Here is a 53,459-nt window from a genome sequence, read left to right as displayed (position 1 = left end):
GATGGACGCGTCAGCCGGAGGAGAGAGGGGTCCTGTGCGACTGTCGAGTACAGCTAGCCATTGTGCCACACCCGGCCGGCCGCCCCGTGCCGAGGGGACCGGTGAGGAAGCCGGGCATGGCTGGGAAGCATCCGGCGCGCGGAGGGGACGCGCGACGGATGCGGGGTGCGCGGCCGGGCCGTCGCGGGGTGCCGGGAACGGCGGACGGCACCCCGCCGACGCGCCGACCTGAACCGACAGCCACGAGATGCCGGTGCAGGACCGTCCGCGGTTACGCCGCCCCCGCGATCTCCGGGATGCGGAACGGCTTGCCGCAGCCGCCGCACACGATCGGGGCCTGGGCCAGGACCGACGGCACCACCCGGACGTTGCGACCGCAGTCGCAGACGGCCTTGACCCGCACCCCGCCACCGGAGGACCCGTGACGGGCCGCAGGACCGCGGAAGGTACGGCTGGTGTTGTCGGCGGAGGTGGCCGCGGTGTGGGCCTTGAGGGCCCGCTGGAGACGCTCGATCGTCGGACGGTAGCGGCGCTTGGCCTCGGGGTTGAGCGTGACCAGGGAGAAACCACTGCTCGGGTGCGGTTCCTCGGGATGGTCCAGGCCCAGCTCCTCGGCGATCGCGAGGAATCTGCGGTTGTGGTAGCGGCCGGCGCGGGAGGTGTCGCGGACGCCGCGGGCTGCGGCGATGCCATGGACTGCCTCATGAAGCAGTCGCTCGAAGGAGAGCTCGTGACCGCAGGCGGACGACGACTCCCCGATCAGGGATTCTGGCGCGGCAAGGTCCGGCAGCTCGGGGTGGTACCGCTGAATGTCGGCCCACGCCTGTGCCAGCTCTGCGGCGAGAACAGGTGGTGTCTGTGTCGTGCTCACGTAATGACAACGAGCGGAGGTGCCCCCGTGTTCCTATTCCGGGGCATCTCAAATAATTTGCACGTACCCGTCAGTTGCCGCTGATGCGCGGAGACGAGGGCGGGTGCGCTGATCTGCGGAGAAGCCTCACAGCTCACCACAAGGTGGTGCGTAGTCCGCCGTACGCCCCGGCGCGTAGACGATGCCCGCGCGCCGGGGTGAGGACGTTCGGCCGGGGCGCAAGAGGTGTTTCGGCCGCGCTCCCGGCGGAGGGCCCCGTCTCAGTAAGCGCGCGCGACGACCGCGACGTTACCCGGAGCGTCCCCGTCCTCCGGCACCGACCCGTCCTCGGCGACCAGACACCGTACGGTCACCGCGTGCTCGGCCAGCCGGGCCTCGCCCTCCTCGCCGAGCGTCGCCCACGGAATCCGCGCCCAGCCGCCGGACACGGCCGCCTCCACCGCCTCCTCGACCGTGGACACTTCCGTCGTCCGCGACTCCCGGCGCTCCCGGGACTGCCGCAGCAGCAGCGCCTGGTCCTCCTCCAGCATCCCCGGCAGCAGCTCCACCAGCCGGTCGACCGCCACCGGCTCCTTGCCGCCCGGGATCCGGCGGGCCACCATCGCGGTGCCGTTCTCCAGGTCACGGGGCCCGATCTCGACCCGCACCGGCACCCCCTTCAGCTCCCAGTCCACCGCGCGCCGCCCGAACGGCACGTCCGTACGGTCGTCCACCCGCACCCGGACACCCGCCGCCCGCAACCGGTCGCCCACCTCACGGACCTCGGCCAGAACCGCCTCGTCCCCCTTGATCGCGAGCACCACGACCTGGATCTGCGCCAGCCTCGGCGGCACCCGCAGACCGTCGTCGTCGCCGTGCATCATCACCAGCGCCCCGATCATGCGGGTCGTCGACCCCCACGACGTCTGCCACACCAGCTCCTGGGTGCCCTCCTTCGACAGGTACGACGTGTTGAACGCCTTCGCGAAGTTCTGGCCCAGCTCATGACTGGTCGCCATCTGGAGCGCCTTGCCGTCCCCCATCATCCCTTCCAGGGTGAGGGTGTTGACCGCCCCCGCGAACCGCTCCTTGACGGTCTTGCGCCCGGGGACCACGTCCATCGCCAGGACGTTCACCATGAAGTCCTCGTAGACCCGCCGGTGGATGTGCGCGGCGAAGTCACGCGCGTCCTCGTACGTCGCGTGCGCGGTGTGCCCCTCCTGCCAGAGGAATTCGCTCGTGCGCAGGAACAGCCGCGGCCGCAGCTCCCACCGCACCACGTTCGCCCACTGGTTGATGAGCAGCGGCAGATCGCGGTAGCTCTGCACCCACTTCGAGAAATAGTCGTTGACGATCATCTCGGAGGTGGGCCGGACCACCGCCGGTTCCTCCAGCTCCTTGCCGCCACCGTGCGTCACCACGGCCAACTCCGGCGCGAAACCCTCCACATGATCGGCCTCACGGGCCAGATACGACTGCGGGATGAGCAGCGGGAAGTACGCGTTCTGCGTACCCGTCTCCTTGATGCGGGCGTCCATCTCGGCCTGCATCCGCTCCCACAGCCCGTAACCGTACGGTCGGATCACCATGGTGCCGCGCACCGGACCGTTGTCCGCCAGCTCGGCCTTGTTGATCAGATCCTGGTACCAGCGCGGAAAGTCGTCCGCGCGCGGGGTGAGAACAGGTGCCTTCGCCATGGCGTGATGGTACGGGCCCGCGTTGCCGGAATGTGAATTTTCGCCACAGGCACATGCCGTCCCCAAGCAGGGCCACGCAACCCCTGGACGCGCGCCCGGACGGGGAGTTACCTGGCATACGAGGGCGGTGCGGGACACCGCGCGGGGGCCACCTGATCAGGACCCGCGAACTCAGGCACGGCGACAGACTCTCTCGGCGGATTGGGGCGCTTTTCCATGACACCTGTGCTCGTGCGGCAGCACCTGCCTCACGCGGGGCCGGTGCCCCGCGCGGACCAGGGTGCACGCGCGCGTGACTGGTCCGAGATCCAGGAACGCATGCTCGTTCCGCTCTACGAGGCCGTCCACCAGCGACTCGACGTGGGACCGGACACCCGGCTCCTCGCCCTCGGCTGCGGCTCCGGACTCGCCCTGGTGATGGCCGCCTCCCGGGGCGCCGCCCTCACCGGCGTCGAGCCCTCCTCCCCCGCCCGCCTCGCCCTCGCCCGCGAACGGCTCCAGCCGGACCGGCCCGACGGCCCGCACCACGGCGGCGCACACCCGCGTACCGGCATCCGGCTCACCGACCGGCTGCCCGCCGACCGGCCCGGCCCGCGCACACCCGCCCACACCCTCGTCACCGCCTTCGAACCCATCGGACGCGTCGCCGGAGACGCGGAGGCACTGACCACACTCCTGACCGCCGCGGTCCCGCTGGCCCGGCGCGGCGCCCCCGTGGTCCTCACCGGCTGGGGCCCGCCCGAGCGCTGCGCCACCACCGCGGTCCTGCGCGTCGCGGCCCGGCTCGCCGAACAGGACCGCGGCACCGTCCGGCTGCGCCCCGCGCTCCGCGACGACCTGGAGGAGGTCGCCCAGCGGGCCGGACTGCGCCCCGACGGATCGGGCCGGGTCGCCTGCCCCTTCGGCTACGCCGACCTGGACAGCGCCCTCAAAGGGCTGCTCTCCACCGGCCTGTTCGACGCCGCCGTCACCGCCACCGACCAGGCCCAGGTCGAGAAGGAACTCACCGAGGCCCTCCACCCCTACCGGCGCCCCGACGGCACCGTCTGGATGCCCAACGTCTTCCGGTACCTGATCGCCCGCACCCCCTGAGGCCCCGAAGAACGCCTCAGGTCTCCGACTTGCTCAGCCGGGTGATCCCGGCGATGCGGTACGCCTCCGCCTCCTCCAGCGTCTCGTTCTCCAGCAGCGCCTCGGCCAGCGCGTCCAACTGGGCACGATGGTCCCGGAGTTTGCGGCACGCCTCCTCGTAGCACTCGTCCACGATCCGGCGCATCTCATGGTCGATCGCGTCGAGCGTGGCCGGCGCCGCCGACAGACCGTACGCCTGCTGCGCGTCGCTCGGCAGCGCGGAGAGCCGGCCCACCCGCGGGCTCATCCCCCACCGGGCCACCATCCCGCGCGCGATGTTGCTCACCTGCTCCAGATCGTTCTCCGCACCCGTCGTCACCACGCCGTACACCTCGTGCTCCGCCGCCATCCCGCCGAGCGCGCCGATGATGCGGCCCCGCAGATACTCCTCGGAGTGCGCGTACCGCTCCACCTCCGGAGTCGACAGCGTCACGCCCAGCGCCCGCCCGCGCGGCACGATGGTGATCTTGCGAACCGGATCGGCGCCGGTCTGGAGCATCCCCAGCAGCGCGTGACCGCTCTCGTGATACGCGGTCCGCCGACGGTCCTCCTCCGGCATCACCAGCGTGCGCTCCGCCCCGAGCTGCACCTTCTCCAGCGCCTCCGACAGATCCGACGCCGTCACCTGCTTCTGCTTGCGCTTGACCGCGATCAGCGCCGCCTCGTTGGCGAGATTGGCCAGATCCGCACCGGTCATCCCCGGCGTGGTCCGCGCCACCTGCGTCAGATCCACGTCCGCGGAGAGCGGGATGTCCCGGGTGTGGATCCGCAGGATCGCCTCGCGCCCGCCCCGGTCCGGCGGCGACACATTGACGACCCGGTCGAAACGGCCCGGCCGGGTCAGCGCCGGATCCAGGATGTCCGCACGGTTCGTCGCCGCGATCACCACGACACCCTCCGAGCCGGAGAAGCCGTCCATCTCGGTCAGGATCTGGTTCAGCGTCTGCTCCCGCTCGTCATGACCGCTCACCGACGCACCCGCGCCACGCACCCGCCCGATGGTGTCGATCTCGTCGATGAAGATGATCGACGGCGCCACCTTGCGCGCCTCCGCGAACAACTCCCGCACCCGCGACGCGCCCACACCGACGATCATCTCGATGAACTCCGACGCCGACGCCGAGAAGAACGGCACCCCGGCCTCCCCCGCCACCGCCCGCGCCAGCAGCGTCTTCCCGGTGCCCGGCGACCCCGCCAGCAGCACCCCGCGCGGCATCTTCGCGCCCATCCTGCGGTAGACGTCCGGATGCTCCAGGAAGTCCACGACGTCGTCCAGCTCGCCCTTCACCTCGTCGATACCGGCCACGTCCGCGAACGTCGTGCGCTGGGTGCCCGGCAGCAACTCCACGGGCTTCGGCGGCGTCTTCCGGCCGAGCATGCCGCCCGCCCCGCCCGGACCGCCGCCGAACCGCCGCGCGAAGAAGATCCACACCGCGACCAGGATCACGATCGGCACCAGCGACAGCAGCAGGTTCGGCAGCAGCCCGCGCTGCTGCACCACCGGCCGCGCCGTCACCGTGACGTCGTGCCGGTCCAGGCTCTGCCAGAGGTCGTCGTCCGCGAACGCCGGACGCTGCGTCTCGAACCGGGTGTACTCACCGTCCCCGTCGGGATCCTCCCGGGCCTCCTTGAGCTGACCCTGGATCGCGTCGCCCTTGGAGTAGATCTTCTCGACATTGCCCTCGTCGACCTGCCGGCTGAACTCCGTGTACGAGATCGTCGGCTCGTCCCCGCTGTCGAGGTAGTTCAACCCGATGTACACCGCCAGGAACACGATCACTGCGGTGACGGCGAGCCCCCACCACCGGCCGCGCATCCTCCGGCCGCCCGAGCGCCTCGGGGGCTCCTCGGGGGTTCCCTCGGTGCGCCACGGCTGATCAGGTGCTGCCCTGCGGGGTGGCACGGCATTGCCCATATCTGGACGTTACGGCACATGGAGTACGTCGGCATGCGCTGAGGACGCCAACCCCGTACGCGCCGAGGGCGCCCTCCCACGCGGGGAGAGCGCCCTCGGGGCGACACCGGGCGGCGGAAGCCGTCAGCCCATGAACTTCTTGAACTCGTCCGGCAGCTCGAAGTCCTGGGCGCCCTGCTGGGGCAGCCCGAACGCGTTGCCGCCCTGGGCGCCTGCCTCCCGGCGGCGGGCCGCCTCTTCCTCCTGCTGCTTGCGCTTCATCGGGTTGCCCGAGCGCTGCTTGCCCTTGGCCTGCTTCGGCTGCTTCTTCTGCCGGCCGGGGCCGCCGCCCATGCCCGGGATCCCCGGCATACCGGGCATGCCGCCGCCCTGAGCCATCCGGGACATCATCTTGCGGGCCTCGAAGAACCGCTCGACCAGACCCTTCACGGCGCTGACCTCGACACCGGAACCCTTGGCGATACGGGCGCGGCGCGAGCCGTTGATGATCGTCGGGTCCTGGCGCTCGCCCGGGGTCATCGACTTGATGATCGCGGCGGTGCGGTCGACGTCGCGTTCGTCCAGGTTGTTGATCTGATCCTTGATCTGACCCATGCCGGGCAACATGCCGAGCAACTTCGAGATGGAGCCCATCTTCCGGACCTGCTCCATCTGGGCCAGGAAGTCGTCCAGGGTGAAGTCCTGGCCCTTCTTGGACGCCAGCTTGGAGGCCATCTTCTCGGCCTCTTCCTGGCTGAACGTCTTCTCCGCCTGCTCGATCAGGGTGAGCAGGTCACCCATGTCGAGGATGCGGGAGGCCATCCGGTCCGGGTGGAAGGCGTCGAAGTCGTCGAGCTTCTCGCCGTTCGAGGCGAACATGATCGGCTTGCCGGTGATCTGCCGGATCGACAGCGCGGCGCCACCGCGGGCGTCGCCGTCGAGCTTGGAGAGCACCACACCGTCGAAGCCGACGCCGTCACGGAAGGACTCCGCGGTGTTGACGGCGTCCTGGCCGATCATCGCGTCGACGACGAACAGGATCTCGTCGGGCGAGACGGCGTCACGGATGTCCGCGGCCTGCTGCATCAGCTCCTGGTCGATGCCGAGACGGCCGGCGGTGTCCACGATGACGATGTCGTGGACCCGGGCCTTGGCGAACTCGATGGAGTCCTTGGCGACCTGGACCGGGTCACCGACGCCGTTGCCCGGCTGCGGGGCGTAGACGGCCACGCCGGCCCGCTCGGCGACCACGCTGAGCTGGTTGACGGCGTTGGGGCGCTGGAGGTCGCAGGCGACGAGCAGCGGCGAGTGGCCCTGTTCCTTCAGCCAGCGGCCGAGCTTGCCCGCGAGGGTGGTCTTACCGGCACCCTGGAGACCGGCCAGCATGATCACGGTGGGCGGCTGCTTGGCGAACCGCAGCCGACGGGTCTCACCACCGAGGATGGTCACCAGTTCGTCGTTGACGATCTTGAGGACCTGCTGGGCCGGGTTCAGGGCCTTGGAGACCTCGGAGCCGAGGGCCCGCTCCTTGACGTTCTTGATGAACGTCCGCACGACCGGCAGGGCCACGTCGGCTTCGAGCAGCGCGATGCGGATCTCGCGGGCGGTGGCGTCGATGTCCGCCTCGGAGAGCCGTCCCTTGCCGCGCAGGTTCTTGAAAGTCGCTGAGAGGCGATCGGAGAGGGTATCGAACACGGCGGCGTCGGTCCTTGAGGTCGGCGACAGTCTGGGCTGCCCTCCAGGGTATCCGGCTCGGCAGCCAATTCGTCCCCGCCCGCTGTGATCAGCGGGCGGGGACGCGAAGGTCACGCCCTCAGTGTCTCCTCCAGCTTGCGTGCCACCGTCGTGGCCTCCTCGCCCGGCAGGGGCGAGCCGTCGGCACCGGTGACGTAAAAGGCGTCCACCGCGTTCGCGCCCAGCGTGGACACGTGCATGCTGCGCACGCGTACCCCCGCGTCGTCCAGGGCCGTGCCGATGCGGAAGAGGAGGCCCGGGGCGTCCTGGGCGCGGACCTCGATCACCGTGGCGTGGCGGGAGGCGGCCGGGGCGACCGTGACCCGGGGCGGGGGCGCGATGACGCCGCGCCGCCGGGGGTAGGCCGCGTCGCGTTCGGCGAGCCGGCCGGCGATGTCCAGGGTGCCGTCCAGCGCGCGGACGAGGTCGGCGCGCAGCCGGGCGGCCTGGGGCAGGGAGCCGTACTCGGCGGCGACCCGCCAGTTCAGCAGCAGGACGGAGCCCTCGACGCCGTCGGGCAGGTCCAGGGCGCGCAGTTCGGCGGTGCGGACGGTGAGGCGGTGCACGGCGAGGACGCCGGCCACGGCGGGCAGGACGCCCTCGCGGTCGGGTACGGCGATGAGCAGTTCCACGCCGAGGGGTTCGGGGTCGCCGGGCGGCTGTTCGGTGTCGTCGGCGGGGGGCTCGGTCTGGGCGCGCAGGGCGAGCACCGGGCTGCCGGTGGCGACGGCCTCGATGGCGAGGCGTTCCTGTTCGGCGGTGGCGGCCGCGGTGGCGGGTTCGTCGGGCTCGTCCCCGGCGAGGACCGCGGCGACGCGTTTGACCAGGTCGGTGACGAGTGAGCCGCGCCAGGTGGACCAGGCGGCGGGCCCGGTGGCGAGGGCGTCGGCCTCGGTGAGCGCGTGCAGCAGTTCGAGGGTGCTCTGGGAGCCGACCGCCTCGGCGACGGAGCGGACGGTGGCCGGGTCCTCCAGGTCGCGCCGGGTGGCGGTCTCGACGAGCAGCAGGTGGTGTCGTACGAGGGTGGACAGGACGGTGACGTCCGCGCGGTCGAAGCCGATGCGGGCGGCGACGTCCTTGACGATGATCTCGCCGGCCACCGAGTGGTCGCCGGGCCAGCCCTTGCCGATGTCGTGGAGCAGGGCGGCGACGAGGAGGAGGTCGGGGCGGCTGACGCGGCGGGTGAACTCGGAGGCGCGTACGGCGGTCTCGATGAGGTGCCGGTCGACGGTCCAGATGTGGACGGCGTTGCGCTGCGGGCGGCAGCGGACCCGCTCCCAGTCGGGCAGCAGCCGGGTGATGAGTCCCTCGGCCTCCAGGGCTTCCCAGACCTCGATGGTGGGCGGTCCCGAGCCGAGCAGGGTGACGAGCTGTTCGCGGGCCTCGGCGGGCCAGGGGGTGGGCAGCGGGCGCACGGTGGCGGCGAGGCGGCGTACGGCGTGCAGGGAGAGCGGGAGGCCGGCCTGGGCGGCGGCGGCCGCGGCACGCAGGGGGAGCACGGGGTCGCGTTCGGGGCGGGCGGCACGGGCGAGCACGACCTCGCCGTCCTGTTCGACGACGCCTTCGGCGAGCGGGGAGCGTTCGGCGACGGGTTTGCCACCGCCCAGCATGGCGCGCAGCCGGGGCCGTACGGCGCGGGAGCGCAGCACGCGGCCGACCTCGCGCCAGGTGACGTCGCTGGCGTACGACACGACGCGGGCGGCCTCGTAGACCTGGCGGAGCAGGGTGTCGGCGTCGAGGAGGCCGAGTTCGGCGGCGACCTGGTCCTGTTCCTGGAGGGCGAGGCGGTCGGTGGCGCGGCCGGTGGCGAGGTGGAGGGCGTCGCGGACGTCGAGGAGCCGGCGGCGGGCGTCGTCGAGGCCCTCGCGGGGGGCGTCGGCGACCCAGGAGGCGGCGACGGCGCGCAGGGCGGTGGCGTCGCGGAGGCCGCCGCGGGCCTCCTTGAGGTCGGGTTCCAGGAGGTACTGGAGTTCGCCCTGGCGTTCGGCGCGTTCGGCGCAGAGTTCCTGGAGTTCGGGGAGGCGTTTGGGGGCCTGGTTGCGCCAGTCGGCGAGGACGGTGGTGCGCAGGGCGGAGGTGAGTCCGAGGTCGCCGGCGAGATGGCGGGCGTCGAGCAGGCCGAGCTGGACCTTGAGGTCCTCGGCGGCGGTCCTACGGGCTTCCGCGGGGGTGCGGACGGAGTGGTCGAGGGCGAGGCCGAGGTCCCAGACGGGGTACCAGAGGCGGTCGGCGAGGGCGGCGACGGCCTTGCTGTCGGCGCCGTCGTGCAGGAGGAGCAGGTCGAGGTCGCTGCGGGGAGAGAGTTCGCCGCGGCCGTAGCCGCCGACGGCGACGAGGGAGATGCCGCGCAGGTCCTCGGCCGCGGCGGTGAAGAGGCCGGTCAGCCATTCGTCGGTGAGCCGGGACAGGGCCGCACGGCGCGGCGGCCCGGACCGCGCCTCCTCGGTGAGGAGGCGCAGCCGGGCCGCCGCGTAGCCGCTGGGTCCCGAGTCCTCTGCATCTTTCCGCATGTCCGTACTCGTCACCCAGCGACTCCTGTTCTGTTCTGCGGTCAGAGCGCGTCCGGGCCGCGCTCGCCGGTGCGGACCCGTACGGCGGTCTCGACCGGGAGGGACCAGACCTTGCCGTCACCGATCTTGCCGGTGCGGGCGGCCTTGACGATGACGTCGATGAGCTGTTCGGCGTCGTCGTCCTCGGCCAGGACCTCTATGCGGATCTTGGGCACGAGGTCGACGGTGTACTCGGCACCGCGGTAGACCTCGGTGTGTCCCCGCTGCCGGCCGTAGCCGCTGGCCTCGGTGACCGTCAGGCCGTGGACGCCGAACGCCTGGAGGGCTTCCTTGATCTCGTCGAGCCGGTGGGGCTTGACGACGGCGGTGATGAGCTTCATGCGTCCACCTTCTTGCTGGCGTCGGCCACCGGGGCCGGGACGGCGGTCGTGCGGGCGGCGCCACCACCGGCACCGCTGAAGTCGTATGCGGTCTCGGCGTGCTCGGCCTGGTCGATGCCGGCGACCTCTTCGTCCTCGGAGACCCGCATGCCGATGGTCTTGTGGAGGAGGAAGGCGATGATCGCGGAGACGACCAGGGAGTAGGCGAGGACTCCGAAGACTCCGGCGCACTGCTTCCAGAACTGGTCGAGGCCGCCGCCGTAGAAGAGGCCCTCGACGTCGGACTGGCCCTTGCCGGTGGCGAAGAAGCCGATCAGCAGGGAGCCGATGACACCGCCGACGAGGTGGACGCCGACCACGTCGAGGGAGTCGTCGTAGCCGAACTTGTACTTGAGGCCGACGGCCGCGGCGCACAGGACACCGGCGATGGCGCCGACGGCGATGGCGCCGAGCGGGGAGACGGCACCGCCGGCCGGGGTGATGGCGACGAGGCCGGAGACGGCGCCGGAGGCGGCGCCCAGCGTGGTGAACGCGCCGTGGCGGATCTTCTCGTAGATGAGCCAGCCGAGCACGGCGGCACCGGTGGCGACCTGGGTGTTGACGAACATCAGCGCGCCGACGCCGTCGTCGTTGCCGAGCCACGAGCCGGCGTTGAAGCCGAACCAGCCGAACCACAGCAGGGCGGCGCCGAGCATGACCAGCGGGAGGCTGTGCGGGCGCATCGGGTCCTTCTTGAAGCCGACGCGCTTGCCGATGACCAGGATGACGCCGAGGGCGGCGGCACCGGCGTTGATGTGGACGGCCGTACCGCCCGCGAAGTCGATGACGCCCAGTTCGTAGGCCCAGCCGCCGGCGCCCCAGACCCAGTGGGCGACGGGGAAGTAGACGACGGTGACCCACAGGGCGATGAACAGGGCCCAGGCGGTGAACTTGACGCGGTCGGCCAGGGCGCCGCTGATCAGGGCGGGCGTGAGGATGGCGAACATCATCTGGAAGATGAGGAAGACGAACACCGGGATGGTGTAGCCGTCCCACAGCTCGGTCAGGCCGATGTTGCTGAGGCCGACCCAGTCGGAGTTCCAGCCGATGACGCTGCCGGAGTCGGTGCCGAACGCGAGGGAGAACCCGTACAGCACCCACAGGATGGTGACGATGCCGAGGCTGATGAAGCTCATCATCAGCATGTTCAGGGTGCTCTTGACGCGGACCATGCCTCCGTAGAAGAAGGCGAGGCCCGGTGTCATCAGCATCACCAGGGCGGAACAGATGAGCATGAAGCCTGTGTTCGCGGACGACAGCGTGGGTGCGTCCGCCGCAAGCGTGATGGCTGATGCCATCGGCGTCTCCTCGTCGTAGGTGCGGCCCCGTGCGGGCATAGCCAGAGCGGGTTGTGAGGGGGTGGGCCGGTTATGCGCCATGAGATTGACGCAGCGCGGTTTCGGTGGACGCCCCTCGTTGTTTCGCCGTCGTGACGAAGGCACCCGGTGCGTTACGCGTCGGTGAACTGGGTGATGTCCGCCGAGCGGATCGTTATCGTGGCGCAACCTTCTCCGAGGGATGCAAACCGGCCGCGGTCGGCCCTCCGATGACCTGGCACGGGGGAGCCGAGTCGGGCGGTTCGGGAGGGCCGGCCGCGGCCGGGGTTCTCGGGTTTTCCTCGGTGGAGGTGCGGTTCAGACGGCTTCGGCGGTCTCCGGGAGTTCGATGGCGAGCCGCTCGGTGAGGTCGATGACCTCGGACAGCTCACCGAACTCGCGGACGGCGGTGTCGACCGTCTTTCGGATACGAGTGTTGACGCGCTCGGAGCGGACTTTCTTGGCCTCCCTCATGGCCTGCTCGGCGAGGGTGGCGCTGTGCTCGGGCTCGCGGCGCAGGAGGTGGACGGTGGCCATGCCGATGAGGTTGAGGACGTAGGACCGCTGGTGGTCGCCGTCGTTCGCGAAGAGTTCGACGGCCTTCTGCATGAGGGGTTCGGCGAGGGAGGCGTAGGCGGGGCTGCGGCCCGCGACATAGGCGAGGTCGCGGAAGGAGTGGCTGTTCTCGCCGTACAGCTCGGCCTCGGAGAAGAAGCGGATCCAGTCGGGGTCCGGCTCGTCCCACTCCTCGGCCTCGGCGAAGGTGTCCTCGGCCATCCGGACGGCCCGCTTGCAGCGCCCCGGCTGGCCCATGTTGGCGTAGGCGCGGGCCTCCATCGCATACAGCATGGACTGGGTGCGGGGGCTCGCGCAGTCGCGGCTGCCGTACTGGGCGAGGTGGATCAGCTCCAACGCGTCCTCGGGGCGGCCGAGATGGATCATCTGGCGGCTCATGCTGGACAGGACGTACGAGCCGAGGGGGCGGTCGCCGGCTTCCTTCGCGGCGTGCAGGGCGAGGACGAAGTACTTCTGGGCGGTGGGCTGGAGCCCCACGTCGTAGCTCATCCAGCCCGCCAGTTCGGCGAGTTCGGCGGCGACCTTGAAGAGTTTGCGGGAGGTCGCCTCGGGTTGGGGCTCCTGGAGGAGGTCGGTGACCTCGTGGAGCTGTCCGACGACGGCCTTGCGGCGCAGACCGCCGCCGCACTGGGCGTCCCACTGGCGGAACATCACGGTGGTGGACTCGAGGAGGTCCAGCTCGGGCCGGGAGAGGCGGCCGCGGGCCCGGCTGGTGGGGACGGACCCGGGCTCCTCGGGCGGGGCCGGCGGGGCGGGCACCAGCCAGCGCTGCATGGGTTCGATGAGGGACGGTCCCGCGGACAGGGTCAGCGAGGTGCCGAGGAAGCCGCGCCGGGCGAGCATCAGGTCGCTGCGGGAGAACTCGCTGAGCAGGGCCACCGTCTGCGGGCCGGTCCAGGGCAGGTCGACGCCGGTCGCGGAGGGCATCTGGCGGGTGGCGCGCAGCCCGAGGTCCTCGACGGAGACGACACAGCCGAAGCGCTCGGAGAACAGCTCGGACAGGATCCTGGGGATGGGTTCGCGGGGGTTCTCGCCGTCCAGCCAGCGGCGCACGCGTGAGGTGTCGGTGGAGATGTGGTTGGCGCCCAACTGTCGGGCCCGGCGGTTGACTTGACGGGCCAGTTCGCCCTTCGACCAGCCGCTGCGCACGAACCACGACGTGAGCAGCTCGTTCGGGCGCTTGTCCGCGCTCGCAGCGCTGTTCCCGCTTCCGCCGTTGCCGCTCACTGGAACGCCCCCATCCCTCGAGACCACTTGTCACTGAGTGCGCCAAGCCCTATCAGAATGCCGGTGATCCCGGCCTCTCGTCCGGCAGTTGTCACCCCTCGAACGGAAACCCGACTTGCCTCCGGCATACCCACAAGCGCGTGTGCTCTCAGGGACCCGCACACTCAAAGTAATCCTACGATCACTGCTCCGGCCATGGCGATCCGGGAAACGCCACCATTCGCCACCCCTTCGAATGAACTCCCGTGGAGCTGTTCACGATTCACTTGACAGTGGACGGCCGAGAGATGGCGGACCGAAGCACTCAGGGGCGCACACGGCAGACCGCACCACCCGGAGCGCTTCCGGACGCCGTCAGCGCACTACGCCCGAAGGGCACCGAAAACACGCAGAGTTACAACGTACGTCCGTTACGTAACCACACCCGCGTCGGACCCGTTGGAGGGGGCATGGGCTTCACGATCGGCGGCATCCGCGAGATCCGCTCCGGCGCGCGCAGGCGCGGTCGCTCGTCCGAGTGCACCGCCGTCGCCGAGTTCACGGGACTGTGGGGCTGGGACGTGGTGCCGGGCGCCCGCGCCGCGGCCGGCGTCTGCTCGTGCGGCCGCCCCTCGTGCCGCGAGCCCGGCGCGCACCCCCTGATCTTCGCCCCGCAGGTGCCGGCCGGCGCCACGCTCGACGACGTCACCCGGGCCTGGTCCGAGTATCCGGGCGCCGCGGTGATGCTGCCGGTCGGACAGGCGTTCGACGTGATCGAGGTGGCCGCGGCGGCCGGGCGCCGCGCGCTGGTCCGGCTGGAGCGGATGGGGCTGCCGCTCGGTCCGGTCACCGTCACGCCCGAGGGCCGCACCCAGTTCTTCGTCGCCCCCGGCGCCGCCGCCGAGCTGACCGGGCTCCTCTACCGCATGGGGTGGGACGACCCGGGTTCCCTCGATCTGCGCGGCATCGGCCCCGGCGCGTTCATCACCGCCCCGCCGTCCGACCGGGGCGGCCTCGGCCCGGTCCGCTGGCTGCGCCCGCCCGCGCTGGACTCGGCGAGCAGGCCCCCGGAGGCCCGGCTGCTGCTGGGCACGCTGGCGTACGTGGCGCACCGGTCACGCGCGTAGCCCTGCCTGGTCGCGCTCCTCCAGCCGTCCGCCCGCCGCGGACACGGCGAAGCGCCCGCTCCCACTGCACCGGGGGCGGGCGCTTCTCGCGTGACCGAGGGATAAACCGGGGGTCGGCCATTCTCGTAGGACCGTAAGGCCGGGGAGTCCGTGGGATCAGTCACCGATCAGGGCGTCGACGAACGCCTCCGGCTCGAACGGCGCGAGGTCGTCGGGGCCCTCGCCGAGCCCGATGAGCTTGACCGGGACGTTCAGCTCGCGCTGGACGGCGATCACGATGCCGCCCTTGGCCGTGCCGTCGAGCTTGGTCAGCACGATGCCGGTGATGTCGACGACCTCGGCGAAGACGCGGGCCTGCACCAGGCCGTTCTGTCCGGTGGTCGCGTCCAGGACGAGCAGCACCTCGTCGAGCGGGGCGTGCTTCTCGACGACCCGCTTGACCTTGCCCAGCTCGTCCATGAGGCCGGTCTTGGTGTGGAGGCGGCCGGCGGTGTCGATGAGGACCACGTCGACCCCCATCTCCTTGCCCTCCTTCACCGCGTCGAAGGCGACGGACGCGGGGTCGCCCGCCTCCGGCCCGCGCACGGTGTGGGCGCCGACCCGCTCGCCCCAGGTCTGGAGCTGGTCGGCGGCGGCGGCCCGGAAGGTGTCGGCGGCGCCGAGGACGACCGTACGGCCGTCGGCGACGAGCACGCGCGCGAGCTTGCCGGTGGTGGTGGTCTTGCCGGTGCCGTTGACGCCGACGACCATCACGATGCCGGGCTTGCGGTCCTCGGGCTCGGTCTTCACCGTGCGGTCGACGTCGGTGCCGACCAGCTTGAGCAGTTCCTCGCGCAGCAGGGCGCGCAGTTCCGCGGGGGTGCGGGTGCCGAGCACCTTGACGCGCTCGCGCAGCCGTTCGACCAGTTCCTGGGTGGGCATGACGCCGACGTCGGCGGTGAGGAGGGTGTCCTCGATCTCCTCCCAGGTGTCGTCGTCCAGGTGCTCACGCGAGAGCAGCGTGAGCAGGCCCTTGCCGAGGGCGTTCTGGGAGCGGGAGAGACGGGCGCGCAGGCGGACGAGCCGCCCCGCGGTGGGCTCCGGGATCTCGATCTCCGGAGCCTCGGCGGTGAGGTCGGAGGGCGGTTCCTCGACCGTGACCCCGGCCGGGCCGCCGCCGTCGGGTAGGTCCACCTCCTCGATCGTGCGGCGCGGTTCGTCGCGCGGTGTCTCGGCCTCGTCGCCGACCTGCGGCTCGGCCGGGGGTGCGGTGATGTCGGGCGCTGCGGGGGGCGGCGGGGGCAGCGACTTCTTCCGCCGGCTGCCGACGACGAGCCCGCCGAGCACACCGAGCACCAGCACGGCGATGACTACAGCAAGGATGACGGTTTCCATAACCCGTCCAGTATGCGTGAGCGCCCTGCGCGGAAGCGGTCGCCGGTGCGTCCGAACGGGCGGTACCGCACCCCTGGATACCTGACGAAGCGTCAGCTAATCTCCCCCTCCACCACGAAGGGGGCCTCCCATGCCCGTCACCGTCGTCCGTTTCAACCTCGTCGCCCCCGGCGCCTCCCCCGCCGAGCTGGGCGCCCGCTACCGGGCCGCGCTGGAGATGGCCGCGTACGCCGACGGGCACGGGATCACGACCGTGCAGACCGAGGAGCACCACGGGGCCGAGAACAACTGGCTGCCGTCGCCGTTCGCCTTCGCGGGCGCGGTGCTCGGGGCGACGCGGCGGCTGGCGGTGACGGTCTCGGCGGTGATCGGCCCGCTGCACGATCCGCTGCGGCTGGCCGAGGACATCGCCGTACTGGATCTGCTGAGCGGCGGCCGGCTGGTCACGGTCGCCGGGATCGGCTACCGGCCCGAGGAGTACGAGCGGGCGGGCGTCGACTGGAAGCGGCGCGGCCGACTCCAGGACGAGTTGCTGGAGACCCTGCTGAAGGCATGGACGGGCGAGGAATTCGTGTACCGGGGCCGCACGGTACGCGTCACCCCGCGCCCCTTCTCGGACCCGCACCCCCTGCTCCTGGTCGGCGGCTCCTCCCAGGCCGCCGCCCGCCGGGCCGCCCGGCTGGGCCTCCCGTTCTTCCCCAGCGCGCACCTGCCGGAACTGGAGGGCTACTACAAGGAGCGCCTGGCCGAGTACGGCACGGAGGGCTGGACGATGATGCCGGCCCCGAACACCCCTCTCCTCCACATCTCGGACGACCCGGACCGAGCCTGGGCCGCCTACGGCCACCACTTCCTCCACGAGGCCCGCACGTACGCCTCCTGGCAGTCCTCCGAGATCCGCTCGGCGGTCCGCTCCACGGCCACGACGGTCCCCGAACTCCGCGAGGAGGGCGTCTACCGCATCCTCACCCCGGCGGCCTGCACCACCACCGCCCTCGACAACCTGGTCCTCCACCCCCTGGCAGGCGGCATACCGGTGGAAGAGGGCTGGCGCAGCCTACGGCTGTTCGCGAAGAAGGTGATTCCGGCGCTGGAGGGGTGACATGGGGGGCGCGGGTCTCCGCATCGGCCGCGGGACGCCTGAACCGGCGTCCGGCACGGGCTGACTGGTGGACGTGGGGCGCCTCGACGCCGCCGGCGGGTGCAGGCAGGCAGCCGACCGCGACCAGCCGTCGGAGGCGGGGCGGCCGACCTCGCTGACCGACAGACGCCGGGCGCCGGATCGGATCGACCGACGGACGCGGCACGCCTCGACCCCACCAGCCGGTGCAGACAAGGCGGCCGACCCGACCAGCCGGCGGGCGCTGCGTCTGGATCAGGCCGCCCAGTGGGCGCGGCACGTCTCAACCCCGCCAGCCGGTGCAGCCGAGACGGCCGACCCGACCAGCCGACGACGTGCAGCAGTCGACCCCACCGGCCGGTGGGCGCGCCGCGTCCCGACTCCGCTAACCAGTGGACGCGACGTCTGGATCAGGACGCCCGGTGCGTATGGAATGTTCGAACCCGGCAGGACAGCAGGCGCGGGACTCCCGCCACGGCCCGCCAGGGCCTGGCGCCCGGCGCTGGACGGATGGCGCCGACTGACAGGGGGCGCGCCGGATAACCCGTTCCGGCCGGTCACCGACCGACCCGGCACCGTCGCATCGGACGGCCCGCCCACGCCGCAGGGTCGGCGCAGGCAGCGTCGGCCGGGAAGCCGGATACCGCCCCCGCCCCCGACACACCCCCGCCCCCGCCCCGGGATTGACCGGGTCAGGGGCGGTGGTGGGGCGGGGAAGCGGGCGGCGGGGTGGTGGCCCGGCTCCCCGGGTCGAGGGGGTGTCAGCCCATTTCCTCCAGGGCCTTGCCCTTCGTCTCCTTGACGTAGCGCAGGACGAACGGGACGGAGAGCGCGGCGAAGGCCGTGTAGATGACGTAGGTGACGGAGAGGTTCCAGTCGGCCAGGGACGGGAAGCTCGCCGTGATGGCCCAGTTGGCGATCCACTGCGCGGAGGCGGCGACGCCGAGGGCGGCGGCGCGGATCCGGTTGGGGAACATCTCGCCGAGCATGACCCAGACGACCACACCCCACGACAGGGCGAAGAAGAGGACGAAGACATGGGCGGCGATCAGGGCGATCCAGCCCTGCGCGGCCGGGAGCCGGCCGTCGACCAGGTCGAAGGAGAAGGCCCAGGCCTCCAGCGCGAGGCCGATCACCATGCCGACCGAGCCGATGACCGCGAGCGGGCGGCGGCCGATCCGGTCCACGAAGATCATGGCGATCACGGTGCCGACGATGTTGATGATCGACGTCGTGAACGAGTAGAAGAACGACTCCGTCGGGTCGACACCGACCGACTGCCACAGCGTCGAGGAGTAGTAGAACGCGACGTTGATGCCGACGAACTGCTGGAAGACCGACAGACCGATGCCGGTCCAGACGATCGGCTTGAAGAAGAAGCCGCCGCCGAGCAGGTCCTTGAACGCGGACCTGTGCTCGCTGTTCATGGCGTTCTCGATCTCCGTGACGCGTGCGTCCAGGTCACCGCTCTCGCCCTCGACCTCGGCGAGGATCTCCCGGGCCCGCTCCCGCCTGCCGACGGAGATCAGAAAGCGCGGGGACTCGGGGATCGCGAAGGACAGCAGCCCGTAGAGGACGGCCGGGACGACCATCACGCCGAGCATGACCTGCCAGGCCTCCAGACCCATCAGGGTGCCGCGCTGGTCGCCGCCCGAGGCGTTGAGGAGACCCCAGTTGACCAACTGCGAGACGGCGATGCCGATGACGATCGCGGCCTGCTGGAAGGAACCGAGCCGGCCGCGGTAGGCGGGCGGGGCGACCTCGGCGATGTAGGCGGGGCCGATGACCGAGGCCATGCCGATGGCGAAGCCCCCGACGACCCGCCACAGGGCGAAGTCCCACAGCGAGAACGGCAGCGCCGAGCCGACGGCACTGACGGTGAACAGCACGGCCGCGATCTGCATGACCCGGATCCGGCCGATACGGTCGGCGATCCGGCCGGCCGTGGCCGCACCGACCGCACAGCCGATCAGAGCGATGGCGATGACCTGCGCCAGAGCCGCGGACCCGATGTCGTAGCGGTCCCGGATCGCCTCGACGGCACCGTTGATCACGGAACTGTCGTAGCCGAAGAGGAACCCGCCCATCGCGGCCGCCGCCGCGATGAAGATGACATGCCCGAGATGATCGGGATGTGCCGTCCCGGGTCCTGACTTCTGTGCCTGCGCTGTGGTCACGTTCCACTCCCTCGTGGGGCCTCCAGATAGGTGGTACCTGAAGGTAAATCCAACGTTGCAGAGACTATGCCTTCAAGTCTCAAAATCAAACGTGGGGAAATGTGAGAACGGAGACACAAGAACGCCACATGCGTTCACTTCTTGAAGCCAGCAGTCCTGAAAGCGAGCGGCCCTGAAGTGTGAGCGGCGCGCTCAGCGCAGCCGCTGGCTGATCACCTTCGACACCCCGTCGCCCTGCATGGAGACGCCGTACAGCGCGTCGGCGACCTCCATGGTCCGCTTCTGGTGCGTGATCACGATGAGCTGGGACGCCTCCTGGAGCTCCTGCATGATGCGGATCAGCCGCTGGAGGTTGGTGTCGTCGAGGGCCGCCTCGACCTCGTCCATGACGTAGAACGGACTGGGCCGGGCCTTGAAGATCGACACCAGCATGGCGACGGCGGTCAGCGACCGCTCACCGCCGGACAGCAGGCTGAGCCGCTTGACCTTCTTGCCCGGCGGCCGCGCCTCCACGTCCACGCCGGTGGTGAGCATGTTGTCCGGGTCGGTCAGGATCAGCCGTCCCTCGCCGCCCGGGAAGAGACGGCTGAACACGCCCTCGAACTCGCGCGCCGTGTCCCGGAACGCCTCGGTGAAGACCTGCTCGACCCGCTCGTCGACTTCCTTCACCACCTGAAGGAGATCGGCACGCGTCTTCTTCAGGTCCTCCAACTGCTCGCTGAGGAACTTGTGGCGCTCCTCCAGCGCGGCGAACTCCTCCAGCGCGAGCGGGTTCACCTTGCCGAGCTGCTGGTACGCCCGCTCGGCGGCCCGCAGCCGCTTCTCCTGCTCGGCGCGGACGAACGGCACCGGCTGGTTGCGCGGGTGCTCGGGGTCCTCCGGCAGCTCCTCGCCCTCGGCGGGCGGCGACGGCGGGACGAGCTGGCGGGGGCCGTACTCGGAGACGAGCCCGGCGGGCTCCACGCCCATCTCCTCCAGCGCCTTGGTCTCCAACTGCTCGATCCGCAGCCGCTTCTCGGCGCCCAGGACCTCGCCCCGGTGCACGGAGTCCGTCAGCTTGTCCAGCTCGGCCTTGAGATCGCGCCCGGCGGTCCGGGCGGCGGCCAGGTCCTGCTCACGGCGCGCCTTGGCGGCCTCGGCGGCCACCCGCTCCAGGTCGGCGCGGCCGAGCGAGACCTCGACATGGGCGAGCAGTTGCCGGGCGCCGGAGGCCACGGCCTCGGCGACGGCCGCCTCGTGGCGCAGCCGCGCCCGCCGCTGCTCGGCACGCGCGCGTGCCTCGCGTTCGGCGCGGGCGGCCCGGTCCAGCGAGTCGGCCCGTCCGGCGAGCCCCTTCACCCGCTCCTCGTGGGTACGGACCTGGAGGCGGGCCTCCATCTCGGTCTGGCGCGCGTTGGCCCCGTCGGCGGCGAGCCGGTCCCGCACCGAGGTGTCGGGCTCCTCCTCGACCGGCATCTCCTCGGCCACGGCCAGCCGTTCGGCGAGCACCTCGGCCTCCTCGACGGCCCGCTCCAGCGCCTCCTGCGCCCGGGCCGCGGCGGCGGTGGACCGCTCGGCCTCCCCGGCCGCGCCGCGCGCCTGCCCGGCGAGCCGGCCGAGCTGCTGGGCGACGGACGACTTCTCCCGGTCGGCGGCCCGGCGCCGCTCCCCCAGCTCCTCGACCAGCGCGGCGCACTCCGCCCGGCGCGCGGCGGCCTCCTGCTGCGCGTGGGTCAGCTCCGTGCACCGTACGGCCAGTTCGGCCAGTTCCGCGGCGGCCTCGTCGACGGACGCCTGCACCTCCAGCAGGCTGGGCGCGCCGGCCGACCCGCCGTGCGCGAAGTGCGCCCCGAGCAGATCGCCGTCGGCGGTGACGGCGGTGAGGCCGGGCCGGGCGTAGACGAGTTCCTCGGCGTCCTCCAGCGTCGGCACCACCACGATCCCGCGCAGCAGCGTCCGTACGGCGGCCATCAGCCCGTCCGGCCCCCGCACCAGATCGGCGGCGTACGGCGGCCCGTCCTGCGGTGCCGCCCGCTCCGCGGGTCCGGGGGCGCCGTCCAGCAGGAGGGCCGCGCGTCCCGCGTCCTGCTTGCGCAGCAGCCGGATGGCGTCGGCGGCGGCGGTGGGTCCGCTCACGGCGACGGCGTCGGCCGCGGCGCCGAAGGCGGCGGCGAGCGCGACCTCGTGTCCGGGGACGACGGTCAGCAGTTCCGCGGCGGGGCCGAGCAGTCCGTCCAGCCGGTCGCGGGCGCCGAGCAGCGCGCCGGTGCCGTCCTTGCGGCGCAGGCCGAGGGCGAGGGCCTCGTGGCGGGCCTGGGTGGCGGCGCGCCGGCGTTCGGCCTCGGTGACGGCCTCGCGGGCGGCGGTCAGCGCGGCCTCCGCCTCGGCGAGCCCGCGCTTCGCTGTGTCGTGGTGCCCGGCGAGTTCCGCGTCGCCGGCGTCGAGGCCGTCGACCTCGGCCTGGAGGGTCTCGTACTCCTCCTGGGCGGTGACGGCCCGCTCCTGGGCCTCGTCGCGGGCTGCGGCCAGCCGGTCGATCTCGGCCTGGGCGGAGGCGGCGCGCGAGCGGGCCGCGTTGACCTGGCCGTTGAGCCGGGCGAGGCCCTCGCGGCGGTCGGCGATGGCCCGGGCGACGTCCTTCAGCCGCCGTTCCTCGACGGCGAGTTCGCGCTCCAGGTCGGCGCGGTGGGAGACGGTGTCGTCGAGGGCGTGGCTGGCCGCCTCCAGGGCGGCCTCCAGCTCGGCCTCCTGCTCGCGGACACGGGCGGCCTCGCGCTCCATGTCCTCGGGGTCGCGGCCGCGCCGCTCCTCGGGCGGCGCGGAGGTGGCGCTCTTGATGCGGGCGTCGGCCAGCGAGATCGTGCCGCGGACGCGTTCGGCGAGCTGGGACAGCTCGTACCAGGTCTGCTGGGCGCGCTGGAGACGCGGCGTGAGCTGCCGTACCTCGTCCTCCAGCAGTCCTTCGCGCTGGAGCGCCCTGCGCAGCTCCTGTTCGGCGGTCTCCTTGCGTTCCTTGAGGGCGGCCTCGTCGGCCACCTCGGCCTGGAGCGCCTCGCGCAGCCGTACGAGGTCGTCGGCGAGGAGGCGCAGGCGGGCGTCGCGCAGGTCGGCCTGGATGACCGCGGCTCGTCGGGCCACCGCCGCCTGGCGGCCCAGGGGCTTGAGCTGGCGGCGCAGCTCGTCGGTGAGGTCCTGCACGCGCGCGAGGTTGGCCTGCATCGCGTCGAGCTTGCGCAGCGCCTTCTCCTTGCGCTTGCGGTGCTTGAGGACGCCCGCGGCCTCCTCGATGAAGGCGCGGCGGCCCATCGGATCGGCGTGCAGGACGGAGTCGAGCTGGCCCTGGCCGACGATGACGTGCATCTCGCGGCCGATGCCGGAGTCGGACAGCAGGTCCTGGATGTCGAGCAGCCGGCAGGTGTCGCCGTTGATCTGGTACTCGCTGCCGCCGTTGCGGAACATGATCCGCGTGATGGTGACCTCGGCGTACTCGATGGGCAGGGCGCCGTCGGAGTTGTCGATGGTCAGGGACACCTCGGCGCGGCCCAGCGGGGGGCGGCCGGTGGTCCCGGCGAAGATGACGTCCTCCATCTTGCCGCCGCGCAGGGACTTGGCGCCCTGCTCGCCCATGACCCAGCTCAGCGCGTCGACCACGTTGGACTTGCCCGAGCCGTTGGGCCCGACGACACAGGTGATCCCCGGCTCGAACCGGAGTGTGGTCGCCGACGCGAACGACTTGAACCCTCGGAGGGTCAGGGCCTTGAGGTGCACGGCGCTGGACTCTACCTTCCGGGCCGGTCTCACTCCATGAACGCCTGCCGCCCCTCGGTTTCACCCTTGAACGCGCAGGGCAGACCACACGTTGTAGAGACTGGGAGGAGCAGACGGGGGAAACGGGAGTCGTACGACCGGGGGAACGGCGGGAAGACGGCGGGGGAAAGAACGAAGGGACGCCGAGGCGTCCCTTGCAACTTCTGACAACTTAAGCGGTCCGACGCGGTTGATATGTGCCGCCCGACCTCTGCATGTGCTGTCGTGGAGCGGTGCAGCGATCAGGTGAGCGCAGGCTCCGCCTGGTGTGCGTCGATGCTCTCCATGAACCTGTCGTGAGAAGCGGCAGCCGTCAGAGCGTCGTTCTCGGCCTGGATCCGTCCGAGCTCGGATTCCAGGTCCTGGACGCGCTGCTGGAGCCGTCGCATCTCGGCGAGGAGTCGCGGGTCGGAGCCGCCGACGTAACCGAGAAGCGCCTTTGCCATGATGGATGGTCCTCCACACTGAGTGACCGACCGAAGCGGTGTGGGTCGTGAGGGATTCGCACCCGCGGTGTCTGGAAGGATCTTGTTCGTGCTGCCGTTCATCCATGCCAAACAGCGGAGGTGCGCGGGGCTTTCAGCGTCTCACCAAAAAGTTTGACGGTCAACACGATCACGCCCCGTATTGGCGGGCAACCCGTTGCCGCGCGGCCTGAACGGCGGCGCTGCGGCACCCTCGGGACCCTCGGGCGTGGCGATCATCCTTGCGTGCGGAGCATGCCATCACAAGCGATTCTTGGCAACCACCTGCTTCTTTTCGCCGGGGGCGGGTGCCGGGGGCGCCTTTCGCCGCTTCCGCGGGGCAGCCCCGCACGCGTGCCTCAGCGGATCGCGAAGCCGTCGTAGCCGCCCCGCGGTGTGTCCCATATCTCTGTGACTCCGTCCACGCGCCCGGGCGTGTCGTCGCCCGCGAGCCAGTCGAGCAGCCCCTCGCAGCCCTCCCGGGCGCCTTCCGCGACCACCTGGACCCGGCCGTCGGCCAGATTGAGAGCAAAGCCACTCAGTCCGCCGATCTCCAGCGCCTTGGCCCGGGTGAACCAGCGGAAACCCACCCCTTGGACATGTCCACGCACCCAGGCGACCAGCCGTACATCCTCGCTCATGGGTGCAACCTAACCGGGCAAAGTCCCTCGGGGCACTTCCTCCCCCTGCGCCATGCGGTACCGTCCCCTCCCAATGATTCTCATATGAAACTCACTCCTTCGAGTGAGTCGGGCCGAGCACAGGGCGTACGAGGGTCCAACCGCCCCGGCCGGCCGGTGGAAACACCGCATTGGACGAGGAAGGCAAGGACATGGGACGCCACCGACGCTCCGCCGCCGGCCGCGCCGCCACGGGCCGCGCCACGGGGGTCGCACAGCCGGACGACTCGTACCCCGGGGGCCACGACCCCCGGGGCTCGTATCCGGGCGGAGCGCGGACGATGGGCATCGCGCCGTATCTGAATCCGGAGGCGTACGCCGACTCGGTCGCACGCAGCCAGGAGTACCTCTACGCCACGGACGGGCCGTACGGCCCTGACGGCGGGGCGCAGGAGTACGCCCACGTCGGCGCCGCGGACGACTACGCGCAGAATTCCGCGCCCGACTACGCCGTCCACCACGGCCGGGCCTACGGCCGGGACCTCCCCCCGGAGCACGGCCCCGGTCTCGGCTCCGACCTCGACCGCGACTTCGTCTCGGACTTCACACCCGACTTCGCTCCCGATCTCGCTCCGGACTTCGGTCCCGGCTCCGGTCCTGACTTCGGTGCCGACGACACCGCGCTGTTCACGATGGACGGCTTCGCGCCCGACGGCGGCGCCCTGCGGCCCGGCTCGGGCCGGGGCGGCACCGGCCGGCGCCGTAAGCGCAAGCCCGCGACGCCCGTGAAGACGGGGCTGCTCGGGGTGTCGGCGGCCGTCGCGTTCGGCACGGTCGCGGTGGCCACCGGTGTGGTGCCGGGCCTGGACAGCTACCGCCTCGGGGGCGGCAGCGGTGCGGGCGACAACGTGCAGGCGGTGGACTCCCCCAGCAACTCGGCCTCCGAGTTCGGCGGCACGTCCGGCGCGGCCGACGGCGGGCGCGGCGACACCTCGACCGGCCAGGGCACGGGCAGCGCCACCTCGCCGTCCACCTCGACCTCCCCGTCGGAGTCCACGGCCTCGCCGAGCGAGACCGGCGGCGACAAGGCGGCCGAGGACACGGAGACCACTCCGGCCGAGGAGCCGACCCGGGACCCGTCCGCCGAGGCCACCACGCCCAAGGCCCCGGAGAAGACCGAGGCGCCCCGGAAACCGGAGACCCCGGCGACCGTCTCCGCCGAGACCCTGGCCGCGGCCCAGGTCCTCAAGCTGGTCAATCAGGAGCGGTCCGAGGCCGGGCTCGGCGCGCTCACCGCGAGCAGCCCGCTGGCGGAACTGGCCGAGCAGTTCAGCGACGACATGGCCGCCCAGGGCTTCTTCGACCACACCTCCCCGGACGGACTGACCCCCTGGGACCGCGCCACGAACGCCGGCGTCTCCGGACTCGGCGGCGAGAACATAGCCCGGGGCCAGACCGACGCGGCCGCCGTCATGGACGCCTGGATGAACAGCCCCGGCCACAAGGCGAACATCCTGAACCCCGACTTCAAGACCCTGGGCGTCGGCGTCCACTTCGGCGCGGGCGGCCCTTGGTGGACCCAGGACTTCGGCTACTAGGGCCGACCGACCACGGAAGCTCCTGGCCAGGGGCGCTGTCCCCGGGGTAGCGCGTTCTGATGGTTTGCGCTGTGTTCGCGTACGCTCGGGGGATGAGCAGCGCGGAGCGAGCGGTGGAGCAGGGGCTTCCGTACGACGTGTTCGCCAAGGCGTGTCCCTCGCGCGGGACGCTGGAGCATGTCACCGGGCGGTGGGGCGGGCTGACGCTCGGGGCGCTGCACGAGGGGTCGCTGCGGTTCAACGAGCTGCGGCGGCGGGTCGACGGGGTGAGCGAGAAGATGCTCTCGCAGACGCTGCACGCGCTGGAGCGCGACGGGCTGGTGCACCGTGAGGCCCAGCCGACCAATCCGCCCCGGGTGGACTACGAGCTGACCCCGCTGGGCCATGAGGTCGCCGGACGGCTGCTGGCCCTCATCCACTGCGTGGAGGGGCGGATGGACGACGTCCTGGCCGCCCGGGAGCGCTACGACGCGGCGCGCGGCGCCCTCTGACACGTCGGGCAGAAGTAGCTGGAGCGGTTCATCCAGGGCCGGCGCCGCATCGGCGTACCGCACCGCTTGCAGGGCAGGCCCTCGCGCCCGTACGCGTCCAGGGACCGGTCGAAGTAGCCCGACTCGCCGTTGACGTTGACGTACAGGCTGTCGAAGCTGGTGCCGCCGACGGAGAGGGCCGCGTTCATCACGTCCCGGACGTGGCCCAGCAGTTCGAAGGTGCGCGGGCGGGTGAAGGTGCCGGTCGGGCGGTCGTAGTGCAGGCGGGAGCGCCAGAGCGCCTCGTCGGCGTAGATGTTGCCGACGCCGCTGATCAGCGACTGGTCGAGCAGGGCCCGCTTGATGGTGGTCCGCTTGCGGCGCAGCGCCTGGTGGAACGCCTCGTCGTCGAACAGCGGGTCGAGGGGGTCGCGGGCGATGTGCCCGATGACGTCGGGCAGTCCGTCCGCGGTGGTGTCGTGCAGGGAGAGGCCGCCGAAGGTGCGCTGGTCGACGAAGCGCAGTTCGGTGTCCACGGTGTCGGCGAACCGCACCCGGACGCGCAGATGCCGCTCGTCGGGCGCGGCGTGCGGCTGGACCAAGAGTTGGCCGCTCATCCCGAGGTGGGCGAGGATCGCCTGCCCGGAGTCCTCCAGCGGCAGCCACAGGTACTTGCCGCGACGGCTGGGGGTGCCGATCCGGTGGCCCGCCAGACGGTGCGCGAAGTCGTCGGCGCCCGCGAGATGGCGACGGACGGCACGGGGGTGCAGCACCTCGGCGTCGGCGACCGTGCGATGGGCGACCCATCGCTCCAGACCGCGCCGGACGACCTCGACCTCGGGCAACTCGGGCATGGATCCCCCGTACGGAACGCCCGCCCCCGGGTGGGAGGCGGGCGTTCGTCTCGTACTTGTGTTCCTGTGCGGGTGTTCGTCAGGCGGAGGCGGCGGACTCGGGGTCCACCGAGGCGTCGGCGGCCGCGGCGGCCGTGGCCGCCTTCGCCGCCTCGGCGCGCTCGTCCGCCGCGGCCCGGATGGACCGCCAGGCGGACTCGGCGGCCTGCTGCTCCGCCTCCTTCTTGCTGCGGCCGGTGCCGGTGCCGTACGAGACGCCTCCGACGCGGGCGGCAGCAGTGAAGGTCTTCTCGTGATCGGGGCCGGTCTCCGTGACCAGGTACTCGGGGACACCGAGCCCTTCGGTCGCGGTCAGCTCCTGGAGACTGGTCTTCCAGTCCAGGCCGGCTCCGAGGTTCGAGGACTTCTCGATCAGCGGGTCGAACAGGCGGTGCACCAGTTCGGAGGCCGCGTCGAGGCCCTGGTCGAGATAGACCGCGCCGATCACCGCTTCGAGGGTGTCGGCGAGGATGGACGCCTTGTCCCGGCCGCCCGTGCCCTCTTCACCACGGCCGAGCCGGATGAAGGCGCCCAGGTCGAGGCCACGGCCGACCTCCGCCAGCGCACGCGAGTTGACCACCGCGGCCCGCAACTTGGCCAACTGGCCTTCGGGCAGGTCGGGGTGGGTGCGGTACAGCGTGTCCGTGACGACGAGACCGAGCACGGAGTCCCCGAGGAACTCCAGCCGTTCGTTCGTCGGCAGACCGCCGTTCTCGTACGCGTAGGAGCGGTGGGTCAGCGCACGCACCAGAAGGGCGGACTCGAGCCGATAGCCGAGCCGCCCTTCCAGAAGCGTGTGGGACGAGGCCGCGTTGTCCGCCTGTTTCTTGGCGGTCGAGTCCGCCTTGGCGTCAGACATGAAGCCTCTCACCAGCCGCTCAGACCTCGAGGACCTGGCGCTTGTTGTAGGTGCCGCAAGACGGGCACGCGATGTGCTGCTGCTTGGGCTCGTGGCAGCGCTCGCACGCAACCAGGGTGGGGACCGCAGCCTTCCACTGCGACCGGCGGTGGCGCGTGTTGCTGCGCGACATCTTCCGCTTCGGAACAGCCACGGCTACTTCTCCTGCTTCTCGTTGGCGCGCGCCGAACCGGGCGCTTCGCCACTCATCTCGTCCTTCTCGCCGTCTCCGAGTGAACCGGCGAGTCCCTGCAATGCCGCCCAACGGATGTCGGTGGCGTCGTGGTGGTGCCCCGGGTCGTCCGCCAGCCGGGCTCCGCACTCGGAGCACAGGCCGGGACAGTCGTCCTGGCACACCGGCTGCATCGGCAGTGCGAGCACCACCGCGTCCCGCAGCACGGGTTCGAGGTCGAACATGCCGTCCTCGATGAAGAGCCTGTCCTCGTCGTCCTCGGCGTCGTCGGCCGGTTCCGCCTTCACGCGGCCCCGGTCATCGGCGTCAGGGTACGAGAACATCTCCTGGAAGTCCGCTTCGAGCGCTAGCTCCAGCGGCTCCAGACACCTTACGCACTCCCCCTCGGCCTGTGCACGGGCGGTGCCTGTGACGAGCACACCTTCCATGACCGACTCGAGTCGGAGTTCGAGCTCCACCGGGGCGCCTTCCGGCACTCCGACGACGCCCGGGATGCCGAGATCCACGGGTGCGTCGATCACGCGGGTCAGGCGCTGTAGCGCGCCAGGACGCCGGCCCAGCTCGTGCGTGTCGAACACGAGGGGGTTGCGGTGGTCCAGCCGTGCGTTGGGAGCCATTCCTGCTTTCGATCTTCCAAGCTCTGAGGGTCGCCGCCCTTCGGTGTTCCGGGCGACGATGATCGCGGGCGGATACGAAGGCAGCAAAACCGACGAACGCACACGCGACCGAAGAGCCAGGATACTGGAGCTTTCCCGCTCAGCCCAATCCGGGGCCCCGCGCGGGCCGCCCCGGCGTCCTACAGACCGCGTTCCTGCTCGTAGGCCCGCAGTTGCTCCGGGCTGATCATGCCGGTGTCGAAGAGGCTGGTCTCGTCGAGGGCGTACCCGGGCTGCTGCTGCGGCTGCTGCATCTGCTGTGGGATCTGCTGCATCTGCTGCGGGTCGTAGGCGGCCTGCTGGGCGTCGTAGCCCTGATAGGCGTACGGGTCGGCCTCCTGGTAGCCGTACGGGTCCGGCTGCTGGCCGTAGCCCTGCTGCTGGGCGTAGCCGCCCGCGTAGGGGTCGGGCTGCTGCTGGTAGGCGTAGGCGTCCTGCGGGACGCCCTGCGCCGCCTCCTGCGGCTGCTGCTGCTCGTAGGGGCCGGGCGCGGGCTGCTGTGCGGCCCGGGTGTCCTGCTCGGCGAGGGCGGCCAGGTCGGCGAGGTAGTCGGCGTCCGAGGAGTGCTGGAAGGTCGAGTCGTCGTCGGCGAGGGCGCCGAGGGCGTCGGTGGCGATCCGGCCGTGCAGCTTCTGGCGGCCCTTGCCGACCGCCTCCAGGGTCTTGCTGAGGACCGCCTCGAAGGCGCCCAGCTTGACGTCCACATAGGCGTCCGCGTCGCGGCGCAGGGTCTCGGGGTCGTGGCTGCGCTCGGGGGCGTCCTCGTCCTCGTAGCCCTGTTCGTCCAGGCCCGGGCCGGTGCCGAGGAGCTTCTCGCGGCCGCGGCCGACGGAGCCGATCGTCTTGGTGAGGACGACCTCGAAGTTGGCGAGCTTGGAGTCGACGTAGTCGTCGGCCTCGGCGCGGATCTCCTCGGCCTCCTGGCGGGCCTCGGCGAGGATGCGGTCCGCCTCGGCCTGGGAGCGGCGGGCGATCTCGGTGTCGGAGATCAGGGAGCCGCGCTCGGCGTGCGCGCCGGAGATGATCCGCTCGGCCTCCTGGCGGGCCTGCTCGACCATCTGCTCACGGCCGCCGATCAGCTCCCGGGCCTCGGCGAGCGAGTCGGGCAGGGCCGCGCGCACCTCTTCCAGCAGGGCGAGCAGCTCGGCGCGGTTGATCACGCACGAGGCCGACATGGGCATCGACCGGGCACTGGAGACCGTGGTGACGATCTCGTCGAGCTTCTTCTGCACGTCCACCGGTTGCTCGCCACTCTCTGAAACTGTGTTGGAGACGGACGGGACGACTGTAGCCCCATCAGCCCGCGCGCAGGCGGGCGTCGAGGGCGTCGAGGACCACCGGGGGCACCAGGTGGGAGACGTCGCCGCCCCAGGTGGCCACTTCCTTGACCAGGGAGGAGGACAGGAAGCTGTAGGTGGGGTTGGTGGGGACGAAGAGCGTCTCGACTCCGGAGAGGCCGTTGTTCATCTGGGCCATCTGAAGCTCGTAGTCGAAGTCGCTGACCGCGCGCAGGCCCTTGACGATGGCCGGGATGTCGCGCTGCTTGCAGAAGTCGACCAGGAGGCCGTGGAATGCCTCGACGCGGACGTTCCCGTATTCGCCGGTGACCTGGCGGATCAGGTCGATCCGCTCGTCGACGTCGAACAGGCCCTTCTTGGACTTGTTGATCATCACCGCGACATAGACCTCGTCGTACAGACGGGAGGCGCGGGAGATGATGTCGAGATGTCCATTGGTGATCGGGTCGAACGACCCGGGACAGACGGCGCGGCGCACTTGAGATCCCTCGCTCTCCGGTCCGGTCATCGTGCGTCTTCGCACGTAGAGGCGGCGCGACCGTACCAAAACGTTCCCTCGCCGTAGCGACGGGCCCGGAGTCCTTCGAAACCGTCCGGCCAGTGGAACTCCCCGCCTCTGGTGCTGCGCTCCACGGTGACGAGGGCGCGCGCCGCGAGCCAGCCCCCCGAGCGGAGTGTGAGCAGGATCTCCCGAAGATCGTCGTCCGTGACGGCGTACGGCGGATCGAGGAAGACCAGGTCGTACGGTGCCGGTGGCGCGGTCTGGATGATCTGGCGGGCCTTGCCCGCGCGGACCTCGGCGCCGGGGAGGGCGAGGCTCTTCACGTTCTCCCGGACGACGCGGGCGGCGCGGGTGTCGGCCTCGACGAGGAGGGCGTGGCCGGCGCCGCGGGAGAGGGCCTCCAGGCCGACGGCGCCCGATCCGGCGTAGAGGTCCAGGATCCGTTCGCCGTCGAGGGGGCCGCCGAGCAGGGACTGCCAGGTGGAGAACAGGCCCTCCTTGGCGCGGTCGGAGGTGGGGCGGGTGCCGGTCCCTGGCGGGACGGCCAGTCGGCGTCCGCCGGCCGTGCCGGCGATCACGCGGGTCATCTTCGGGTCCTTGGTCGTGACGGCGGGTGTGCGTTCAGTGTGGCCGGTCGCGGGGGTCTCCGCGCTCGCTGGGGGCGGTCCGGGGCGGTCTCCGCGGTCGCTGGGGCGGTCGCTGTGGTCTCCGCGGTCTGCGGGGACGGTCGCCGGGGCGGTCCGGGGCGCTCATCCCTTCTCCAGGTACTGCTCCCGTTCCTCGTCCACCAGGGCGTCCAGGGCGGTGCGCAGTCCGGGGTGCGCGGTCAGGTCCGGGTCCGCCTCGACGACGGCCACCGCCTCCTCGCGGGCCTGCTCGATGACCTCCTCGTCCTCGATGACCGCCAGGACGCGCAGGGAGGAGCGGGCGCCGGACTGGGCCTGGCCGAGGACATCGCCCTCGCGGCGCTGTTCGAGGTCGATGCGGGACAGCTCGAAGCCGTCGAGGGTGGCGGCGACGGCGCCGAGCCGCTGCCGGGCCGGGCTGGCCTCCGGCATCTCGGTGACCAGGAGGCACAGGCCGGGGGCCGAGCCGCGCCCCACCCGGCCGCGGAGCTGGTGGAGCTGGGAGACGCCGAAGCGGTCGGCGTCCATGATCACCATCGCGGTGGCGTTCGGGACGTTGACGCCGACCTCGATGACGGTCGTGGCGACCAGGACGTCGGTGTCCCCGGCGGCGAAGCGCCGCATCACGGCGTCCTTGTCGTCGGGGTGCATCCTGCCGTGCAGCACCTCCACGGTGAGCCCGTGCAGCGGGCCCTCGGCGAGGTGGTCGGCCACGTCGAGGACGGCGAGCGGGGGGCGCTTCTCCGCCTCGTCCTCCGGGGACTTCTTCCGCCCGGCCTTCCTGGGGTCGTCCTCCTCGTCGCCGATGCGGGGGCAGACGACGTACGCCTGATGGCCGTTCGCCACCTCCTCGCGCACGCGCTCCCAGGCGCGGGCCAGGAAGTGGGGTTTGTCTGCGGCCGGGACGACATGGCTGGCGATGGGCGAGCGGCCGGCCGGGAGCTGGTCGAGGACCGAGGTCTCCAGGTCGCCGAAGACGGTCATCGCGACCGTGCGCGGGATCGGGGTGGCGGTCATGACGAGCAGATGCGGGGGCTGGGTGCCCTTGCCGCGCAGGGCGTCGCGCTGTTCGACGCCGAAGCGGTGCTGTTCGTCCACCACGACCAGGCCCAGGTCGTGGAAGCGCACCTTGTCCTCGATCAGGGCGTGGGTGCCGATCACGATGCCGGCCTCGCCGGTGACCAGGTCCAGGAGGGCCTGGCGGCGGGCGGCGGCGCCCATGGAACCGGTGAGCAGCACGACCTTGGTGGCGCGGTCCGCACCGCCCAGCATGCCGCCTTCGGCCAGTTCGCCCATCATCTCCACGACGGAGCGGTGGTGCTGCTGGGCGAGCACCTCGGTGGGGGCGAGGAGGGCGGCCTGTCCGCCCGCGTCGACGACGGCGAGCATGGCGCGCAGGGCGACGAGCGTCTTGCCGGAGCCGACCTCGCCCTGGAGCAGCCGGTGCATCGGATGGTCGGTCGCCAGGTCGTCGAAGATCTCGGCGGAGACCTTGCGCTGGCCGTCGGTGAGGGTGAAGGGCAGCCGGTCGTCGAAGGCGGAGAGCAGACCGTCGGCGGCGGGCCGGCGCGGGACGGCCGGGAGCTGGGCGTCGGCGTGCCGGCGGCGGGCCAGGGCGACCTGGAGGACGAACGCCTCGTCCCACTTCAGACGGGTGCGGGCGGCGTCGATGTCGGCCTTGGTGTGGGGGCGGTGGATCTTGAGGAGGGCCTCGGGCAGGGAGACCAGGCCGCGGCCCTCGCGCAGGCTCTCCGGGAGCGGGTCGACGGCCTCCTGGGCGCTGGGCAGGACGGTCTGGACCGCCTTGCCGATCTTCCAGGACTCCAGCTTGGCGGTGGCGGGGTAGAGCGGGATCAGCGCGCCCGCCCAGGTCTCGACGGCCTCCTCGGTGTCGCCGCGCAGCAGTTCGTACGCCGGGTGGGCGAGCTGGAGGCGGCGGTTGAAGACGGACACCTTGCCGGCGAACATCGCGCGGGTGCCCGGCAGGAGTTCCTTGTGCGGCTTGTGCACGCCGTTGCCGAAGAAGACCAGTTGGAGCCGGCCGTGGCCGTCGGTGATGGTGACCTCGAGCCGCTGGCCCTTGCCGCGCGGGGACTTGGCGGAGGCGAAGGAGTGCAGCCGGGCGTCGGCGACCATGGCGACCACCGTGACGTGTTCGTCCATGGGGAGGTCGGCGAGGTGGGTGAGCTGGCCCCGCTCCTCGTATCTGCGCGGATAGTGGTGCAGGAGATCGCCGACGGTGTGCAGGCCGAGATGCTCGGCCATCACCTTCGCGGTAGGTGGGCCGAGCACCTTTTTCAGCGGTTCTTCGAGTGCGGGCACGAGATCCATTGCACACCACCGCACTGACAACGGTGGACACGCGTCACCCACATTGCCGGATCCTTATCCCGAAACCCCTGGTCAGACGGCTCGTTCGGGCCCTAGGATGGCGCGCCTCCAGCCATCATCCGCGGTCACCGCCCCACCGGGACCGCCCGACCCCGCGCCGTGCCCGACCCCAACCCGCGGCGCCGTAGCGATGGACTCCCAGACCTCACAGGCATCCCAGGCAACTCCGTCACCACACACCTTCCAGGTCGACCTGCGTGGTCTGGTGGACCTGCTGTCCCATCATCTGTACTCAAGTCCCAAGGTCTACCTGCGCGAGCTGCTCCAGAACGCCGTGGACGCCATCACGGCGCGCCGGGCCGAGGAGCCCGACGCCCCGGCGCGGGTGCGGCTGTTCGCGGCCGACGGCGCGCTGCGGGTGGAGGACTCCGGCGTCGGGCTCACCGAGGCCGATGTGCACACCCTGCTGGCGACCATCGGGCGCAGCTCCAAGCGGGCGGACGACCTGCGGGAGGCGCGCGCCGACTTCCTCGGGCAGTTCGGCATCGGACTGCTGGCCTGCTTCGTGGTCGCCGAGCGGATCCGGGTGGTCAGCCGCAGCTCCCGCACCCCGGACGCGCCGCCCGTGGAGTGGACGGCGCGCGACGACGGTTCGTACACCGTGCGGACGCTGCCGCACGAGGAGCGGCCCGAACCGGGCACCACCGTGCACCTGGTGGCGCGGGCCGGGGCCGCGGAGTGGCTCACCGAGGAGCGGGTGCTCCGGCTGGCCCGCGACTTCGGCTCGCTGCTGCCGTACGACGTGCGGGTGGGCGAGGAGGCGGTCACCGATCTGCCGGCGCCCTGGGACCGGCCGTACGCCTCCCCCGCCAACCGGCGGGTGGCGCTGGCCCGGCACTGCCACCAGCTCTTCGGGTTCACGCCGCTGGACACGATCGAGCTGGACGTGCCGGCGGCGGGGGTGCGCGGGGTGGCGTACGTGCTGCCGGCCGCGGTCAGTCCGGCGCAGCGGGCCACGCACCGGGTGCACCTCAAGGGCATGCTGCTGACCGAGCGCGCCGAGCAACTGCTGCCCGACTGGGCGTTCTTCGTGCGCTGTGTGCTCGACACCGACAGTCTGCGGCCGACGGCCTCGCGCGAGTCGCTGTACGAGGACGAGACGCTGGCCGCCGTCCGGGAGGCGCTGGGCGAGCGGATCCGGGCCTGGCTGACCGGGCTCGCGGCCGGTGACCCGGAGCGGCTCGGGGCGTTCCTCGCCGTGCACCACCTGGGGGTCAAGTCCCTGGCGCGGCACGACAAGGAGATGCTGCGCACGATGCTGCCGTGGCTGCCCTTCGAGACGACCGACGGGCGGCTGTCGCTGGAGGAGTTCGCGCAGCGCCACCCGGTGGTGCACTTCACGCGCACGGTGGAGGAGTACCGGCAGGTCGCGCCGATCGCGTCCGCGCAGGGCGTCGGGGTGATCAACGGCGGTTACACCTACGACAGCGAGCTGGTCGAGGCGCTGCCGTCGGTGCGGCCGGGGACGGTGGTCGCCGAGCTGGACGCGGACACCGTGACGGCCCATCTGGACTCGGTGGACCCTGCGGAGGAGCTGGCGCTGGCGGGGTTCCTCGCGGTGGCGCGGGCGAAGCTGGACCCGCTGGGCTGCGACGTGGTCCTGCGGGCCTTCCATCCGCTGTCGGTGCCCGCGCTGCACCTGGACGACCGGGCGGCCCGGCACGAGCAGGCGCGCGCCGAGGCCGAGGCGCAGGCCGACGATCTGTGGGCGGGCATCCTGGGCTCGCTGCGCGGCAGCGCCCCGCGCGCGCGTCTGGTGCTGAACCATCTCAACCCGCTGATCCGGCGGATCAGTTCGCTCGGGGAGCCCGAACTGATCGGCACCGCCACCGAGTCGCTGTACGGGCAGGCGCTGCTGATGGCGCAGCGGCCGCTGCGGCCGGCGGACTCGGCGCTGCTGAACCGGGCGTTCATCGGCCTGCTGGAGTGGGCCACGCACGGCGAGGCCGTTCCCGGTTCCGATTCCGACACCGCGGGGGGCGGTCACTGAATGAGCGAGATCACGGACTTCGACGCCCTGCGCCGGGCGATGGCGGAGAACGGCGAGCGGCCGGAGGGCCCGGCGCGCAACGCGCGCGCGGAGCAGTTGCTGGTGGCGGCCGAGCGGCTGAACGAGCCGCTCGCGGTGATCGAGGCGCTCGGGCACCAGCTCAAGGTCTACAACTACAGCTCCGAGAAGGCGAAGATGTTCGTCCCGTTCGCGCGGCTGCTGCGCATGTGGGACGAACGGCCCGGGGACTTCGACGAGTACGAGACGCACGCGCTGCACTGGGTCTTCAAGTGGATGTCGGCCGGCATGCTGGACCAGCCGCACATCCCGCTGGCGTCGGTCGAGAAGTGGCTCGGCGAGATGGACCACCGCTACCGGCTGGCCGGGCACTCGGAGCGCGCGGTGCGCAGCGCCGAGCTGAGCGTGGCCGCGCACGTCGGGGACACTGCGCGCGCGGAGCGGGCGTTCGACGCCTGGCTGGCCGCGGACCGGGACGCGATGGCCGACTGTCACGCGTGCGAGCTGCACGGGCAGGGCTGGTGGCACGCCGAGAACGGCCGGGACGCGCAGGCGCTGGAACTGTGGGCGCCGGTACTGGAGGGCGCGTACACCTGCGCGCATGAGCCGCACACCGTGCTGGCGTCGTCGCTGGTGCCGCTGCTGCGGCTGGGCCGCGCGGACGAGGCGCGCGCCAACCATCTGCGGGGTTTCCGGCTGGTGCGGCCGATGGAGAGCATGCGGGGCGCGTACGCCGACCATGTGGAGTTCTGCGCGCTGACCGGCAACGAGGCGCGCGGTCTGGAGCTGCTGGCGGAGCGGCCGGCGTACTTCACGGACGACGGGCATCCGCGCAGCAGGCTGGAGTTCCTGTGCGTGGTGGCGCTGCTGATGGAGCGCCTTGCGGACATGGGCCTGGAGGGGCAGCGGGTGCCGGGTCCGGCGGGGCGGGAGTGGACGGCGGCCGAGCTCGCCGCGCACGCGCGCGCGGAGGCCCTGGCGCTGGCCGCGCGGTTCGACGAGCGCAACGGCACAGCGCACATCGGTGAGCGGGCCCGCGCGCGGATGGCACAGCGCCCGCTGGTGGAGCGGCTGCCGCTGGGGGTGCGGGCCGCGCGTCCGGCCCCTGCCGCGCCGCCCTCGGCCGGGGAGGCCGGTGCGGCATCGGCCTCCCCGGCCGAGGGGGCGGGCGCGGAGGGTCTGGAGGCGCTGATCGCCGAGGCCAGGCGGCTGTCGGACACACTGCGGCCGAACGCCGTGGAGGCGTGGGCGGCGGTGGCCCGGGCCGCCAAGGCCATGGAGGACACGGAGGGCACGGCGGACACGGAGGGCACGGAGGGGGCCGGGCTGGACGCGCGGGACCGTGCGGAGATCGCCGACCACGCGGCGATCGCACTCGGCCCGGAGGGCGCTGAAACGTTCGCGCGGGCCGCCGAGCTGTACGCGGAGGCGGGCGACCCCGGCGAGGCCCTGGCGGCACACGCGCGTGCGGCGTACGTCCACGCGCTCGCCGAGGACGACGTCCCAGGCGCGCTCACCGCGGTCGCCGGCCCCTACGACGAGGTCCTCGCGCTGTACGCCGACGGCGGCACCGGGGTGCGGCAGGCGGCGGGCGTGCTGATGTCCCGGGCGCGGATCCTGATGCGCTCCGTGCACACGGCCGAGGGGCCCGTCCCGGAGCCGGTCCTCGCCGACGCGGAGAGCGCCGTACGGGAGGTGCTGGCGCTCGTCGAGGGGCGGACCGACGACGACGTACGGCTGGCCGCGCGGGTCGCCGAGGCGCACGCGATGCTCGCGGAGCTGGCCACGCGCTCGGGGGACCCGGAGTCGGGCGCGGAGCTGTTCGCGCGGGCGGCGGCGGAGTTCACCGGGGCCGGGCTGCCGTGGTTCGCCGTGGAGTACGAGGCCCGGCTGGCCGGGCTCGCGCACCATCTGGGCGACATGGTGGAGGCGGAGCGGGCGCTGCGGGCGGCCCTGGAGCACGGCGGGCCGTATCTGGAGCCCGTGGGCCGGGCCCAGCTCCATCTCCAGCTCGCCGAGGTGGTCGGGGGCCGAGGGCAGGCCGACGAGGCCACGGAGCACGCCCTGGAGGCCGCGCACTGGGCCGACGAGTCGGGCGAGGGCCCGGCGTTCGGCGCGTGGGCGCGTCATCAGCTCGGCGGCTATCTGGTCCGCCAGGGCCGCTGGGCGGAGGCCGCCGAGGTGCTGGAGTCGGCGCTGGCCGACCTGAACGCCGAGACGCACGGCGACGGGCCGGTCGTGCAGACGATGTGGTGGCTGGGCGACTGTCTGGCCGAGCTGGGCGAGCACCGGGACGCGGCCGAGCGCCGGCTCAGGGCCGCCGAGATCGCCCGGCACTGGCCCGAGCAGCACGACCACGCGACGCTCGCGCATCTGGCCGCCGAGTCGCTCGGGCAGGCGGGGCTGCACGCCGACGCCGACCAGGCGTACGCGCGTGCGGGCGAGCTGTGGCGGGCCCTGGGCAATGTGCACGGGCTGGTGCGCTCGTTGCGGGCCCGGGCCTGGCTGGCGCTGCGCACGGACGACGGCACGGACACCGCGCGCGGGCTGATGACGAGCGCGGTGGAGGAGTGCGCGGACGCGCTCGGCGCGACGGACGACGAGGAGGCGCGGCTGCGTCTTGTCGCCGAGCTGGGGCACACGCACCGCCAGTTCGGGGACCTGCTGGCCCGTTCGGCGGGCGAGGACGCCGACGACGACGCGATCCGGGCCACCCTGGAGGAGGCGCTGTCGCAGGTGGCGGAGGCGGTCGCGGTGTTCGTGGGGCTCGGCGAGGACGGGCTGCCGGCCCGGACCGGCGCCGAGCTGGCGGCGGGCTGGCTGGAGACGGACCTGGGCCGCCCGGCGGCCGCGGCGGCCCGCGCGCGTGCCGTGCTGCGGGCCTATCCGGAGGACGAGGCGGCCCGGGGCGGCGAGGACGGCGGTCCCGCGCGGGCGCGGCGCGCGGAGGCGGAGCAGCTCCTCCAGGTGGTGGCGGAGCAGACGGCGGACTGAGCGAGCCCCGCCCCGGGGAGCTACTCCACGCCGATGAGCAGCAGCGCGCCCTGCCGCCCGCCCCGGTACACCACCGTGTCGACGGCGAGGTACGCCTCCCGCACGCGTGCCTCCAGGTGCTCGGCGATCCCCTCGGGGGCGTCGTCGCCGAGCACCAGGGTGACCAGTTCGCCGCCCGCCGACAGCATCCGGTTCAGGACGCTCACGGCGGTCTCGGTGACATCGGCGCCGATGACGGCGACGTCCCCGTCGACCAGGCCGAGGATGTCGCCGGCCTGGCAGATGCCCGCCATGGTCCAGGACTGGCGTTCGGCGACGACGACCTCGGCGTGCCGGGTCGCGCCGGCCGCCGAGGTCATCGAGACGACGTCCTCGTCGAAGCGGCGCCCCGGCTCGTGCACGGCGAGGGCGGCGATCCCCTGGACCGCCGAGCGGGTCGGGATCAGGGCCACCCGGATGCCCTCGGCACGGGCCTGTTCGGCGGCTGCGGCCGCGGTGTGCCGCAGCTCGGCGTCGTTGGGCAGCAGCACGACCTCGCGCGCGTGGGCCCGCCGTACGGCCTCGACCAGCTCGCCGCTGGCGGGCGGCTCCCCGGGGCGCGCCAGGACGGCGGTCGCGCCGGCCTCGGTGTAGAGCCCGGCCAGGCCCTCGCCCGGCACCACGGCGACGACCGCCCGCTGGGCGCGCTCGCGCAGCGGACGCTCTCCCACGCGCGCGTGCGCGTCACCGGCCCCGAAGTGCGTGATCCGGATCTGGTACGGCCGTCCCGCCTCGACGCCCGCCTCCACGGCCGCGCCGGCGTCGTCGACATGGACGTGGACGTTCCACAGGCCGTCGCCGCCGACCACCACGAGCGAGTCCCCGAGGGCGTCCAGGCGGCGCCGCAGCCGGGCGACGGCCGTGTCCTCGGCCTCCAGGAGGTAGATCACCTCGAAGGCCGGGCCGCCGTCCTCGCCGTCCGCCCCGTCGGCGCAGCTCTCCGCGGGCCCGGCGAGCGAATCGGGAAGGGCGTCCACGCGTGCGTGCGCGCCGTCGGGCGCCGTCGTGAGGAGCGCCGGGGCCTCCCCGGCGAAGGTCTCCACCAGCGCGGCGAGCACCGCGACCAGTCCCCGGCCGCCCGCGTCGACCACCCCGGCGCGCGCCAGGACGGCGAGCTGGGCGGGGGTCGCGGCGAGCGCCTCGCAGGCGCCCCGGTGGGCGGCCCGGGCGACCGTCACGCAGTCGCCCTCGGCCCCGTCGGCGGCGTCCGCGGCGGCCGAGGCGACGGACAGGACCGTGCCCTCGACAGGGTGGGCGACCGCCAGCCGGGCGGAGTCGGCGGCCCGGCGCAGCGCGAGCCGCAGGCCCTCCCCGCCGGTGTGCGCGGCCCCGCCCTCGGCGGCCAGCACCTGGGCCATGCCGCGCAGCAACTGGGCGAGGATCGTGCCGGAGTTCCCGCGCGCCCCGATGAGGGCGCCGTGCGCCATCGCGCGCACGGCGTCGGCGAGGGAGGGCGCGCCGCCGTCGGCGCCCGCCTCGTAGCCCGCGAACACGGCCTCGACGGCGGTCGCCGCGGACTCGACCGTCAGATAGAGGTTGGTGCCGGTGTCCCCGTCCGCGACGGGGTACACGTTGATCGCGTCGATCTCCTCACGCGCGCGTCCCAGCGCCGCGAGGGCGAGGCCGCACCAGGTGCGCACCGCGAGAGCATCGAGAAATGTCTGCGGGGCGTGCGCCACCTGCGCCTCCTTGAGCTGCTGGACTGGACGCAGCGTAGACCCCGGGCCCGGGACCGCCGGACGGAGGTGGGCCGGGGCGGGGGCCCGGCCGGGCGGAGGGCCCTGAGCAGCCATGGTAGTTTCGTTCTACTGGCGCAGTCGTTGTATGCTGCTCCGGTTGCCCGATCCTGATCGGGCCATTCCCCCCGGCAGCGCCACTCAGATCCTACGATCCTGATCCCGGCTTGTCGGGATCATCCGTAAGTGCATCTGAAGTCTTTGGAGTGACCCGTGGCTGCCAACTGCGACGTCTGCGGCAAGGGGCCGGGCTTCGGCAACAACATCTCGCACTCGCACCGCCGTACGTCCCGTCGCTGGAACCCGAACATCCAGCGTGTGCGTACCGTGGTGAGCGGGACGCCGAAGCGCGTGAACGCCTGCACCTCGTGCATCAAGGCCGGCAAGGTCTCGCGCTGACGCTCCGCTGAGCGCGCGGCCATGTCGGTTCGCCGCATCTAGCCGGTCCACCTCGGGTGGGCCGGCTTTTTGCTGTGCTCCGAAAGTCCGGTCATACGCTCAGGCCGTCCCCCGCCGCAGCTCCCACGCGTGGTCCACGGGCCCGATCCCGCCGCCCAGCGAGAACCCGGCCGCGATCGCCCCGGTGACGTACGCCTTGGCCGCCGTCACCGCCGCCGGCACCGACTCCCCGCGCGCGAGATGGGCGGCGATCGCGGAGGCGAGGGTGCAGCCCGTGCCGTGCGTGTGCCGGTTGTCCAGACGCGGCGCGCTCAGCCAGTGCTCCTCGGTGCCGTCCGTGAGCAGGTCCACGGCGTCACCGGCGAGATGGCCGCCCTTGATCAGCGCCCACCGCGGCCCGAACTCCAGGACCGCCCCGGCCGCCCGCCGCAGATCGTCCCGCGACGCGACGTGGACGCCGGTGAGTTGCGCCACCTCGTCCAGGTTGGGCGTGGCCACGGTCGCCGCCGGAAGCAGCCTGGTGCGCACGGAGTCGAGCGCCGAGGCGGCCAGCAGCGCGTCGCCGTGCTTGGAGACGCCCACCGGGTCCACCACGGCCGGCGCGTCCGTCCCGGCGATCAAGTCCGCGACCGCCTCGACCAGTTCGGCGGAGGCGAGCATGCCGGTCTTCACGGCCTGGACGCCGATGTCGTCCACCACGCTGCGGTACTGGGCCCGTACCGCCTCCACGGGCAGTTCCCAGGCGCCCTGCACCCCGAGGGAGTTCTGCGCGGTGACCGCGGTGACGACGCTCATCCCGTGGGTGCCGAGCGCGAGCATCGTCTTCAGGTCGGCCTGGATGCCGGCGCCGCCCCCGGAGTCGGAGCCGGCCACCGTCAGGACCCGGGGCTTCACGGGGTCAGGCCCCCTCTATGTCGCCGAAGTGGTCCCAGCCGCCCTGCCGGGTCCAGGGCGCCCCGTCGACCGTCACCTGGGGCAGCGCGGACGGGTTGAGGACCTCGCCGATCACCTTCCAGCGCGCGGGCAGCTTCACATCGGGCGGGAAGGTCGCCACGATCGCGTGGTCCTCGCCACCGGTGAGCACCCACTGGACGGGGTCGACGCCGACGGCCTGCCCGATGTCGTTCATCTGGCTGGGCACGTCGATGGCGCCGGAGCGGATGTCGATCCGGACCTTGCTGGCCTCGGCGATGTGCCCGAGGTCGGCGATCAGTCCGTCGCTGACGTCGCACATCGCGGTCGCGCCGAGCCCGGCGGCCGCCGGGCCCGCGTGGTACGGCGGTTCGGGGCGGCGGTGCGCCTCGACGAAGGCGCGGGGCGAGCGGAAGCCGCGGGAGAGGACCGCGTACCCGGCGGCGGACCAGCCGAGCCAGCCGGTCACCGCGACCAGGTCGCCGGGCTGGGCGCCGGCCCGGGTGACCGGCTCATGGCCGCGCAGATCGCCGAGCGCGGTGATCGACACCATGATCGTGTCGCCGCGGACCACATCGCCGCCGACCACCGAGGCCCCGGCGACCTGGCACTCGTCGCGCAGGCCGTCCATCAGCTCGCTCGGCCAGGTGACCGGCAGTTCGGCGGGCACCACGAGACCGAGCAGCAGCGCGGTGGGCACGGCGCCCATGGCGGCGATGTCGGCGAGGTTCTGGGCGGCGGCCTTGCGGCCGACGTCGTAGGCCGTGGACCAGTCGCGGCGGAAGTGCCGGCCCTCCAGCAGGATGTCGGTGCTGGCCACGACCCGGCGATCGGGTGCGGCGACCACCGCGGCGTCGTCGCCGGGGCCGACCCGGACCGCCGAGGTGGTGGTGAGACGGGAGGTGAGCTCCCTGATGAGCCCGAACTCCCCTAGCTCACCGACGGTCCCCTTCATTGCCCTTTCGCCCCTTCTGTCCCTGTCCGTGCCCGGTCGCGCAGGACCAGTGTCCTCGATACGGTCGATGTGACCGTCAACCTCTGATGAGCCCGCACTACGGCGCGCGTGTACGGCCCCCCGCAGGTCTCCCCGCGGCGCGCGACGACGCGATACCGTGGCGTTCCTTTTCCCCACATGATCCTCGTGGCCGCCCTGGAGGTTCCGTGGTACAGGCGTACATCCTGATCCAGACGGAGGTCGGCAAAGCGTCGACCGTCGCCGAGGAGATCAGCAAGATCCCTGGCGTGGTCCAGGCCGAGGACGTCACAGGACCGTACGACGTGATCGTGCGCGCCCAGGCCGACACGGTGGACGACCTCGGCAGGCTGGTGGTCGCCAAGGTCCAGCAGGTGGACGGGATCACCCGTACCCTTACCTGCCCGGTCGTGCATCTGTAGCCCCCGTCTACCCTTGGCCGGTGAATCTTTTCCGTCACCGGCTCAGTGGCCTGTCCGCCCTCGTCCTGCTGTGCGCCGCCGCGGGCTGCTCGTCGGCGGACGACACCGCCTCCGCGCGGGTCCCCGCCCCCGCGGCGAAGACCGCGACGGTGTGCGAGAACCTGGACGGGGCGCTGCCGTCGAAGGTGGACGGTCTGGACCGCCGGGATCCCGAGCCCGCCTCCGCGCTGACCGCGGGCTGGGGGAACCCGGCGATCATACTGCGCTGCGGTGTCGAACGACCCGAGAAGATGAGCGATACAGAGGCCGACGGCGTCGAGGTGGACGGTGTGGGCTGGCTGTTGGAGGAGCGGTCGGACGACTCGTTCCGCTTCACCACGACCCTGCGGACGGCGTACGTCGAGGTGACGATCCCGTCGGGACGGACCGGCCACGGCCTCGCACCCCTGGTCGACCTGGCGCCGGCCGTCAAGAGGACGGTCCCGGAAGGGATCGCGGACTGAGAAGTCCCCTCCCCCGTGAAGTCCCCGTCCCCCGCAGAGTCCCCTCATCGAACTATGAAGCCCGCCCCGCAGGTTCCGCGGGGCGGGCTTCACGTCGTCGTCCGGCCGGTCAGCGCAGCCCGGTGGAGCGGCGCAGGGCGGCCTGGATGAGCCGGTCCACCAGCTCCTCGTACCCGACGCCGCTCGCCTGCCACATCGCCGGGTACATCGAGATCGGCGTGAAGCCCGGCATGGTGTTGATCTCGTTGATGACGAAGTCGCCGTCCTCGGTGAGGAAGAAGTCCGCGCGGACCAGGCCCTCGCAGGAGGCCGCCTCGAAGGCGTCCACCGCGAGCCGCTGGACCTCGGCCGTCTCCTCGGGGGTCAGCGGGGCCGGCACCAGACCCGGGGTGGAGTCGATGTACTTGGCCTCGAAGTCGTAGTACGCGTGCGCGTCCGGCGGCGGGATCTCGGCCGGGACGGAGGCGCGCGGGCCGTCCTCGAACTCCAGGACGCCGCACTCGATCTCGCGGCCCCGCAGCGCCGCCTCGACCAGGATCTTGGGGTCGTGGCGCTGGGCCTCGGCGATCGCCTCGTCCAGGCCGGCGAGGCCGTCGACCTTGGTGATGCCGATGGACGAACCCGCGCGCGCGGGCTTCACGAAGAGCGGCCAGCCGTGCTCGCCCGCGAAGTCGACGATCTTCTTGCGGGCGGCGGACTCGTCGCGCTCCCACTCGCGCGGCCGGATCACCACGTACGGGCCGACCTTGAGCCCGAAGGAGGTGAACACCCGCTTCATGTACTCCTTGTCCTGGCCGACGGCCGAGGCGAGCACGCCCGAGCCGACGTACGGGACACCGGACAGCTCCAGCAGGCCCTGGAGGGTGCCGTCCTCGCCGTAGGGGCCGTGCAGGACGGGGAAGACGACGTCGACCTCGCCGAGCGCCTTGGGCACCGATCCCGGCTCGCTGTAGACCACTTCGCGGTCCGCGGGGTCGAGGGGGAGCACCACACCGCCCTCGGACGACTCGGCCAGCTCCGCGATGTCGGGGGTGCGGCGGTCGGAGATCGCCATCCGCTCCGGCTCGTCGGCGATGAGGGCCCAGCGTCCGTCCCGGGTGATACCGATCGGCAGGACCTCGTACTTGGTCCGGTCGATGGCCTTCAGGACGGCGCCGCCGGTGACCACGGAGATCCCGTGTTCGGAGCTGCGGCCGCCGGACACGACGGCCACGCGCGGCTTGCGCGAGCGCTGCTCGGGGCTCTGGGGGAGGTTCTCGGTGCTCATATCGGCTTGAGAGTACCCGGTGGTAGAGCCCCGACACAGCGTCGGATCCGCAGCTCGCGCGTGGCGTCCCCGGGGCGGCCGCACGGGGCCCTTGCGGGGTCGCTCAGCGTCGCTCGGGCTTCGCGCTGCGCGACATCAGCTCCTTGAGCGCGACCACGGGCGGCTTGCCCTCGTGGACGATGTCCACGACCGTCTCGGTGATCGGCATCTCGACTCCGTGCCGGCGGGCCAGATCCGCCACGGACTCGCAGGACTTGACGCCCTCGGCGGTCTGCCGGGTGACCGCGATGGTCTCCTGGAGGGTCATGCCCTTGCCGAGGTTGGTGCCGAAGGTGTGGTTGCGGGAGAGCGGCGAGGAGCAGGTCGCCACCAGGTCGCCGAGGCCCGCGAGTCCGGAGAAGGTGAGCGGGTCGGCGCCCATCGCGAGCCCGAGCCGGGTGGTCTCGGCGAGACCGCGCGTGATCAGCGAGCCCTTGGCGTTGTCGCCGAGCCCCATGCCGTCGGCGATGCCGACGGCCAGACCGATCACGTTCTTGACCGCGCCGCCGAGTTCGCAGCCGACCACGTCGGTGTTGGTGTACGGGCGGAAGTACGGCGTGTGGCAGGCCGCCTGGAGCTTCTGGGCGACGGCCTCGTCGGTGCAGGCGACCACGGCGGCGGCCGGCATCCGGGAGGCGATCTCGCGCGCCAGGTTGGGTCCGGTGACCACGGCGACGCGGTCCCGGCCGACCTTGGCCACGTCCTCGATCACCTCGCTCATCCGCATGGTCGTACCGAGTTCGACGCCCTTCATCAGCGAGACGAGGACGGTGTCCGGGGCGAGCAGCGGGGTCCACTCGGCGAGGTTGGCGCGCAGGGTCTGCGACGGGATCGCGAGGACCGTGAAGTCGGCGCCGCGGGCGGCCTCGGCGGGATCGGCGGTGGCCCTGAGGTTCTCGGGGAGTTCGACGCCGGGCAGGTAGTCCGGGTTGGTGCGGGTGGAGTTGACCGCGTCGGCCAGTTCGGCGCGGCGCGCCCACAGCGTGACCTCGCAGCCCGCGTCGGCGAGGACGGCGCCGAAGGCGGTCCCCCACGACCCGGTGCCGAAGACGGCCGCCTTGACGGGTGTGCTCACGTGCCGCTCTCCCCCTCGTGACCGGTCTGCGCCTTGGTGCGGCGGCGCTGCTCGATCCGCTCCTGGCGCGGGTCGTAGGGCGTCGCGGGGGCCTTCTCGCCGCGGATCTCCTCGAGCTGGCGGGTGATGGCCGCCATGATGACCTCGGTGGCCTCCTTGAGGACCTCGGCGGTCATCTCCCGTCCGTAGAACCGCGAGAGGTCCACCGGCGGTCCGGCGAGCACCCGGTGGGTCTTGCGCGGGAAGAGATGCGGCCTGGTGCTGTACGGCGGCAGCAGTTCGTTGGCGCCCCACTGGGCGACCGGGATCACCGGGCACTTGGTCTGGAGGGCGACCCGCGCGGCACCGGTCTTGGCGGTCATGGGCCAGCCGTCGGGGTCGCGGGTGATGGTGCCCTCGGGGTAGAACGCGACGCACTCGCCGCGCTCCACGGCGTCGATCGCGGCCCGGAACGCGCTGAGCGCGTCGGTGGACTCGCGGTAGACGGGGATCTGTCCGGTGCCGCGCATCGCGGCGCCCACGAACCCCTTCCTGAACAGCCCGCTCTTCGCGAGGAATCGCGGCACGCGTCCGGTGTTGTACTGATAGTGCGCGTACGCGAAGGGATCGACGTGCGAATTGTGGTTCACCGCGGTGATAAAACCGCCGTCGGCCGGAATGTTCTCCATTCCGCGCCAGTCCCGCTTGATCAGAACCACCAGCCAGGGTTTGCAGAGGACCGCGGCGAAGCGGTACCAGAAGCCGATTCTGCGGCGGGGCACGCGGACACCTTCCTTCTTGGACTTCTCTCCGGCCGGTACTTCTCTCCGGAGCCTGTGAGCCGCACAAGTGTCACCCCGGACCGCCGGTATGTCGAGAACACCGTACGCCCGCCCGCCCGGCCGGCGGACGGGCCGGGTGACAATGTCCGCGAGAAGAGAGGGGCGGTACGCCGGTGCAGTGGACCTTGGTCATACCCCTGAAGCCCTTGGCGCTCGCCAAGAGCAGGCTCGCGGACACCGCCGGGGACGCACTGCGTCCGGGGCTCGCCCTCGCCTTCGCCGAGGACACCGTCGCCGCGGCGCTGGCCTGCGCGGCCGTACGGGATGTGGTGGTCGTCACCGACGACGTACCGGCCGGGAGCGCGCTGGCGGCGCTGGGGGCCCGGGTGGTCCCCGACGAGCCGCGGGCGGGCCTGAACGCCGCTCTGACGCACGCGGCGGCCCACGCCCGCGCGGTACGCCCCGAGACGCCGCTGGCGGCGCTCAACGCCGATCTGCCGGCCCTGCGTCCGCCGGAATTGGCCCGGGTGCTCGACGCGGCCGCGGAATTCCCGCGCGCATTTCTCCCGGACGCGGCCGCAATCGGTACGACTCTTCTCGCGGTGGCGGCCGGCCGTGAATTGCTTCCCGTATTCGGGACGGATTCCCGTGTCCGGCACCGCGCCTCGGGCGCCACCGAACTCCGGCTGACCGCCGTGGATTCCGTACGGCAGGACGTGGACACCGGGGACGATCTGCGGGCGGCTCTGGCGCTGGGGGTGGGTCCCCGGACGGCCGCCGCGGCCGCGCGACTGCTGGGGATCGGGCAGTAGGCTGCGGCCATGCAGGCCACCGCGTACACCTACGACCCCGAGAGCCGCAGCGGACAGGTGCTCCTCGACGACGGCACCCCGGTGCCCTTCGACGCGCCGGCCTTCGACGCGGGCGGGCTGCGGCTGTTGCGGCCGGGCCAGCGGGTGCGGATCGAGACCGAGGGCGAGGGCGGATCCCGGCGGGCCGTGCTGGTCACCCTGCACACCTTCTGAACACCCTGCCGGGGGCCTCAACACCCCGGCGGACGTACGCACACACGCCGCGGGCCGGACTCCGAGAGGGAGTCCGGCCCGGCGCGTGAGTGCCCGTGCGTGTGCGGCCCGTGGGCGGGTTGCCCGGCGGGCGGTGTGCTCAGCGGGCGGTGGCCTTCTTGGCGGTGGTCTTGCGGGCGGTCGATTTCTTGGCGGGGGCCTTCTTGGCGGTCGCCTTCTTCGCCGGGGCCTTCTTGGCCGCCGTCTTCTTCGCGGCGGCCGTCTTGGCGGTGGTGGTCTTCTTCGCCGCGGCGGAGGTCTTCTTCGCGGTGGTCTTCTTCGCCGTCGTCTTCTTGGCGGCGGCCGTCTTCGCGGTGGTGGCCTTCTTCGCCGTGGTCTTCTTCGCGGCGGCGGTCTTGGCGGTGGTGGCCTTCTTCGCGGCGGCCTTCTTGACCGTCGCGGAGGCGCCGCCGGTGAGGCTGCCCTTGGGGGCCTTCTTCACGGCGACCTCGCCGCCGCGCGGAAGCTTCTTCGAGCCGCTCACCAGGTCCTTGAAGCCCTGGCCCGCGCGGAAGCGCGGCACGGAGGTCTTCTTGACCCGAACCCGCTCGCCCGTCTGGGGGTTGCGAGCGTAGCGGGCCGGCCGGTCGACCTTCTCGAACGAACCGAAACCGGTGACCGAGACCCGGTCCCCCGCGACGGTCGCGCGGACGATGGCGTCCAGGACCGCGTCCACCGCGTCGGCGGCCTGCTGGCGACCGCCCAGCTTGTCGGCAATCGCTTCTACGAGCTGCGCCTTGTTCACGTCTTCCCCTTCGGAGACCTCGCCAGAACGAAAGTGTTCAAGCTTTTTCGCACGTTAGGCAGATATATACCGCAAATCAAACACGAAACGGGCTAATCACCCTTGTGCCGCAACGAACTCGGCTGCCCCGGAGGCGATCAACGCTCCTCTTCGGGCAGGCGGCCCTCCTCCAGGTCCGCCATGAACCGCTCCAGTCGCCTTGTCGCGTCGGCGAGATCGTGCTTGGCCGCGGCCGTAATGACCAGCAGCTTCCGGGTCAGCGCCATCCGTACGCCCTCCGGGACTTGCAGTGCGCGCACGGTTGTGTGCGCTTCCTTGAGCTGGTTCGCGACCGCCGTATAGAGCTCGAGTTGGCCGTCGTGTTCCATGCACAGATTGTGCCATCTAGGGCGAGTTGTCGCCCGCCCAGGGGGCAACTGAAACCTCCCGAAGCGCCGCGAACACCCCTTCACGGCATCTGCGCACAGGCCGCGTACCCCGGCAACCACCCTTCTAACGTGGGAAGTTGGGAGATAGCGCGAAGAGTTCGGCAGCATTTCGAGGCCGGACACGCCCGTACCCCCGATCGGCTCGATCGGGGGTACGGAGGGGGTCTTTCGGTGGCCGAAAGTAGACCGGCCGGGTGGACGGTCAGCTCTGGAGCGTCCTCGGCTTGTACGACGGGCGCTTGGCCTCGTAGGCGGCGATGTCCGCCTCGTTCTGGAGGGTGATGGAGATGTCGTCGAGCCCGTTCAGCAGCCGCCAGCGGGAGTTCTCGTCCAGCTCGAAGGAGGCGGTGACGCCCTCGGCCCGCACCTCGCGCGCTTCGAGGTCGACGGTGATCTCGGCCTGCGGGTCGCGCTCGGTCAGCTCCCACAGCGCGTCCACGATCTTCTGCTCGATCACCACGGTGAGCAGGCCGTTCTTCAGCGAGTTGCCGCGGAAGATGTCGGCGAAGCGGGACGAGATGACCGTCTTGAAGCCGTAGTTCTGGAGCGCCCAGACCGCGTGCTCACGGGAGGAACCGGTACCGAAGTCGGGGCCGGCGACCAGCACGGTGGCGCCCTGCCGCTCGGGGCGGTTGAGGATGAACTCCGGGTCTTTGCGCCACGCCTCGAACAGCCCGTCCTCGAACCCGTCCCGCGTGACCTTCTTGAGCCAGTGAGCAGGGATGATCTGGTCGGTGTCGACGTTGGAGCGGCGCAGCGGGACGGCCCGGCCGGTGTGCGTGGTGAATGCTTCCATGACTGTTCAGACTCCAGCGGGCGCGGGGGTGTCGGCGGACAGGTCGGCGGGGGACGCGAGGTGGCCCAGGACCGCCGTGGCGGCCGCGACCTGCGGCGACACCAGGTGCGTACGGCCGCCCTTGCCCTGCCGGCCCTCGAAGTTGCGGTTGGAGGTGGACGCGGAGCGCTCACCGGGGGCGAGCTGGTCGGGGTTCATGCCCAGACACATCGAGCAGCCCGCGTGCCGCCATTCGGCGCCGGCCTCCTTGAAGACGATGTCCAGGCCCTCGGAGACGGCCTGGAGACCGACCCGCGCGGAACCGGGGACGACCAGCATCCGTACGCCGTCGGCGACTTTGCGGCCCTTGATCAGCTCGGCGGCGGCGCGCAGGTCCTCGATACGGCCGTTGGTGCACGAACCTACGAAGACGGTGTCCACGTTGATGGACTTCAGCGGCTGGCCGGCCTCCAACCCCATGTATTCCAGGGCCTTTTCGGCGGCGAGGCGCTCCGAGGCGTCTTCGTACGAAGCCGGGTCGGGGACCGCGCTCGAAAGCGGCGCGCCCTGACCGGGGTTGGTGCCCCAGGTGACGAACGGCGAGAGTTCCTCGGCCTTGATGACGACCTCGGCGTCGAACTCGGCGTCGTCGTCGGTCTTCAGCGTCTTCCAGTACGCCACTGCGGCGTCCCAGTCCTCGCCCTCGGGCGCGTGCGGGCGGCCCTTGAGGTATTCGAAGGTGGTCTCGTCGGGGGCGATCATGCCCGCGCGGGCGCCGGCCTCGATCGACATGTTGCAGATGGTCATGCGGGCCTCCATCGAGAGCTTCTCGATGGCGGAGCCGCGGTACTCCAGGACGTAGCCCTGGCCGCCGCCGGTGCCGATCCGCGCGATGATCGCGAGGATCAGGTCCTTGGCGGTGACGCCGTCGGGCAGTTCGCCGTCGACCGTGATGGCCATGGTCTTCGGGCGGGCCATGGGCAGCGTCTGGGTGGCCAGCACGTGCTCCACCTGGGAGGTGCCGATGCCGAACGCCAGACCGCCGAAGGCGCCGTGCGTGGAGGTGTGGGAGTCGCCGCAGACGACGGTCATACCGGGCTGGGTCAGACCGAGCTGCGGGCCGACGACGTGCACGACGCCCTGCTCGACGTCACCCAGCGGGTGCAGCCGGACGCCGAACTCGGCGCAGTTCTTGCGCAGCGTCTCGAGCTGGGCGCGGGAGACCGGGTCGGCGATGGGCTTGTCGATGTCGAGGGTCGGGGTGTTGTGGTCCTCGGTGGCGATGGTGAGGTCGAGACGGCGCACCGGGCGGCCGTTCTGCCGCAGGCCGTCGAAGGCCTGCGGGCTGGTCACCTCGTGCAGGAGGTGCAGATCGATGAAGAGAAGGTCGGGCTCGCCCTCGGCGCGCCGGACGACGTGGTCGTCCCAGACCTTCTCCGCGAGTGTCCTACCCATCGCTTTCCCTCCGGCCGGCAATGACGCACCGGCCCAACTAGAGATCTTGTGGTGGCGACTCCCTCGGGCGTGCTCCTCGGTGTTCCCGGGCACCCCGCCGCCTGGCCCGCCGGTCTCCGGGCCGCCATGCGTCCAAGGGTTGCGCGTCTCACGGAAAAATGAACTTGCGTTTCACAGAGTGAGACGGGAATATCGTTTCATGGACAACAGTAGCGGCGTGGGCGTTCTGGACAAGGCGGCCCTTGTCCTGAGCGCCCTGGAGTCCGGTCCGGCCACCCTCGCGGGACTGGTCGCGGCCACCGGACTCGCACGACCAACGGCCCACCGACTGGCCGTGGCCCTGGAGCACCACCGCATGGTGGCACGCGACATGCAGGGCCGTTTCATCCTCGGACCCCGCCTCGCCGAGCTGGCCGCGGCCGCCGGCGAGGACCGTCTGCTCGCGACCGCGGGCCCGGTCCTCACGCATCTGCGGGACATCACGGGCGAGAGCGCGCAGCTCTACCGCCGCCAGGGCGACATGCGGATCTGCGTGGCCGCGGCGGAGCGCCTGTCCGGCCTGCGGGACACGGTCCCGGTCGGCTCCACGCTCACGATGAAGGCGGGTTCCTCGGCGCAGATCCTGATGGCCTGGGAGGAGCCGGAGCGGCTGCACCGCGGCCTCCAGGGCGCCCGCTTCACCGCGACCGCCCTGTCGGGCGTACGGCGCCGTGGCTGGGCCCAGTCGATCGGTGAGCGCGAGCCGGGTGTCGCGTCGGTCTCCGCGCCGGTGCGCGGGCCGTCGAACCGGGTGGTGGCGGCCGTGTCCGTCTCGGGTCCCATCGAGCGCCTGACGCGCCACCCGGGCCGGATGCACGCCCAGGCGGTCATCGACGCCGCCGCCCGTCTGTCCGAGGCCCTGCGCCGCACGGGCTGACCCGCACGGGACCCGCACGGGAGAAGGGCCGGCCTCAACGCCGCGGCAGGCCCCTCCCGTCAGGTCCCCTCAGGCCCCTTCCCGCACGGACTCGGGCTCCTTGCTCTCCTTGGGCTCCCTGGTCTCCTCCCCCGACCGGTACGCGTACCGGTCCTTCGCGTACCGTCCGCGCCGCTCCAGCGGTATCTGCCCGTGCGCGGCCGCGAGACCGAACGCCGGCATGTCCCCGTAGATGGCCTCGTAGGACCCCTCAGGGACGATGTACGCCTCGTGCCAGATGCCGACGTGCCCGCGTATCTTCCCGCCCTTCTCCAGGCGGTTGAGCCGCGCCCACGCCCGGTGGTGGAACGCGTCGGGCGCGCCCGCGTAGGCGTACAGCTTCTCCTTGGACTCCCAGTACTGGACGACGTAGTACGTCCGCGGCGAGGCCGTCAGCAGCACCCGGGACAGCAGTCCGCGGTCCGGGTCCTTCTTCAGCTCGGCCAGCATGCGGAACATCGCCAGCATCACCGGCAGCCATTGGTGCACGGCCCGGAAATGGTTGACCCGCATGCCGATCAGCAGGACCACGACGTCCCCGCGGGCGTCGGCGGTGGTACGACTCGGTGTGGTGGACATGCTTGGATAGTGACGCTCACCAAGGAGGGGCGCAAGGGATGCGACTGGCCGAACTCAGCGAACGCAGCGGGGTCTCCACGGCGACGATCAAGTACTACCTGCGCGAGGGCCTGTTGCCGCCGGGGCACCAGGTGAACGCGACGACCGCCGAGTACGACGAGGAGCATCTGCGCCGGCTGCGGCTGGTGCGGGCGATGATCCAGGTGGGCCGGATCCCGGTGGCGACGGTCCGCGAGGTGCTGGGGCACGTCGACGACGACTCCCTGGGCCGGACGATCCGGCTCGGCGCGGCCCTGTGGGCGCTGCCCCGGCTCCCGGAACCGGACGCGGAGGACGAGCACGTCACGGCCGCGCGGACCGAGGCCGACGATCTGCTGACCGCGCTGGGCTGGACCAACGCCCGTCTGCTGACCAGCATCTCGCCCGCCTACCGTTCGCTGGTGGTGGCGGTGGCCGCGCTGCGCCGGCTCGGCTACGACTGGGACGCCGAACTGCTCGCGCCGTACGCCGAGTTGATGCACCGGGCGGCCGTACTCGACCTGGATTTCGTGGAGTCGCGGGAGTCGGAGGCGGAGCGGGTCGAGACGGCCGTCCTCGGGGCGATCCTGATCTCGCCGATGCTCCAGGCGCTGCACCGGCTGGCGCAGGAGGAGGAGTCGGCGCGGCGGTACGGCTTCGAGTGAGCCGGGGTCGACGCGGTGGGGGAACGCCGAAGGGCCCCCACCGAAGTGGAGGCCCTGTCGGACTGGGTACCCCCGACCGGATTCGAACCGGCGCTACCGCCTTGAGAGGGCGGCGTGCTAG

The 53,459-nt window shown here is 72.0% G+C and carries 46 protein-coding genes; 14 read left to right on the top strand and 32 right to left on the bottom strand.

All coding sequences use genetic code 11. From position 1 onward, the window contains the following. Positions 1–271 precede the first annotated feature (271 nt). The gene (locus G6W55_RS27240) at positions 272–871 is read right to left on the bottom strand and encodes a hypothetical protein (protein WP_085214079.1); all 600 of its coding nucleotides are present in this window, start codon (positions 869–871) and stop codon (positions 272–274) included. 260 nt (positions 872–1,131) lie between these two features. Further along, entirely contained in the window at positions 1,132–2,547 is a 1,416-nt protein-coding gene (gene proS, locus G6W55_RS27235) for a proline--tRNA ligase (RefSeq protein ID WP_175523444.1), read from the bottom strand. A gap of 216 nt (positions 2,548–2,763) precedes the next feature. Between proS and G6W55_RS27230 the strand changes: the two genes are divergently transcribed. Continuing rightward, positions 2,764–3,639: a class I SAM-dependent methyltransferase gene (locus G6W55_RS27230; RefSeq protein ID WP_175523443.1), complete on the top strand. Its 876-nt coding sequence runs from the start codon at positions 2,764–2,766 to the stop codon at positions 3,637–3,639. Between the two features lie 16 nt (positions 3,640–3,655). Here the strand turns inward: G6W55_RS27230 and ftsH are convergent, their stop codons facing one another. The 6 genes from ftsH to G6W55_RS27200 form a co-directional block, all read right to left on the bottom strand. After that, entirely contained in the window at positions 3,656–5,593 is a 1,938-nt protein-coding gene (gene ftsH / locus G6W55_RS27225; RefSeq protein WP_175523442.1) for an ATP-dependent zinc metalloprotease FtsH, read from the bottom strand. A gap of 123 nt (positions 5,594–5,716) precedes the next feature. Beyond that, positions 5,717–7,267 (bottom strand): signal recognition particle protein, encoded by a 1,551-nt coding sequence (ffh, locus tag G6W55_RS27220; protein WP_175523441.1) that lies wholly within the window; start codon positions 7,265–7,267, stop codon positions 5,717–5,719. A 110-nt stretch (positions 7,268–7,377) separates the two neighbouring features. Continuing rightward, positions 7,378–9,831 (bottom strand): [protein-PII] uridylyltransferase, encoded by a 2,454-nt coding sequence (locus G6W55_RS27215; RefSeq protein WP_175523440.1) that lies wholly within the window; start codon positions 9,829–9,831, stop codon positions 7,378–7,380. A gap of 26 nt (positions 9,832–9,857) precedes the next feature. After that, the gene (locus G6W55_RS27210) at positions 9,858–10,196 is read right to left on the bottom strand and encodes a P-II family nitrogen regulator (protein ID WP_003997576.1); all 339 of its coding nucleotides are present in this window, start codon (positions 10,194–10,196) and stop codon (positions 9,858–9,860) included. Continuing rightward, positions 10,193–11,533 carry an ammonium transporter gene (locus G6W55_RS27205; protein WP_030797826.1) on the bottom strand — a complete coding sequence of 447 codons (1,341 nt, stop codon included), beginning with the start codon at positions 11,531–11,533 and terminating at the stop codon, positions 10,193–10,195. Before G6W55_RS27205 ends, G6W55_RS27210 begins: the two co-directional genes overlap by 4 nt. Positions 11,534–11,869: 336 nt before the next feature. Continuing rightward, a complete protein-coding gene (locus tag G6W55_RS27200; RefSeq protein WP_175523439.1) occupies positions 11,870–13,354 on the bottom strand; it encodes a hypothetical protein in 1,485 nt (494 codons plus the stop codon). Positions 13,355–13,803: 449 nt separating this feature from the next. Here G6W55_RS27200 and G6W55_RS27195 point away from each other — a divergent pair, with 449 nt between their 5' ends. Beyond that, the gene (locus G6W55_RS27195; RefSeq protein WP_175523438.1) at positions 13,804–14,460 is read left to right on the top strand and encodes a bifunctional DNA primase/polymerase; all 657 of its coding nucleotides are present in this window, start codon (positions 13,804–13,806) and stop codon (positions 14,458–14,460) included. A 156-nt stretch (positions 14,461–14,616) separates the two neighbouring features. Here the strand turns inward: G6W55_RS27195 and ftsY are convergent, their stop codons facing one another. Beyond that, entirely contained in the window at positions 14,617–15,834 is a 1,218-nt protein-coding gene (gene ftsY / locus G6W55_RS27190) for a signal recognition particle-docking protein FtsY (RefSeq protein WP_175523437.1), read from the bottom strand. A 130-nt stretch (positions 15,835–15,964) separates the two neighbouring features. Between ftsY and G6W55_RS27185 the strand changes: the two genes are divergently transcribed. Then, positions 15,965–16,936: an LLM class flavin-dependent oxidoreductase gene (locus G6W55_RS27185; protein ID WP_175523436.1), complete on the top strand. Its 972-nt coding sequence runs from the start codon at positions 15,965–15,967 to the stop codon at positions 16,934–16,936. A gap of 779 nt (positions 16,937–17,715) precedes the next feature. On the opposite strand, the gene G6W55_RS27180 is transcribed toward G6W55_RS27185, so the two are convergent. From G6W55_RS27180 to G6W55_RS27165, 4 genes are all read right to left on the bottom strand, one after another. Continuing rightward, on the bottom strand, positions 17,716–19,131 hold the full coding sequence (locus G6W55_RS27180) for a sugar porter family MFS transporter (RefSeq protein ID WP_175523435.1): 1,416 nt from the start codon (positions 19,129–19,131) through the stop codon (positions 17,716–17,718). Positions 19,132–19,323: 192 nt separating this feature from the next. Continuing rightward, positions 19,324–22,878, bottom strand: a complete 3,555-nt coding sequence (gene smc / locus G6W55_RS27175) for a chromosome segregation protein SMC (protein WP_175523434.1) — start codon at positions 22,876–22,878, stop codon at positions 19,324–19,326. A 281-nt stretch (positions 22,879–23,159) separates the two neighbouring features. After that, entirely contained in the window at positions 23,160–23,363 is a 204-nt protein-coding gene (locus G6W55_RS27170) for a hypothetical protein (RefSeq protein WP_030793895.1), read from the bottom strand. 377 nt (positions 23,364–23,740) lie between these two features. Then, positions 23,741–24,022, bottom strand: a complete 282-nt coding sequence (locus G6W55_RS27165; protein WP_175523433.1) for an acylphosphatase — start codon at positions 24,020–24,022, stop codon at positions 23,741–23,743. A gap of 191 nt (positions 24,023–24,213) precedes the next feature. Between G6W55_RS27165 and G6W55_RS27160 the strand changes: the two genes are divergently transcribed. Then, positions 24,214–25,599 (top strand): CAP domain-containing protein, encoded by a 1,386-nt coding sequence (locus G6W55_RS27160; protein WP_175523432.1) that lies wholly within the window; start codon positions 24,214–24,216, stop codon positions 25,597–25,599. Positions 25,600–25,691: 92 nt separating this feature from the next. Then, complete coding sequence (locus tag G6W55_RS27155) at positions 25,692–26,090, top strand: helix-turn-helix domain-containing protein (RefSeq protein WP_175523431.1); 399 nt, start codon at positions 25,692–25,694, stop codon at positions 26,088–26,090. Here the strand turns inward: G6W55_RS27155 and mutM are convergent. The 8 genes from mutM to recG form a co-directional block, all read right to left on the bottom strand. Next, positions 26,063–26,923 carry a bifunctional DNA-formamidopyrimidine glycosylase/DNA-(apurinic or apyrimidinic site) lyase gene (gene mutM / locus G6W55_RS27150; RefSeq protein ID WP_175523430.1) on the bottom strand — a complete coding sequence of 287 codons (861 nt, stop codon included), beginning with the start codon at positions 26,921–26,923 and terminating at the stop codon, positions 26,063–26,065. The two genes, G6W55_RS27155 and mutM, sit on opposite strands and share 28 nt — an antisense overlap. A gap of 79 nt (positions 26,924–27,002) precedes the next feature. Beyond that, the gene (gene rnc / locus G6W55_RS27145) at positions 27,003–27,821 is read right to left on the bottom strand and encodes a ribonuclease III (RefSeq protein WP_175523429.1); all 819 of its coding nucleotides are present in this window, start codon (positions 27,819–27,821) and stop codon (positions 27,003–27,005) included. A gap of 19 nt (positions 27,822–27,840) precedes the next feature. After that, positions 27,841–28,014 (bottom strand): 50S ribosomal protein L32, encoded by a 174-nt coding sequence (gene rpmF, locus G6W55_RS27140; RefSeq protein WP_003951102.1) that lies wholly within the window; start codon positions 28,012–28,014, stop codon positions 27,841–27,843. Between the two features lie 2 nt (positions 28,015–28,016). Then, positions 28,017–28,670: a DUF177 domain-containing protein gene (locus G6W55_RS27135; protein WP_175523428.1), complete on the bottom strand. Its 654-nt coding sequence runs from the start codon at positions 28,668–28,670 to the stop codon at positions 28,017–28,019. Between the two features lie 179 nt (positions 28,671–28,849). Beyond that, positions 28,850–29,947, bottom strand: a complete 1,098-nt coding sequence (locus G6W55_RS27130) for an ATP synthase F0 subunit B (RefSeq protein ID WP_175523427.1) — start codon at positions 29,945–29,947, stop codon at positions 28,850–28,852. A gap of 58 nt (positions 29,948–30,005) precedes the next feature. Continuing rightward, complete coding sequence (gene coaD, locus G6W55_RS27125; RefSeq protein ID WP_205071415.1) at positions 30,006–30,485, bottom strand: pantetheine-phosphate adenylyltransferase; 480 nt, start codon at positions 30,483–30,485, stop codon at positions 30,006–30,008. A 26-nt stretch (positions 30,486–30,511) separates the two neighbouring features. After that, positions 30,512–31,096, bottom strand: coding sequence for a 16S rRNA (guanine(966)-N(2))-methyltransferase RsmD (gene rsmD, locus G6W55_RS27120; RefSeq protein WP_175523425.1), 585 nt, complete (start codon positions 31,094–31,096; stop codon positions 30,512–30,514). Between the two features lie 162 nt (positions 31,097–31,258). Beyond that, a complete protein-coding gene (recG, locus tag G6W55_RS27115; protein WP_175523424.1) occupies positions 31,259–33,466 on the bottom strand; it encodes an ATP-dependent DNA helicase RecG in 2,208 nt (735 codons plus the stop codon). 190 nt (positions 33,467–33,656) lie between these two features. On the opposite strand from recG, the gene G6W55_RS27110 reads away from it, so the two are divergent. Next, a complete protein-coding gene (locus G6W55_RS27110) occupies positions 33,657–35,516 on the top strand; it encodes an HSP90 family protein (RefSeq protein ID WP_030793857.1) in 1,860 nt (619 codons plus the stop codon). Next, complete coding sequence (locus tag G6W55_RS27105; protein WP_175523423.1) at positions 35,517–38,528, top strand: tetratricopeptide repeat protein; 3,012 nt, start codon at positions 35,517–35,519, stop codon at positions 38,526–38,528. 20 nt (positions 38,529–38,548) lie between these two features. Here G6W55_RS27105 and G6W55_RS27100 read toward each other — a convergent pair whose 3' ends face one another. Continuing rightward, the gene (locus G6W55_RS27100; protein ID WP_175523422.1) at positions 38,549–40,246 is read right to left on the bottom strand and encodes a DAK2 domain-containing protein; all 1,698 of its coding nucleotides are present in this window, start codon (positions 40,244–40,246) and stop codon (positions 38,549–38,551) included. Positions 40,247–40,516: 270 nt separating this feature from the next. Here G6W55_RS27100 and rpmB point away from each other — a divergent pair, with 270 nt between their 5' ends. Further along, positions 40,517–40,702 carry a 50S ribosomal protein L28 gene (gene rpmB, locus G6W55_RS27095; RefSeq protein ID WP_003973430.1) on the top strand — a complete coding sequence of 62 codons (186 nt, stop codon included), beginning with the start codon at positions 40,517–40,519 and terminating at the stop codon, positions 40,700–40,702. Between the two features lie 99 nt (positions 40,703–40,801). Here rpmB and thiD read toward each other — a convergent pair whose 3' ends face one another. Together thiD and G6W55_RS27085 are read right to left on the bottom strand one after the other, a co-directional pair. Further along, positions 40,802–41,596 carry a bifunctional hydroxymethylpyrimidine kinase/phosphomethylpyrimidine kinase gene (gene thiD / locus G6W55_RS27090; RefSeq protein ID WP_175523421.1) on the bottom strand — a complete coding sequence of 265 codons (795 nt, stop codon included), beginning with the start codon at positions 41,594–41,596 and terminating at the stop codon, positions 40,802–40,804. A gap of 4 nt (positions 41,597–41,600) precedes the next feature. Next, on the bottom strand, positions 41,601–42,569 hold the full coding sequence (locus tag G6W55_RS27085; RefSeq protein WP_030793845.1) for a thiamine-phosphate kinase: 969 nt from the start codon (positions 42,567–42,569) through the stop codon (positions 41,601–41,603). A gap of 206 nt (positions 42,570–42,775) precedes the next feature. On the opposite strand from G6W55_RS27085, the gene G6W55_RS27080 reads away from it, so the two are divergent. Both G6W55_RS27080 and G6W55_RS27075 read left to right on the top strand, forming a co-directional pair. Further along, positions 42,776–43,009: an Lrp/AsnC family transcriptional regulator gene (locus G6W55_RS27080; protein WP_030793842.1), complete on the top strand. Its 234-nt coding sequence runs from the start codon at positions 42,776–42,778 to the stop codon at positions 43,007–43,009. 20 nt (positions 43,010–43,029) lie between these two features. Continuing rightward, positions 43,030–43,512, top strand: coding sequence for a DUF3515 domain-containing protein (locus tag G6W55_RS27075; protein WP_175523420.1), 483 nt, complete (start codon positions 43,030–43,032; stop codon positions 43,510–43,512). A 109-nt stretch (positions 43,513–43,621) separates the two neighbouring features. Here G6W55_RS27075 and G6W55_RS27070 read toward each other — a convergent pair whose 3' ends face one another. The 3 genes from G6W55_RS27070 to G6W55_RS27060 form a co-directional block, all read right to left on the bottom strand. After that, positions 43,622–44,779, bottom strand: a complete 1,158-nt coding sequence (locus G6W55_RS27070; RefSeq protein WP_030793836.1) for a D-alanine--D-alanine ligase family protein — start codon at positions 44,777–44,779, stop codon at positions 43,622–43,624. A 103-nt stretch (positions 44,780–44,882) separates the two neighbouring features. Beyond that, complete coding sequence (locus G6W55_RS27065) at positions 44,883–45,893, bottom strand: NAD(P)H-dependent glycerol-3-phosphate dehydrogenase (protein WP_030793833.1); 1,011 nt, start codon at positions 45,891–45,893, stop codon at positions 44,883–44,885. Beyond that, positions 45,890–46,654, bottom strand: a complete 765-nt coding sequence (locus G6W55_RS27060; RefSeq protein WP_175523419.1) for a 1-acyl-sn-glycerol-3-phosphate acyltransferase — start codon at positions 46,652–46,654, stop codon at positions 45,890–45,892. Before G6W55_RS27060 ends, G6W55_RS27065 begins: the two co-directional genes overlap by 4 nt. Before the next feature lie 173 nt (positions 46,655–46,827). On the opposite strand from G6W55_RS27060, the gene cofC reads away from it, so the two are divergent. Next, positions 46,828–47,466 carry a 2-phospho-L-lactate guanylyltransferase gene (cofC, locus tag G6W55_RS27055; RefSeq protein ID WP_175523418.1) on the top strand — a complete coding sequence of 213 codons (639 nt, stop codon included), beginning with the start codon at positions 46,828–46,830 and terminating at the stop codon, positions 47,464–47,466. Positions 47,467–47,475: 9 nt separating this feature from the next. Beyond that, complete coding sequence (locus G6W55_RS27050) at positions 47,476–47,679, top strand: hypothetical protein (RefSeq protein WP_175523417.1); 204 nt, start codon at positions 47,476–47,478, stop codon at positions 47,677–47,679. 139 nt (positions 47,680–47,818) lie between these two features. On the opposite strand, the gene G6W55_RS27045 is transcribed toward G6W55_RS27050, so the two are convergent. The 4 genes from G6W55_RS27045 to leuC form a co-directional block, all read right to left on the bottom strand. Further along, a complete protein-coding gene (locus G6W55_RS27045) occupies positions 47,819–48,463 on the bottom strand; it encodes an HU family DNA-binding protein (RefSeq protein ID WP_085213589.1) in 645 nt (214 codons plus the stop codon). A 137-nt stretch (positions 48,464–48,600) separates the two neighbouring features. Then, positions 48,601–48,831, bottom strand: coding sequence for a hypothetical protein (locus G6W55_RS27040; protein WP_085213587.1), 231 nt, complete (start codon positions 48,829–48,831; stop codon positions 48,601–48,603). A gap of 262 nt (positions 48,832–49,093) precedes the next feature. Then, positions 49,094–49,687: a 3-isopropylmalate dehydratase small subunit gene (leuD, locus tag G6W55_RS27035; RefSeq protein WP_085213586.1), complete on the bottom strand. Its 594-nt coding sequence runs from the start codon at positions 49,685–49,687 to the stop codon at positions 49,094–49,096. Between the two features lie 6 nt (positions 49,688–49,693). Next, the gene (gene leuC, locus G6W55_RS27030; RefSeq protein WP_175523416.1) at positions 49,694–51,121 is read right to left on the bottom strand and encodes a 3-isopropylmalate dehydratase large subunit; all 1,428 of its coding nucleotides are present in this window, start codon (positions 51,119–51,121) and stop codon (positions 49,694–49,696) included. Between the two features lie 199 nt (positions 51,122–51,320). Here leuC and ndgR point away from each other — a divergent pair, with 199 nt between their 5' ends. Continuing rightward, positions 51,321–52,037: an IclR family transcriptional regulator NdgR gene (ndgR, locus tag G6W55_RS27025; protein ID WP_007384919.1), complete on the top strand. Its 717-nt coding sequence runs from the start codon at positions 51,321–51,323 to the stop codon at positions 52,035–52,037. A 69-nt stretch (positions 52,038–52,106) separates the two neighbouring features. Here the strand turns inward: ndgR and G6W55_RS27020 are convergent, their stop codons facing one another. After that, complete coding sequence (locus G6W55_RS27020) at positions 52,107–52,655, bottom strand: DUF4188 domain-containing protein (RefSeq protein WP_175523415.1); 549 nt, start codon at positions 52,653–52,655, stop codon at positions 52,107–52,109. 38 nt (positions 52,656–52,693) lie between these two features. Between G6W55_RS27020 and G6W55_RS27015 the strand changes: the two genes are divergently transcribed. Next, positions 52,694–53,338 carry a MerR family transcriptional regulator gene (locus G6W55_RS27015; RefSeq protein WP_175523414.1) on the top strand — a complete coding sequence of 215 codons (645 nt, stop codon included), beginning with the start codon at positions 52,694–52,696 and terminating at the stop codon, positions 53,336–53,338. The last annotated feature ends 121 nt before the right edge of the window (positions 53,339–53,459 follow it).

Origin of the sequence: Streptomyces sp. CAI-85, from assembly GCF_013363615.1 — a bacterium.
GTDB classification, from domain to species: Bacteria; Actinomycetota; Actinomycetes; order Streptomycetales; family Streptomycetaceae; genus Streptomyces; species Streptomyces antibioticus_B.
This window is presented reverse-complemented; position numbering and strand designations above follow the sequence as displayed.

What these genes read in the sequence shown, in the direction of transcription:
- G6W55_RS27185 (WP_175523436.1), top strand. Translation starts at nt 15,965, where the DNA reads ATGCCCGTCACCGTCGTCCGTTTCAACCTCGTCGCCCCCGGCGCCTCC.
- G6W55_RS27085 (WP_030793845.1), bottom strand. Translation starts at nt 42,569, where the DNA reads ATGAAGGGGACCGTCGGTGAGCTAGGGGAGTTCGGGCTCATCAGGGAG.
- G6W55_RS27210 (WP_003997576.1), bottom strand. Translation starts at nt 10,196, where the DNA reads ATGAAGCTCATCACCGCCGTCGTCAAGCCCCACCGGCTCGACGAGATC.
- proS (WP_175523444.1), bottom strand. Translation starts at nt 2,547, where the DNA reads ATGGCGAAGGCACCTGTTCTCACCCCGCGCGCGGACGACTTTCCGCGC.
- G6W55_RS27165 (WP_175523433.1), bottom strand. Translation starts at nt 24,022, where the DNA reads ATGAGCGAGGATGTACGGCTGGTCGCCTGGGTGCGTGGACATGTCCAA.
- G6W55_RS27160 (WP_175523432.1), top strand. Translation starts at nt 24,214, where the DNA reads ATGGGACGCCACCGACGCTCCGCCGCCGGCCGCGCCGCCACGGGCCGC.
- G6W55_RS27135 (WP_175523428.1), bottom strand. Translation starts at nt 28,670, where the DNA reads ATGGCTCCCAACGCACGGCTGGACCACCGCAACCCCCTCGTGTTCGAC.
- G6W55_RS27015 (WP_175523414.1), top strand. Translation starts at nt 52,694, where the DNA reads ATGCGACTGGCCGAACTCAGCGAACGCAGCGGGGTCTCCACGGCGACG.
- G6W55_RS27195 (WP_175523438.1), top strand. Translation starts at nt 13,804, where the DNA reads ATGGGCTTCACGATCGGCGGCATCCGCGAGATCCGCTCCGGCGCGCGC.
- G6W55_RS27230 (WP_175523443.1), top strand. Translation starts at nt 2,764, where the DNA reads ATGACACCTGTGCTCGTGCGGCAGCACCTGCCTCACGCGGGGCCGGTG.
- ftsH (WP_175523442.1), bottom strand. Translation starts at nt 5,593, where the DNA reads ATGGGCAATGCCGTGCCACCCCGCAGGGCAGCACCTGATCAGCCGTGG.
- G6W55_RS27070 (WP_030793836.1), bottom strand. Translation starts at nt 44,779, where the DNA reads ATGAGCACCGAGAACCTCCCCCAGAGCCCCGAGCAGCGCTCGCGCAAG.
- G6W55_RS27105 (WP_175523423.1), top strand. Translation starts at nt 35,517, where the DNA reads ATGAGCGAGATCACGGACTTCGACGCCCTGCGCCGGGCGATGGCGGAG.
- ftsY (WP_175523437.1), bottom strand. Translation starts at nt 15,834, where the DNA reads ATGGAAACCGTCATCCTTGCTGTAGTCATCGCCGTGCTGGTGCTCGGT.
- G6W55_RS27110 (WP_030793857.1), top strand. Translation starts at nt 33,657, where the DNA reads ATGGACTCCCAGACCTCACAGGCATCCCAGGCAACTCCGTCACCACAC.
- leuC (WP_175523416.1), bottom strand. Translation starts at nt 51,121, where the DNA reads ATGGGTAGGACACTCGCGGAGAAGGTCTGGGACGACCACGTCGTCCGG.
- G6W55_RS27205 (WP_030797826.1), bottom strand. Translation starts at nt 11,533, where the DNA reads ATGGCATCAGCCATCACGCTTGCGGCGGACGCACCCACGCTGTCGTCC.
- rnc (WP_175523429.1), bottom strand. Translation starts at nt 27,821, where the DNA reads ATGTCTGACGCCAAGGCGGACTCGACCGCCAAGAAACAGGCGGACAAC.
- G6W55_RS27170 (WP_030793895.1), bottom strand. Translation starts at nt 23,363, where the DNA reads ATGGCAAAGGCGCTTCTCGGTTACGTCGGCGGCTCCGACCCGCGACTC.
- rsmD (WP_175523425.1), bottom strand. Translation starts at nt 31,096, where the DNA reads ATGACCCGCGTGATCGCCGGCACGGCCGGCGGACGCCGACTGGCCGTC.
- recG (WP_175523424.1), bottom strand. Translation starts at nt 33,466, where the DNA reads ATGGATCTCGTGCCCGCACTCGAAGAACCGCTGAAAAAGGTGCTCGGC.
- G6W55_RS27020 (WP_175523415.1), bottom strand. Translation starts at nt 52,655, where the DNA reads ATGTCCACCACACCGAGTCGTACCACCGCCGACGCCCGCGGGGACGTC.
- ndgR (WP_007384919.1), top strand. Translation starts at nt 51,321, where the DNA reads ATGGACAACAGTAGCGGCGTGGGCGTTCTGGACAAGGCGGCCCTTGTC.
- G6W55_RS27040 (WP_085213587.1), bottom strand. Translation starts at nt 48,831, where the DNA reads ATGGAACACGACGGCCAACTCGAGCTCTATACGGCGGTCGCGAACCAG.
- mutM (WP_175523430.1), bottom strand. Translation starts at nt 26,923, where the DNA reads ATGCCCGAGTTGCCCGAGGTCGAGGTCGTCCGGCGCGGTCTGGAGCGA.
- G6W55_RS27155 (WP_175523431.1), top strand. Translation starts at nt 25,692, where the DNA reads ATGAGCAGCGCGGAGCGAGCGGTGGAGCAGGGGCTTCCGTACGACGTG.
- G6W55_RS27050 (WP_175523417.1), top strand. Translation starts at nt 47,476, where the DNA reads ATGCAGGCCACCGCGTACACCTACGACCCCGAGAGCCGCAGCGGACAG.
- leuD (WP_085213586.1), bottom strand. Translation starts at nt 49,687, where the DNA reads ATGGAAGCATTCACCACGCACACCGGCCGGGCCGTCCCGCTGCGCCGC.